General features: G+C 61.6%; 58 protein-coding genes and 4 tRNA genes (2 of these 62 running past the window's edge). 14 read left to right on the forward strand and 48 right to left on the reverse strand.

Features of this window, described 5'->3' with window-relative positions; translation table 11 throughout:
* From rpsN to ELS24_RS30305, 5 genes are all read right to left on the reverse strand, one after another.
* Positions 1 to 44, reverse strand: partial view of a 30S ribosomal protein S14 gene (rpsN, locus tag ELS24_RS30285; RefSeq protein ID WP_006216527.1) — the 5' end (the start) only. The gene continues 262 nt to the left of window position 1, outside the view; only the first 44 of its 306 coding nucleotides appear in the window; the start codon lies at positions 42 to 44; its stop codon lies beyond the left edge, outside the window.
* A gap of 12 nt (positions 45 to 56) precedes the next feature.
* Positions 57 to 596: a 50S ribosomal protein L5 gene (gene rplE / locus ELS24_RS30290; protein WP_006216529.1), complete on the reverse strand. Its 540-nt coding sequence runs from the start codon at positions 594 to 596 to the stop codon at positions 57 to 59.
* Between the two features lie 12 nt (positions 597 to 608).
* On the reverse strand, positions 609 to 929 hold the full coding sequence (gene rplX / locus ELS24_RS30295) for a 50S ribosomal protein L24 (RefSeq protein WP_006216530.1): 321 nt from the start codon (positions 927 to 929) through the stop codon (positions 609 to 611).
* Between the two features lie 11 nt (positions 930 to 940).
* Positions 941 to 1309, reverse strand: coding sequence for a 50S ribosomal protein L14 (gene rplN / locus ELS24_RS30300; protein WP_046807446.1), 369 nt, complete (start codon positions 1307 to 1309; stop codon positions 941 to 943).
* Between the two features lie 374 nt (positions 1310 to 1683).
* Positions 1684 to 2439 (reverse strand): aspartyl/asparaginyl beta-hydroxylase domain-containing protein, encoded by a 756-nt coding sequence (locus ELS24_RS30305; protein ID WP_050448341.1) that lies wholly within the window; start codon positions 2437 to 2439, stop codon positions 1684 to 1686.
* A 192-nt stretch (positions 2440 to 2631) separates the two neighbouring features.
* Here ELS24_RS30305 and ELS24_RS30310 point away from each other — a divergent pair, with 192 nt between their 5' ends.
* Entirely contained in the window at positions 2632 to 4059 is a 1428-nt protein-coding gene (locus ELS24_RS30310) for an NAD-dependent succinate-semialdehyde dehydrogenase (protein ID WP_046807447.1), read from the forward strand.
* A 48-nt stretch (positions 4060 to 4107) separates the two neighbouring features.
* Here the strand turns inward: ELS24_RS30310 and ELS24_RS30315 are convergent, their stop codons facing one another.
* Positions 4108 to 5067, reverse strand: coding sequence for a helix-turn-helix domain-containing protein (locus ELS24_RS30315; RefSeq protein WP_127186180.1), 960 nt, complete (start codon positions 5065 to 5067; stop codon positions 4108 to 4110).
* A 161-nt stretch (positions 5068 to 5228) separates the two neighbouring features.
* Between ELS24_RS30315 and ELS24_RS30320 the strand changes: the two genes are divergently transcribed.
* Genes ELS24_RS30320 through ELS24_RS30345 form a run of 6 tightly spaced genes read left to right on the forward strand, consistent with a single transcriptional unit; the run spans position 5229 to position 10934 of the window.
* Positions 5229 to 6128: an alpha/beta fold hydrolase gene (locus tag ELS24_RS30320; RefSeq protein ID WP_428839674.1), complete on the forward strand. Its 900-nt coding sequence runs from the start codon at positions 5229 to 5231 to the stop codon at positions 6126 to 6128.
* 13 nt (positions 6129 to 6141) lie between these two features.
* Positions 6142 to 7314, forward strand: a complete 1173-nt coding sequence (locus tag ELS24_RS30325; RefSeq protein WP_127186181.1) for a substrate-binding domain-containing protein — start codon at positions 6142 to 6144, stop codon at positions 7312 to 7314.
* Positions 7315 to 7329: 15 nt separating this feature from the next.
* Complete coding sequence (locus ELS24_RS30330; protein WP_127186182.1) at positions 7330 to 8100, forward strand: ABC transporter ATP-binding protein; 771 nt, start codon at positions 7330 to 7332, stop codon at positions 8098 to 8100.
* Positions 8097 to 8849, forward strand: coding sequence for an ABC transporter ATP-binding protein (locus tag ELS24_RS30335; protein WP_127186183.1), 753 nt, complete (start codon positions 8097 to 8099; stop codon positions 8847 to 8849). The genes ELS24_RS30330 and ELS24_RS30335 overlap by 4 nt, the downstream gene beginning before the upstream one ends.
* Complete coding sequence (locus ELS24_RS30340; protein WP_127186184.1) at positions 8846 to 9856, forward strand: branched-chain amino acid ABC transporter permease; 1011 nt, start codon at positions 8846 to 8848, stop codon at positions 9854 to 9856. Before ELS24_RS30335 ends, ELS24_RS30340 begins: the two co-directional genes overlap by 4 nt.
* A gap of 10 nt (positions 9857 to 9866) precedes the next feature.
* Positions 9867 to 10934, forward strand: a complete 1068-nt coding sequence (locus tag ELS24_RS30345) for a branched-chain amino acid ABC transporter permease (RefSeq protein WP_127186185.1) — start codon at positions 9867 to 9869, stop codon at positions 10932 to 10934.
* 58 nt (positions 10935 to 10992) lie between these two features.
* Here the strand turns inward: ELS24_RS30345 and ELS24_RS30350 are convergent, their stop codons facing one another.
* The 17 genes from ELS24_RS30350 to ELS24_RS30430 form a co-directional block, all read right to left on the reverse strand.
* Positions 10993 to 11436, reverse strand: a complete 444-nt coding sequence (locus tag ELS24_RS30350) for a hypothetical protein (RefSeq protein WP_050448290.1) — start codon at positions 11434 to 11436, stop codon at positions 10993 to 10995.
* Positions 11437 to 11590: 154 nt separating this feature from the next.
* Positions 11591 to 12076, reverse strand: a complete 486-nt coding sequence (locus ELS24_RS30355; protein ID WP_230693712.1) for a hypothetical protein — start codon at positions 12074 to 12076, stop codon at positions 11591 to 11593.
* Between the two features lie 111 nt (positions 12077 to 12187).
* A complete protein-coding gene (rpsQ, locus tag ELS24_RS30360; RefSeq protein WP_006216549.1) occupies positions 12188 to 12469 on the reverse strand; it encodes a 30S ribosomal protein S17 in 282 nt (93 codons plus the stop codon).
* Between the two features lie 2 nt (positions 12470 to 12471).
* Entirely contained in the window at positions 12472 to 12663 is a 192-nt protein-coding gene (rpmC, locus tag ELS24_RS30365) for a 50S ribosomal protein L29 (protein WP_003806912.1), read from the reverse strand.
* 11 nt (positions 12664 to 12674) lie between these two features.
* Positions 12675 to 13091, reverse strand: a complete 417-nt coding sequence (gene rplP / locus ELS24_RS30370) for a 50S ribosomal protein L16 (RefSeq protein ID WP_006216552.1) — start codon at positions 13089 to 13091, stop codon at positions 12675 to 12677.
* Between the two features lie 2 nt (positions 13092 to 13093).
* Positions 13094 to 13888 carry a 30S ribosomal protein S3 gene (rpsC, locus tag ELS24_RS30375; protein WP_050448288.1) on the reverse strand — a complete coding sequence of 265 codons (795 nt, stop codon included), beginning with the start codon at positions 13886 to 13888 and terminating at the stop codon, positions 13094 to 13096.
* 9 nt (positions 13889 to 13897) lie between these two features.
* Positions 13898 to 14227 (reverse strand): 50S ribosomal protein L22, encoded by a 330-nt coding sequence (gene rplV, locus ELS24_RS30380; protein ID WP_006227021.1) that lies wholly within the window; start codon positions 14225 to 14227, stop codon positions 13898 to 13900.
* 3 nt (positions 14228 to 14230) lie between these two features.
* On the reverse strand, positions 14231 to 14506 hold the full coding sequence (gene rpsS / locus ELS24_RS30385) for a 30S ribosomal protein S19 (protein WP_006216555.1): 276 nt from the start codon (positions 14504 to 14506) through the stop codon (positions 14231 to 14233).
* A 12-nt stretch (positions 14507 to 14518) separates the two neighbouring features.
* Positions 14519 to 15346 carry a 50S ribosomal protein L2 gene (gene rplB, locus ELS24_RS30390; RefSeq protein WP_006216556.1) on the reverse strand — a complete coding sequence of 276 codons (828 nt, stop codon included), beginning with the start codon at positions 15344 to 15346 and terminating at the stop codon, positions 14519 to 14521.
* On the reverse strand, positions 15347 to 15643 hold the full coding sequence (gene rplW / locus ELS24_RS30395; RefSeq protein WP_006216557.1) for a 50S ribosomal protein L23: 297 nt from the start codon (positions 15641 to 15643) through the stop codon (positions 15347 to 15349).
* Positions 15640 to 16260 carry a 50S ribosomal protein L4 gene (gene rplD / locus ELS24_RS30400; protein WP_006216558.1) on the reverse strand — a complete coding sequence of 207 codons (621 nt, stop codon included), beginning with the start codon at positions 16258 to 16260 and terminating at the stop codon, positions 15640 to 15642. The genes rplW and rplD overlap by 4 nt, the downstream gene beginning before the upstream one ends.
* Positions 16261 to 16264: 4 nt before the next feature.
* Positions 16265 to 16954, reverse strand: coding sequence for a 50S ribosomal protein L3 (gene rplC, locus ELS24_RS30405; protein ID WP_050448287.1), 690 nt, complete (start codon positions 16952 to 16954; stop codon positions 16265 to 16267).
* 389 nt (positions 16955 to 17343) lie between these two features.
* The gene (locus tag ELS24_RS30410) at positions 17344 to 18111 is read right to left on the reverse strand and encodes an ABC transporter permease (protein WP_127186186.1); all 768 of its coding nucleotides are present in this window, start codon (positions 18109 to 18111) and stop codon (positions 17344 to 17346) included.
* Positions 18112 to 18900: an ABC transporter ATP-binding protein gene (locus ELS24_RS30415; RefSeq protein WP_230693710.1), complete on the reverse strand. Its 789-nt coding sequence runs from the start codon at positions 18898 to 18900 to the stop codon at positions 18112 to 18114.
* Entirely contained in the window at positions 18893 to 19900 is a 1008-nt protein-coding gene (locus tag ELS24_RS30420; RefSeq protein ID WP_164741323.1) for an ABC transporter substrate-binding protein, read from the reverse strand. The genes ELS24_RS30415 and ELS24_RS30420 overlap by 8 nt, the downstream gene beginning before the upstream one ends.
* A gap of 79 nt (positions 19901 to 19979) precedes the next feature.
* Positions 19980 to 20579, reverse strand: a complete 600-nt coding sequence (locus ELS24_RS30425) for a cupin domain-containing protein (RefSeq protein WP_050448284.1) — start codon at positions 20577 to 20579, stop codon at positions 19980 to 19982.
* Positions 20580 to 20641: 62 nt separating this feature from the next.
* Positions 20642 to 21718 carry a porin gene (locus ELS24_RS30430; RefSeq protein WP_127186188.1) on the reverse strand — a complete coding sequence of 359 codons (1077 nt, stop codon included), beginning with the start codon at positions 21716 to 21718 and terminating at the stop codon, positions 20642 to 20644.
* Positions 21719 to 21892: 174 nt separating this feature from the next.
* Between ELS24_RS30430 and ELS24_RS30435 the strand changes: the two genes are divergently transcribed.
* From ELS24_RS30435 to ELS24_RS30445, 3 genes are read left to right on the forward strand one after another with little or no spacing between them, the layout of a single operon-like run.
* Entirely contained in the window at positions 21893 to 22825 is a 933-nt protein-coding gene (locus ELS24_RS30435; protein ID WP_164741324.1) for an alpha/beta fold hydrolase, read from the forward strand.
* 13 nt (positions 22826 to 22838) lie between these two features.
* A complete protein-coding gene (locus ELS24_RS30440; protein WP_127186503.1) occupies positions 22839 to 23651 on the forward strand; it encodes an IclR family transcriptional regulator in 813 nt (270 codons plus the stop codon).
* A gap of 32 nt (positions 23652 to 23683) precedes the next feature.
* On the forward strand, positions 23684 to 24493 hold the full coding sequence (locus ELS24_RS30445; RefSeq protein ID WP_127186190.1) for an aspartate dehydrogenase: 810 nt from the start codon (positions 23684 to 23686) through the stop codon (positions 24491 to 24493).
* A 106-nt stretch (positions 24494 to 24599) separates the two neighbouring features.
* On the opposite strand, the gene rpsJ is transcribed toward ELS24_RS30445, so the two are convergent.
* The 7 genes from rpsJ to ELS24_RS30480 form a co-directional block, all read right to left on the reverse strand.
* Positions 24600 to 24911 (reverse strand): 30S ribosomal protein S10, encoded by a 312-nt coding sequence (rpsJ, locus tag ELS24_RS30450; protein WP_003806903.1) that lies wholly within the window; start codon positions 24909 to 24911, stop codon positions 24600 to 24602.
* A gap of 74 nt (positions 24912 to 24985) precedes the next feature.
* On the reverse strand, positions 24986 to 26176 hold the full coding sequence (gene tuf / locus ELS24_RS30455; protein WP_006221899.1) for an elongation factor Tu: 1191 nt from the start codon (positions 26174 to 26176) through the stop codon (positions 24986 to 24988).
* Between the two features lie 75 nt (positions 26177 to 26251).
* A complete protein-coding gene (gene fusA / locus ELS24_RS30460) occupies positions 26252 to 28354 on the reverse strand; it encodes an elongation factor G (RefSeq protein ID WP_050450090.1) in 2103 nt (700 codons plus the stop codon).
* An 18-nt stretch (positions 28355 to 28372) separates the two neighbouring features.
* Positions 28373 to 28843, reverse strand: coding sequence for a 30S ribosomal protein S7 (gene rpsG / locus ELS24_RS30465; RefSeq protein WP_050450091.1), 471 nt, complete (start codon positions 28841 to 28843; stop codon positions 28373 to 28375).
* A gap of 166 nt (positions 28844 to 29009) precedes the next feature.
* Entirely contained in the window at positions 29010 to 29387 is a 378-nt protein-coding gene (gene rpsL / locus ELS24_RS30470) for a 30S ribosomal protein S12 (RefSeq protein WP_005017264.1), read from the reverse strand.
* 263 nt (positions 29388 to 29650) lie between these two features.
* Positions 29651 to 29923: a hypothetical protein gene (locus ELS24_RS30475; RefSeq protein WP_127186191.1), complete on the reverse strand. Its 273-nt coding sequence runs from the start codon at positions 29921 to 29923 to the stop codon at positions 29651 to 29653.
* 41 nt (positions 29924 to 29964) lie between these two features.
* The gene (locus tag ELS24_RS30480; RefSeq protein ID WP_050450092.1) at positions 29965 to 30666 is read right to left on the reverse strand and encodes a response regulator transcription factor; all 702 of its coding nucleotides are present in this window, start codon (positions 30664 to 30666) and stop codon (positions 29965 to 29967) included.
* A gap of 259 nt (positions 30667 to 30925) precedes the next feature.
* Here ELS24_RS30480 and ELS24_RS30485 point away from each other — a divergent pair, with 259 nt between their 5' ends.
* Genes ELS24_RS30485 through ELS24_RS30495 form a run of 3 tightly spaced genes read left to right on the forward strand, consistent with a single transcriptional unit; the run spans position 30926 to position 35121 of the window.
* Positions 30926 to 31642, forward strand: coding sequence for a response regulator transcription factor (locus ELS24_RS30485; RefSeq protein WP_050450093.1), 717 nt, complete (start codon positions 30926 to 30928; stop codon positions 31640 to 31642).
* A gap of 34 nt (positions 31643 to 31676) precedes the next feature.
* Positions 31677 to 32786: a FecR domain-containing protein gene (locus tag ELS24_RS30490; RefSeq protein WP_127186192.1), complete on the forward strand. Its 1110-nt coding sequence runs from the start codon at positions 31677 to 31679 to the stop codon at positions 32784 to 32786.
* Between the two features lie 10 nt (positions 32787 to 32796).
* Positions 32797 to 35121, forward strand: a complete 2325-nt coding sequence (locus tag ELS24_RS30495) for a CHASE2 domain-containing protein (protein WP_127186193.1) — start codon at positions 32797 to 32799, stop codon at positions 35119 to 35121.
* Between the two features lie 18 nt (positions 35122 to 35139).
* Here ELS24_RS30495 and ELS24_RS30500 read toward each other — a convergent pair whose 3' ends face one another.
* A complete protein-coding gene (locus ELS24_RS30500) occupies positions 35140 to 36408 on the reverse strand; it encodes a serine/threonine protein kinase (RefSeq protein WP_127186194.1) in 1269 nt (422 codons plus the stop codon).
* 153 nt (positions 36409 to 36561) lie between these two features.
* Here ELS24_RS30500 and ELS24_RS30505 point away from each other — a divergent pair, with 153 nt between their 5' ends.
* Entirely contained in the window at positions 36562 to 36954 is a 393-nt protein-coding gene (locus ELS24_RS30505) for a TssQ family T6SS-associated lipoprotein (protein WP_050450096.1), read from the forward strand.
* Between the two features lie 124 nt (positions 36955 to 37078).
* Here the strand turns inward: ELS24_RS30505 and rpoC are convergent, their stop codons facing one another.
* The 17 genes from rpoC to ELS24_RS30590 form a co-directional block, all read right to left on the reverse strand.
* Positions 37079 to 41323: a DNA-directed RNA polymerase subunit beta' gene (rpoC, locus tag ELS24_RS30510; RefSeq protein ID WP_050450097.1), complete on the reverse strand. Its 4245-nt coding sequence runs from the start codon at positions 41321 to 41323 to the stop codon at positions 37079 to 37081.
* Entirely contained in the window at positions 41323 to 45435 is a 4113-nt protein-coding gene (gene rpoB, locus ELS24_RS30515; protein WP_050450098.1) for a DNA-directed RNA polymerase subunit beta, read from the reverse strand. Before rpoB ends, rpoC begins: the two co-directional genes overlap by 1 nt.
* A gap of 161 nt (positions 45436 to 45596) precedes the next feature.
* Positions 45597 to 45977 (reverse strand): 50S ribosomal protein L7/L12, encoded by a 381-nt coding sequence (rplL, locus tag ELS24_RS30520; RefSeq protein ID WP_006216571.1) that lies wholly within the window; start codon positions 45975 to 45977, stop codon positions 45597 to 45599.
* A gap of 81 nt (positions 45978 to 46058) precedes the next feature.
* Positions 46059 to 46583 carry a 50S ribosomal protein L10 gene (gene rplJ / locus ELS24_RS30525; RefSeq protein ID WP_006216572.1) on the reverse strand — a complete coding sequence of 175 codons (525 nt, stop codon included), beginning with the start codon at positions 46581 to 46583 and terminating at the stop codon, positions 46059 to 46061.
* A gap of 273 nt (positions 46584 to 46856) precedes the next feature.
* A complete protein-coding gene (gene rplA / locus ELS24_RS30530; RefSeq protein ID WP_006392088.1) occupies positions 46857 to 47558 on the reverse strand; it encodes a 50S ribosomal protein L1 in 702 nt (233 codons plus the stop codon).
* Between the two features lie 2 nt (positions 47559 to 47560).
* On the reverse strand, positions 47561 to 47992 hold the full coding sequence (rplK, locus tag ELS24_RS30535) for a 50S ribosomal protein L11 (protein ID WP_046806050.1): 432 nt from the start codon (positions 47990 to 47992) through the stop codon (positions 47561 to 47563).
* A gap of 63 nt (positions 47993 to 48055) precedes the next feature.
* Positions 48056 to 48589: a transcription termination/antitermination protein NusG gene (nusG, locus tag ELS24_RS30540; RefSeq protein ID WP_006216576.1), complete on the reverse strand. Its 534-nt coding sequence runs from the start codon at positions 48587 to 48589 to the stop codon at positions 48056 to 48058.
* A 9-nt stretch (positions 48590 to 48598) separates the two neighbouring features.
* Positions 48599 to 48979 (reverse strand): preprotein translocase subunit SecE, encoded by a 381-nt coding sequence (gene secE, locus ELS24_RS30545; RefSeq protein WP_006216577.1) that lies wholly within the window; start codon positions 48977 to 48979, stop codon positions 48599 to 48601.
* 64 nt (positions 48980 to 49043) lie between these two features.
* Positions 49044 to 49119, reverse strand: a tRNA-Trp gene (locus ELS24_RS30550).
* Between the two features lie 142 nt (positions 49120 to 49261).
* Positions 49262 to 50452 (reverse strand): elongation factor Tu, encoded by a 1191-nt coding sequence (tuf, locus tag ELS24_RS30555; RefSeq protein WP_006221899.1) that lies wholly within the window; start codon positions 50450 to 50452, stop codon positions 49262 to 49264.
* A gap of 56 nt (positions 50453 to 50508) precedes the next feature.
* Positions 50509 to 50583, reverse strand: a tRNA-Thr gene (locus ELS24_RS30560).
* 12 nt (positions 50584 to 50595) lie between these two features.
* Positions 50596 to 50669 (reverse strand) — tRNA-Gly (locus ELS24_RS30565).
* A 145-nt stretch (positions 50670 to 50814) separates the two neighbouring features.
* A tRNA-Tyr gene (locus ELS24_RS30570) sits at positions 50815 to 50901 on the reverse strand.
* Between the two features lie 113 nt (positions 50902 to 51014).
* Entirely contained in the window at positions 51015 to 52178 is a 1164-nt protein-coding gene (locus tag ELS24_RS30575; RefSeq protein ID WP_127186195.1) for an iron-containing alcohol dehydrogenase, read from the reverse strand.
* A gap of 26 nt (positions 52179 to 52204) precedes the next feature.
* A complete protein-coding gene (locus ELS24_RS30580) occupies positions 52205 to 53593 on the reverse strand; it encodes an aldehyde dehydrogenase family protein (RefSeq protein ID WP_127186196.1) in 1389 nt (462 codons plus the stop codon).
* Between the two features lie 30 nt (positions 53594 to 53623).
* Complete coding sequence (locus ELS24_RS30585; RefSeq protein ID WP_127186197.1) at positions 53624 to 55009, reverse strand: glutamine synthetase family protein; 1386 nt, start codon at positions 55007 to 55009, stop codon at positions 53624 to 53626.
* A 251-nt stretch (positions 55010 to 55260) separates the two neighbouring features.
* Positions 55261 to 56020 carry the 3' portion of a Bug family tripartite tricarboxylate transporter substrate binding protein gene (locus ELS24_RS30590; protein WP_050447331.1) on the reverse strand. 254 nt of this gene lie beyond the right edge of the window, so only the last 760 of its 1014 coding nucleotides appear in the window; its start codon lies beyond the right edge, outside the window; its stop codon occupies positions 55261 to 55263.

Raw genomic sequence — 56020 nt, forward strand, 5'->3', positions numbered from 1 at the left:
TTGGCGCGCTTGATGTCGCGATTGATGAGGGAAAGTTTAGCCACGTCATCAGCCCCTTAGTTACGGAACGGGAAGCTGAAGGCCGTCAACAGCGCCTTGGCTTCTTCGTCGGTCTTCGCGGAGGTGGTGATGCTGATGTTCAGCCCACGCAGCGCGTCGATCTTGTCGTACTCGATTTCGGGGAAAATGATTTGCTCTTTCACCCCGATGTTGTAGTTGCCACGGCCGTCGAACGCACGACCCGAGATACCACGGAAGTCGCGCACGCGAGGCAGCGCGACCGCAACGAGGCGATCCAGGAATTCGTACATGCGTTGACCACGCAACGTGACCATGCAACCAATCGGGTAGTTTTCGCGGATCTTGAAACCGGCGATAGCCTTCTTGGTCTTCGTCACGACAGGCTTTTGGCCAGCGATCTTGGTCAGGTCCGACACCGCGTGTTCGATAACCTTCTTATCGGACACGGCTTCCGAGACACCCATGTTCAGGGTGATCTTGGTGATGCGCGGCACTTCCATGACGCTCTTGTAGCCAAACTTGGCCTGCAGGTCGCCAGCGACCTTGCTCTTGTAGAAATCTTGCAAACGAGACATGTCTATCGCCCCTTACGCCTTGGCGCCGACAACGGCACCATTGGAACGGAACACGCGGACCTTGCGACCGTCGACTTCTTGAACGCCCACGCGGTCGCCACGACCGGTTGCGGGGTTGAAGAGCGCCACATTCGAGATGTGGATCGGCATGGTCTTTTCGACAATCCCGCCCGGGTTGTTAGCCATCGGGTTGGCTTTCACGTGCTTCTTGGCAACGTTGACACCTTCGACCAGGACGTGGTCGGCATCAACACGCGCCAGCACGGTACCGCGACGCTTCTTGTCGCGGCCGGTCAGGACGATGACTTCGTCGCCTTTACGAATGTTGTTCATCGTAGGGCTCCTTACAGCACTTCCGGGGCCAACGACACGATCTTCATGAACTTCTCGGTACGCAATTCGCGCGTAACGGGTCCGAAGATGCGGGTGCCGATGGGCTCCAGCTTGGCGTTGAGCAATACGGCGGCATTGCCACCGAACTTAATCAGCGAACCGTCTTTACGGCGCACGCCCTTGGCGGTACGAACCACCACGGCATTGTAAATTTCGCCTTTCTTGACGCGTCCGCGCGGAGCCGCATCTTTGACGCTCACCTTGATGATGTCGCCGATACCGGCATAACGGCGCTTGGAGCCACCGAGCACCTTGATGCACATGACATGACGCGCACCAGTGTTATCGGCCACGTCCAGCGTGGTCTGCATTTGGATCATGATTTTTCCTGTTCCAACTTAACTGGAAATACTGTTTTCCCGGGGTTTTCCCCCCGAGGAACTCTGCAATTCCTGCCAGTTTTGGTCCCGTCAGGTCTGCCGCCCTGCTTTTGTGTTGTAGACCTAGAGCTTTCGCTCTACCTCTGCAACGGGTTGGCAACGCAACGACCCTGGGTTGAAATCCTGCGGGTATTCCCCCAACACGACGAATTCAGAAGCTAGCTTTTAGGGCTAAACGTTCCTTAACTCAATCGACAATCTGGGAAAGCTGATCATTCTAGCGTGGTTAATTTTTGAGCGCAAGCACTTTGTTGGAATGACGCACAAAAGACCACGCTCCCCTATAAGGGGAACGGTTTTCGAGCTATCCGCCCCTATTTCTGACGGTAGTAGCCCTTCTCCCAGGCGTCATGATTGGCCTTGCCGCGACGGATTTCATCCGTGAACGGCGCCGCTCTGAGCACCAGGCGATTCAGCCATTTTACCGGAACCCGGCAGGGGCGTTCAAAGTCGACAAACAACACGGCCCGCAGGCCTGGCGTGTCGTTGTGGACCTGATGGGGATAAAGGTCGTCAAACACCACCGCCTGACCTTCCTGCCAGTGGTAGCGTTCGTCCCCGACTTCGATCCAGCACCGTTCGGCAGGTTCCGGTACGACCAGGCCCAAGTGCAGGCGCAGTACGCCGTTGTAGGGGCCAGTGTGCAGCGGGATGCGCTTGCCCGGTTCCAGTATCGAGAAGAACGCGCTTCGAATACCGGGTATGCCCTGCAGGGCGAGGGCGGTCTCCGGGCAGCGCGCCAGGTTGCGCTCGGAACGCAGACCGTAGCCCATGAATACAAACGTCTTCCATTGGTCGTCGGACGTGATCATCCCGACGTCCGGGGATATCTCGTGAAACGCCGGCAGATGCTGACGTTCGGCCAGCAATTCGGTGAGTTCGGCACGGATCGCCGGAGTGCGGGCCTCTAATTCTGGAATCCACGGGAACTGGCTGTTCTGGAAGATCGGCTTGTCGCCCACCAGCGATGCCCGTGCTATCCGGTGGCGCAACCAATCGATAAAGCGAAACAGCAAGCGGGAATACAGACTGGGTTTGTTGCCGGGAAGCGGCGCATCAACGGGTTGCACGATGGGGATGGAATCAGGCTGCGTAAGAGGGCCCCATTGTGTCCAAGCATGCATGGCCTTGCAAGGCTCGGCCCGTGGATTGGCTCCAATCTCGCAATGCGGATTGGACCTCCCCGCCACGCGCAAGCTGGTTTAGACTGGCGTGGGCGATCGCGATCGCACTCCACTTCTATTTCGCAAGGAACGACAGGCATGTATGAACAGTTGGCGCTGTATATCGACGGCGAATTCATCTCCGGCGAGGGTAGGCGCACCCAGGACGTCATCAACCCGGCCACGCTGGAAGTGCTTGGCCAGCTGCCTCACGCCACCGAAGCGGATCTGGACCGTGCGCTAGCCGCCGCCCAGCGCGCGTTCGAATCGTGGAAGAAGTCTTCTCCCATGGATCGTTCCGCCATCCTGCGCAAGGTGGCCACGCTGTCGCGTGAGCGCGCCAAGGAAATCGGCCGCAACATGACCTTGGACCAGGGCAAGCCGCTGGCCGAAGCCGTGGGCGAAGTTACCTCCTGCGCCGAACACGCTGACTGGCACGCCGAAGAATGCCGCCGCATCTACGGCCGCGTGGTCCCGCCCCGCAACCCGGACGTGCGCCAGTTCGTCGTGCGTGAACCCATCGGCGTGTGCGCCGCGTTCACGCCCTGGAACTTCCCGTACAACCAGGCCATCCGCAAGATTGCCGCCGCGCTCGGCGCCGGTTGCACGGTGGTGCTGAAGGGTCCGGAAGATTCGCCCAGCGCCGTCATGGCGATTGCCCGCATGTTCCACGACGCCGGCCTGCCCAAGGGCTGCCTGAACATCGTCTGGGGCGAGCCCGCCAAGATTTCCGACTATCTGATCCGTTCGCCGATCGTGCGCAAGGTGTCGTTCACTGGCTCCGTGCCGGTGGGCAAGCAACTGGCCGCGCTGGCCGGCGCGCACATGAAGCGCGTCACCATGGAATTGGGCGGCCATTCGCCCGTGCTGGTGTTCGACGATGCCGACATCGACCGCGCCGCTGAAATGCTGGCCAAGTTCAAGGTCCGCAACGCCGGTCAGGTTTGCGTGTCACCCACCCGCTTCTACGTGCAGGAAGGCGCCTACGAACAGTTCCTGGCGCGCTTCTCAGACGTGCTGAAGAACATCAAGGTAGGCGACGGCCTGGAAGCCGGTACCGACATGGGCCCGCTGGCGCATGAACGCCGCGTGCCCGCCATGAGCGCCTTCATCGACGACGCCAAGAAGCACGGCGGCAAGGTCGTGGTCGGCGGCGGCCCGCTGGACCGCAAGGGCTTCTTCTTCGCCCCCACGGTCGTGACGGAATTGCCCGACGACTCGATGCTGATGACCGAAGAACCCTTCGGCCCCGTGGCGCCGGTGGTCCGTTTCAAGGACACCGATGAAGTGCTGCGCCGCGCCAACAGCCTGCCGTTCGGCCTGTCGTCGTACGTCTTCACGAACTCGCTGAAGACGGCAACCAAGGTGTCGAACGGCCTGGAAGCCGGCATGGTCAACATCAACCACTTCGGCAGCGCGCTGGCCGAGACGCCGTTCGGTGGCATCAAGGACAGCGGCATCGGCAGCGAAGGCGGCCTGGAAACGTTTGACGGTTACCTCGTCACGAAATTCATCACGCACATCTGATCGGTTTCGACCGTCAGCCAAAAAGCCCCGCAAGGGGCTTTTTTTCGTCTAGCTCCGGGCGCGCATATCGCGCGGCGTGATGCCGAAGCGGCTCTTGAACAGCCGGCTGAAATGCGATGGATGGGTAAACCCAACCTGGTAGGCCAGTTCCGCGATGCCGCGATGGCGATGCCGCGGATCCAGCAACAGCTCGCGGCACTTGTCCAGGCGTTGATCAAAGATGAAGGACTCCACCGACAGGCCCCCTGCCCGCAAAATGCGGTGCAGGTAAGCGACCGACACGCCACAGCCCTGCGCCACCTGCTGCGGCGAGAGCGCGGGGTCCGCCAGGTGCTGCCGGATATACGCCAGCACGCGTTGCCGATGCGCCAAGGTGACGCTGCTATCGGATTCCGAAGCATGCCCCTGCCCCGGCTGCACCAGGAACAGCACGATCAAATCGATCAAGCGTTCGCCAAGCTCGGTCACCTCGGCGTCCGACCAGCTTGCCATGCCTTTGAACAGATGATCCATGTAGCTGGCCAGCATCGCGCCGCGCGGTGAGCCGTCGTCGATGCGCAGCTTGTGAAAAGCACCGATGCGCGAATCCCGCTGCGACAAGGCGCTGCGCGGAAACGACACGCTCAGGCTGCGATAGCCCGAAGAACCTAGCGCCGTTGCCTGATAAGGCAAGCTCTGGTTCATCAGGTACACACAGCCTGGCTCGACCTGAAATTCACGGCCTTGCTGGCGCACGGCAAGCGGGCCAGACAGCGGCAGGCCGAACGTGTAGAACTCCTGATCCAGCCGCGACACGTTTCCCGCCGTTCGCTCCAGCTTCTGTCCCTGGTAGTGCAGGTCATTGAATTGCAGGCTGGCGCGGCGGGCGTAGCGCACGTGTCCAGCGAAATGATCCGGCTTGCCGCGGTGTACCTCGAACGGGCCGAATGCGTCCGCCAAGGCAGCGCGCCATTGCTCACGCCCATCGGCGCCCGCAGTGGCCGAAATGGCGAATTCCGTATCGGGCATGTCTCGGTCTCCTGAATGCGGCGGCAAGCGCAATTTGATCTTGCGTCTACAAGCTCTTGACTCACCCTGCTCTGGGGTGCGCGGCGCATTGTGGATGCGTCTGGCGCAAGTCTATAGTCAGCCCGATAAGCACACAACCTGGACAACCCGGGAGGAGACTCATGGCAAACGCGCCCGCAATGGCCGACCGCCACAAGCCGGTTTCGCGCTATTTGCGCTGCGAGGGCCGTGAACTGCACTACATGGAATGGGGCGCGCCGGATGCGCCCCCCATCGTCATGTGGCACGGCCTGGCCCGTACCGGCCGTGATTTCGACGACCTGGCACAAGCGCTGGCGAACGACTACCGCATCATCTGCCCGGATACGATCGGCCGCGGCCTCTCGCAATGGAGTCCCGACCCGGTGTCTGAATACCGGCTGGATTTCTACGCGCGTCTGGCGCTCGCGCTGGCCGAGGGCCTATCGCTTGCGCGCATGCGTTGGGTCGGCACATCGATGGGCGGCGCAACCGGCATGCACGCCGCCGCCACCACCTTGCGCGACCGTATCTCGCACCTGGTTGTCAACGATATCGGTCCCGAACTGCCCCAACCCGCCATCGACCGCATCCTCGCCTACGCGGGCAACCCGCCCGCGTTCGACACCGTCACCGAACTGGAGGCGTGGCTGCGTGTGGCCTACAAGCCTTACGGCTGGCAGAGCGACGCGCAATGGCGGCGCATGGCCGAGACCTCGGTTCGGCGCCTGCCCGATGGCCGCGTCACGGCGCATTACGACCCCGCCATCGTGGGCCAATTCAAGCACCATCCCGATGACTACAACCGCTGGAGCGGCTACGACACGCTACGCATGCCCTTGCTGCTCTTGCGCGGCGCCGACTCCGACCTGCTGCTGCCAGAAGTCGCCCACGCCATGACGCAACGCGGCCCACGCGCCGCACGCATCGACTTCCCCGACTGCGGCCATGCCCCCGCCTTGAACGTGGCGCCGCAGATCGACGCCATCCGCCAATTCCTTGCCACGCCGGACAATATGGCGGGCGCTCGCGCCCACAGATAACAGGAGACTTCCCATGAATCGCATTTTGCTGGCCGCACTGGCGGCCCTTTGCATGAACTCGGCCGTGGCCGCCAAGGACTTTGTCGTGGCCCATGTCTACGACAAGACCGGGCCGTTGGAAGCCTACGCCAAGCAGACGCAGACCGGCCTGATGCTGGGCTTGGAATACGCCACGCAAGGCACGATGACCGTGGCTGGCCGCAAGATCCGCGTTATCGAAAAAGACAACCAGGGCAAGCCGGACGTCGCCCGCGCGGAGCTGGCCTCGGCCTATGCGGACGACAACGCCGACATCGCCGTCGGCCCGACCTCGTCTGGTGTCGCGCTGGCCATGCTGCCCATCGCTGAAGAATACGAGAAGATCCTGCTGGTCGAACCCGCCGTGGCGGACTCCATCACCGGAGCCAAGTGGAACAAATACATCTTCCGCACCGGCCGCAATTCGTCGCAGGACGCCATCGCCAACGCCGTGGCGTTCGACCAGGCTGGCACGTCCATCGCCATGCTGGCGCAGGACTACGCCTTCGGACGAGACGGCGTGAAAGCCTTCAAGGGCGCGCTGAAGAACGCCAAGATCGTCCACGAGGAATACCTGCCCGCCAACGCCACCGACTTCACTGCGGGCGCACAACGCCTGTTCGATGCGCTGAAGGACAAGCCCGGGCGCAAGATCATCTTCATCCTGTGGGCGGGCGCCGGCAACCCGTTCAAGATCGCGGACCTGGACCCCAAGCGCTTCGGCATCGAAATCGCCACCGGTGGCAACACGCTGGCCGCGATGACGCCGCTGAAGTCCTTGGCCGGCATGGAAGGCGCCACGTACTACTACTACGGCATTCCGAAGAATCCCGTCAACGATTGGCTTGTGGCTGAACACCAGAAGCGCTACGGGCAACCGCCCGACTTCTTTACGGCGGGCGGCATGTCCGCCGGCATCGCGATCGCGGCGGCGCTGAACAAGACTGCGGGCAATTCGGACACGGACACGCTGATCAAGGCCATGGAAGGCATGAGCTTTGATACCCCCAAGGGCAAGATGACCTTCCGCCCCGAAGACCACCAGGCCATGCAGTCGATGTACCACTTCCGCATCAAGAACGATCCGTCGGTGCCATGGGCCGTGCAGGATCTGGTCAAGGAAATCACACCCGACCAGATGAACGTGCCCATTCAGAACAAGCGCTGAAGGTCGACCGCCGCAATGCTTGAAACCCAATCGCTCACCATCCGTTTCGGCGGGCATGTGGCCGTCAACGACGTCAGTTGTGGCTTTGCGCCCGGCACGCTGACGGCCATCGTTGGCCCGAACGGCGCGGGCAAGACCACGTACTTCAATCTGATCTCCGGCCAGTTGCGCGCAAGCACGGGTTCGGTGCGCTTGAATGGGCACGACCTGACCTCGCTATCCGCCCCCGCGCGCATGCATGCGGGGCTGGGTCGCGCGTTTCAGTTGACGCAGTTGTTTCCGCGTCTGTCCGTGCACGAGAACGTACGGCTGGCGCTGCAATCCCGACAGCAAGGCATGAGCTGGCGCCAGATCCGCTTCTGGCGCACCTGGGATGACGACCGGACCCTGCTGGCGCGCGCGGATGAGCTGCTTGAGCGCACCCGCCTGTCGGCACGCCGCGACCAGGCTGCTGCCGACCTGCCGCATGGCGATCAGCGCAAACTGGAAATCGCCATGCTGATCGCGCTGGAGCCACAGGTCTTCATGTTCGATGAGCCCACGGCGGGCATGAGCGTGGACGACGTGCCAGTGGTGCTTGAACTGATCCGAGAGATAAAGAACGACCCGACAAAAACGATACTGCTGGTTGAACACAAGATGGACGTCGTGCGCGAGCTCGCCGACCGCATCGTCGTGCTGCATAACGGCCAGTTGATGGCCGATGGCGAACCCGCCGCCGTCATCGCGTCGCCCATCGTGCAGCAGGCGTACCTGGGTATCGCCCCCACGGAGAAGCCGGCATGAGCGCGCCCCTGCTGCTTGAACTGAAGGACGTGCACACGCACATCGGCGCGTATCACATCCTGCATGGGGTGGACCTTTCGGTACCGGCTTCGGCCGTCACCATGCTGCTGGGCCGCAATGGCGCCGGCAAGACCACCACGCTACGCACCATCATGGGTTTGTGGCGCGCGTCACAAGGTCAGGTGACGTTTGAAGGCGCGCCCATCGGTGGGCCGGCAACGCGCAAGTCACCACCCGACATGGCACGTATGGGCATGGCCTACGTGCCCGAGAACATGGGGATCTTTGCGGACCTGTCCGTGAAAGAAAACATTCTGCTGGCCGCGCGTCAGGCCAAGAACGCGGATCAGCTCGACACGGGCCGGCTGGAATGGATATTCGGATTTTTCCCCGCGCTAAGGAAGTTCTGGCTACACCCTGCCGGCAAGCTGTCAGGCGGACAAAAGCAGATGCTGGCGGTGGCGCGCGCCATCATCGAGCCCCGTCGGCTGCTGCTGATCGACGAGCCCAGCAAGGGCCTCGCGCCCGCCATCATCCAGAACATGATCGACGCCTTTCTTGAACTCAAGCAGGCGTCCACCACCATTTTGCTGGTCGAACAGAACTTCAACTTCGCGCGGCGGGTCGGCGACCATGTCGCCGTCATGGACAACGGCCGCGTCGTCCATGCGGGCGACATGCAGGCGCTGGCGCAAGACGACGCACTACAGACGCGGCTGCTGGGCCTGTCGCTGGGAAGCCATCAATGAGCACGCTGGATATCGATACACCCCTGCCGCGCGACCGTGCGGATCTGCGCCCGGTTCTACTGGTGCTGGCGCTGGCCGCGCTGGCGCTGCCCTTGGTGGGTTCGTTCTCCACCTGGATCACGCTGACGCTGGCCGGCCTAGCGATGGGCATGATCATCTTCATCGTCGCGTCCGGCATGACGCTGGTGTTCGGGCTGATGGACGTCCTGAACTTTGGCCACGGCCTGTTCATCGCCATTGGCGCCTACATGGCCGCGACCGTGCTGGGAGCGATGTCCGACTGGACCCAGACGGGCAGCCTGTGGATCAACCTGGCCGCCGTACTGCCGGCCATGATCGTGGGCATGTTGGTGGCGGGCGCCGTCGGCCTGGCCTTCGAACGTGTGATCGTGCGGCCCGTGTATGGCCAGCATCTGAAGCAGATCCTGATCACGATGGGCGGCATGATCATTGGCGAAGAGATCATCAAGATGATCTGGGGTCCGCAAACCCTGTCGCTACCGCTGCCCGAGGCGCTGCGTGGCGCATTCCTGCTGGGCGATGCGGCCATCGAGAAATTTCGTATCGTTGCCTTGGCGGTCGGCGTGCTGGTGCTGGGTGGCATGCTGTGGCTGCTGAACCGTACCAAGCTGGGGCTGTTGATCCGCGCGGGCGTCGAAGACCGCGAAATGGTCGAGAGCCTGGGCTACCGGATCCGCCATCTGTTCGTGGGCGTATTCGTCGCGGGGTCGATGCTGGCGGGGCTGGGCGGCGTGCTGTGGGGCATGTACCAGCAGTCGATCGTGCCGCAACTGAGTGCGCAGGTGAACGTGCTGATCTTCATCGTCATCATGATCGGAGGCTTGGGTTCGACGGTCGGCTGCCTGATCGGTGCGTTGCTGGTCGGCTTGATGGCCAACTACACGGGCTTCCTGCTTCCCAAGGCGGCCCTGTTCTCGAACATCGCGCTGATGGTCGCCATATTGTTGTGGCGCCCGCAAGGCGTGTATCCGGTCACGAACCGCTAGGAGCCCAGACATGTCATTCCGCCTGCTCTCCGGCGACCCGCCCCGCAGCCCGCTGCTGGCGCTAGCGCTGATTGCCATCGTCGCCTTGCTCGCTACCGCACCCTTCCTCTTTCCCGGCCCCAAGTCGCTGGCGGTGGCCGCCAAGATCCTGGTATTCGTCATCCTGGTTGCCAGCTATGACCTGCTCTTGGGCTACACCGGCATCGTAAGTTTTGCGCACACCATGTTCTTCGGCGTTGGCGCCTATGGTGTGGCGATCGCCAGCATCCGAATGGAACCGGGGTGGACGGCGATATTCGCGGGGGTGGGCGCGGGCCTAGCGGTGTCGCTGGCATTTGCCTTGCTGATCGGCTTGGCCAGCCTGCGGGTGCGCGCCATTTTCTACGCGATGATCACGCTGGCGGTCGCCGCTGCGTTCCAGACGCTGGTGTCGCAACTGTCGGACCTGACAGGCGGCGAAGACGGCCTGAACTTCAAGGTGCCGCAACTGTTGCGGCCGGCGTTCCGGCCCTTCTCCGAACCCGTCTTCGGCGTCACGATCGACGGCCGGATCATCACGTACTACCTGATCGCCGCGGTCTGCGCGGTGTTGTTCCTGATGCTGCTGCGCATCGTCAATTCACCCTTCGGCCGGGTGCTTCAGGCCATTCGCGAAAATCCTTTCCGCGCCGAGGCCATCGGCTATCGCACCGTGCTGTACCGCAGCCTGTCGAACCTGCTTGCCGCCGCGTTCGCCACGCTGGCCGGCGCGCTGTACGCGCTTTGGCTACGCTACAACGGCCCGGACACCACGCTGTCGTTCGAGATCATGCTGAATATCTTGCTGATGCTGGTGATAGGCGGCATGGGGACGATGTATGGCGCGGTGGTGGGCGCCAGCCTGTTCGTGTTCGCGCAAAGCTATCTGCAAGACGGCCTGCAAGTCATCCACGACGCGGTGACGGGCGTTGCGCCATTGGCGCTGCTGTTTGAACCTGACCGCTGGCTGCTATGGCTGGGGATTCTGTTCGTGGTGTCGGTGTATTACTTTCCGACGGGAATTGCGGGGCGATTGAGGGAGTTCGCGCGGCGGCGCTAACACCCAAAAACGCCTGCGCGCGCTGGCATGCCCACCATGCCGCGCGAGGCTTGTCGCCTTACTTCACCTTGCTGCGTATGCGATCCAGGTCGCGGCTCAACTGATCAATCTGCCGCTGCATCGCGCTGAACTGACGCTCGTTTGCGCTGTTGTTGTTGCTGGTACTGCTACTTCGGTTGCTATCGCTTTGCTTACGCTCCAATGCAGCGATTTTTTTCTCCTGATCGTCCACCTTGCGTTGCAGCGCGCGGTTCTCGTTCTTCAGGCCGTCCAATGTACGTGTTTGGTCGCGGACCTCATCCATCGTTCTCTGCAACTCCCGGACTTCCATGCCGGCGCGCGCCCGACTATCGCTCCCAACGACCAGTACGCTGTCGTGGATTGGCCGAGAGATCTCCACATCCTTGAAAACAATGCTCTGAGCGCTTGCAGATGTTGAGAAACCCGCGCCCGCCAACACCATGAAACCTGCAACGCCAAGCTTGCCCGCGGACCTGATCATAATTGCCACTCCTGTGGTCAGAATTGTCAGCGCAATGGTTGCGCTGACAGGCTTTATATCAGGAGCCACGGGGGGGGTGTAACAACGCTTGCGCCGATAATGGCTACGCTGCGTTTCAAAGACGGCAAGGACCAGGCAGCAACCGCAGCGACGGTCACTTTCCGCTTTGACGCAACGTGTCCGCCTCGCGCCGGAGGCTGTCGACGCGCCGCTGCATCTCTTCGATCTTGCCTCGGTCAAGCTGCGAGCCGGCCGGCGTAGGCTGCAAGGGCCGCATCGTCGAACCCGTATTCAGCGGCATCATGGCCGGCGCAGTTCCAGCGGCGCTGGCCGGCTTCTGAGTGAACAGGCGCTCCAGCAATAGCAGTTGATTGCGCTGATTTTCCAGCGTCTGTTCCTGCGAGGCCAACGCCTGCTCGTCGTCGTCATCCGATCCGAATATGGCGGCGTGGTCGCGGGACCCGGGAGGCAGCTTCACGCGAGGCTCGGGCCCGGCGTTCAAGACGTTCTTACCGGCACGGGCGTCATCGGGTGGTGGCGCCGGGCCGTTACCTGCGCCCGCGTCCAACGCTTGCGCGGCGGCGGTACCAGCCAAGCACAAGGCGGCGACAAGCACATAGGCCCGTACGGTACTGCGCATAATGTTCCTGACCCGCATCGACATAGATCTCAAGGACGAAAAAAAACGGCAAGGGGTTTAGCCCTTGCCGTTTTATATCAGAACGGCGAACCGTTCCGATGACTGCATCACTTAGATGATACGTGCGGCTTCAACCAGACGCACCACACGCCACGACTTCGAGCGCGAGATGGGACGGCCTTCAGCGATTTCAACCGTATCGCCTTCGTTGTATTGGTTCGATTCATCGTGCGCCTTGTACTTCGCGGAACGCATGATGATCTTGCCGAAGATGGGGTGCTTGACGCGGCGCTCAACGAGCACAACGACAGTCTTGTCCATCTTGTTGCTGACGACCTTGCCAACCAGCGTACGCTGGCGCTTGGCCACTTGGGTGTTTTGAGTTTCGCTCATGTTTATTTCCCTGCCTTCTCGGTCAGCAAGGTACGAACGCGCGCAATGTCGCGACGCACGTTGCGCAGCTGGCTGGTGTTGGCCAGTTGCTGCGTGGCCTTCTGCATACGCAGACCGAATTGTGCCTTCAGCAGGCTTTCGAGCTCTTTGCCGAGCTCGGCGGCGTCTTTCGAACGGAGTTCGCTAGCTTTCATGTTAGTACTCCTTAAGCACCGATATGACGCGCGACGAACGTGGTCGAAATCGGCAGCTTGGCAGCGGCCAGGCGGAAAGCTTCACGCGCGATCTCTTCGCTCACACCTTCCATTTCGTAGAGCACTTTGCCGGGCTGAATTTCAGCGACCCAGTACTCAGGATTACCCTTACCGTTACCCATGCGGACTTCGGCGGGCTTTTGCGAGATGGGCTTATCCGGGAAAATGCGAATCCAGATACGGCCGCCACGCTTGATGTGACGATTGATAGCACGACGAGCGGCTTCGATCTGGCGAGCGGTCAGACGGCCACGGCCGGTGGCCTTCAGACCGAATTCGCCGAACGACACGTGGGTACCACGAGTCGCCAGACCGGTGTTGCGGCCCTTCTGCTCTTTGCGATACTTTCTGCGAGAGGGTTGCAGCATGGTTATTCTCCTTCAGGCGCCGGAGCAGCGTCCGCCTTGCGGGGACCACCACGACCACGGCCACCCGGACGACCGGTGCGAGCACCGTCCGGACGATCACCACGCGGAGCGCGGCGCGGACGACGTTCTTCTTCGCGCGGGGTAGCGGTTTCCGGCGGCAATTCGCCGTTAGCCAGCATGTCGCCCTTATAGACCCAGACCTTGATGCCGATCACGCCATACGTGGTGTGGGCTTCGGAGGTGCCGTAGTCAATATTGGCCTTGAGGGTGTGCAGCGGCACACGGCCTTCGCGATACCACTCGGTGCGAGCAATTTCGATACCGTTCAGACGGCCCGCGCTCATGATCTTGATGCCTTGGGCACCCAGACGCATCGCGTTTTGCATCGCGCGCTTCATTGCGCGACGGAACATGATGCGCTTCTCGAGCTGCTGCGAAATCGAGTCGGCGATCAGTTGAGCGTCGGTTTCCGGCTTGCGGATTTCCTCGATGTTGACGTGCACGGGCACGCCCATCAGACGCTGCAGATCAGCCTTCAGGTTTTCGATGTCTTCGCCGCGCTTGCCGATCACCACGCCCGGACGAGCCGAGTAGACGGTGATGCGGGCATTCTTGGCCGGACGCTCGATGATCACGCGACCAACGGAGGCGCTCTTGAGCTTCTTTTTCAGGTACTCGCGAACGCGAATGTCTTCGGCAAGCATCGTGCCGAAGGCCTTGTCGTCGGCGAACCAACGCGAGGACCAATTACGGGTGACCGCGAGACGGAACCCAGTGGGGTGAATTTTCTGACCCATCGTGACTCCTTAAGCTCCGACCTTGACCGTGATATGGCAGGTCTGCTTCTCGATACGGTTGCCGCGGCCCTTGGCGCGAGCGGAGAAGCGCTTCATCGACTGAGCCTTGTCCACAAAAATCGTGGTGACTTTCAGTTCGTCGATATCGGCGCCGTCGTTGTGCTCGGCGTTGGCGATGGCGGACTCGACAGCCTTCTTCAGGATGACGGCAGCCTTCTTCGGCGAGAAGGTGAGGATTTCCAGGGCACGACCGACCTTCTGACCACGGATCAAGTCCGCAACCAGACGGGTCTTCTGTGCCGAGATGTGCACCCCACGGATAATGGCAGTAGTTTCCATCGCTTACCTCTTCGCCTTCTTGTCCGCAGCGTGGCCCTTGAACGTACGGGTCAGCGCGAACTCGCCCAGCTTGTGACCGACCATGTTCTCGTTGATGTACACGGGAACATGTTGCTTGCCGTTGTGGACCGCGATCGTCAGGCCGATGAACTCGGGCAGGATCGTGGAACGACGCGACCAGGTCTTGATCGGCTTCTTGTCTTTGCCCGCGACGGCCGTGTCCACCTTTTTGATCAGGTGAGCATCGACAAACGGGCCTTTCTTGATCGAACGTGACATAGTGTTCGCCTCTTACTTGCGCTTGCGCCGTTGGACGATCATATTGTTCGTCCGCTTGTTGCGACGGGTCTTGAAACCCTTCGCCGGGGTGCCCCACGGGCTGACCGGCTCGCGTGCTTCACCGGTACGGCCTTCGCCGCCACCGTGCGGGTGATCCACCGGGTTCATGGCAACGCCACGAACCGTCGGGCGGATACCACGCCAACGCATTGCACCGGCCTTGCCGATTTGGCGCAGGCTGTGTTCTTCGTTACCGACTTCACCAATGGTGGCGCGGCATTCGATGTGCACACGGCGAACTTCACCCGAGCGCAGACGAACCTGAGCGTAGATGCCTTCGCGAGCCAGCAGGACGGCGGAAGCGCCGGCCGAACGGACCATTTGAGCACCCTTGCCAGGCAGCATTTCGACGCAGTGAATCGTCGTACCCACCGGGATGTTGCGGATCGGCAGCGTGTTACCAGCGCGGATCGGAGCATCGGTGCCCGACAGCAAGGTAGCACCCACTTCCAGACCACGCGGAGCGATGATGTAACGACGTTCGCCGTCGGCGTAGCACAGCAGTGCAATGTGCGCCGTACGGTTGGGGTCATATTCTAGACGCTCGACCTTTGCCGGGATACCGTCCTTGTCGCGACGGAAGTCGACGACACGGTAGTGTTGCTTGTGACCACCACCACGGTGACGGATCGTGATGTGACCGTTGTTGTTACGGCCAGAACCACGGGTCTTCTTTTCCAGCAGCGGCGCGTAGGGCTCACCCTTGTGCAGGTTCGGGCTAACAACCTTCACCATGCCACGGCGGCCAGCCGAAGTCGGCTTAACTTTTACGAGGGCCATTTACTTCACCTCCGCAAAGTCGATTTCCTGGCCGTCCTTGAGCGACACGTAAGCCTTGCGCTCATTACGGCGGCGGCCAACGAATCGGCCAAAGCGCTTGACTTTGCCCTTACGGTTGAGGACCTGCACGGACTCGACCTGCACCTTGAAGAGCAGTTCGACGGCAGCCTTGATTTCCGGCTTGGTAGCGTCAGCCACGACACGGAAAGCGACTTGCTGATTCTTCTCAGCGACGAACGTGGCCTTTTCGGTCACGATCGGAGCCAGAATGACTTGCATCAAGCGTTCAGCGTTCATCCCAGCATCTCCTCGAGTTGAGCGATGGCCGGCTTGGTGATCAGCACTTTCTTGTAGTGGACCAGCGACAACGGATCGGCATAACGGGGCTCGACAACAGCAACGTGCGGCAAGTTGCGGGTGGCGAGGTAAACATTCTCATCAACGCTGTCGGTGATGATCAGGACCGAGTCCAGGCCCAGGCTCTTCAGCTTTGCAGCAGCAGCCTTGGTCTTGGGCGATTCCAGATCAAACGATTCGACAACGGCGATACGGTCTTCACGAGCCAGTTGCGACAAGATCGAACGGATCCCGGCGCGGTACATCTTCTTGTTGACCTTCTGGCTGAAGTTCTCTTCGGGCGAGTTCGGGAAAATCCGACCACCGCCACGCCACAGCGGCGACGAAGTCATACCAGCGCGTGCGCGGCCGGTACCCTTCTGGCGCCAGGGCTTCTTGGTCGAGTGCTTAACTTCGGCACGATCCTTCTGAGCGCGGTTGCCGGCACGGGCATTGGCTTGGAAAGCCACCACGATCTGATGAATCAGTGCTTCGTTGAAGTCACGGCCGAAGATCGTATCGGGCGCGCTGAACGTAGCAGCGGCCTGACCTTGGTCGTTCAGGAGCTTGAGATCCATTTACTTACGCTCCCTTCTTGGCCGGGGCCTTGATGGCCGGGCGCACGACGATGTCGGCGCCAGCGTGGCCGGGGACAGCGCCCTTGACCAGCAGCAGGCCACGCTCAACGTCAACGCGAACGACGTCGAGGTTTTGAACGGTGCGGGTGACATCACCCAGGTGACCAGCCATCTTCTTACCCGGGAACACGCGACCCGGATCTTGAGCTTGGCCAATCGAGCCCGGGACGCGGTGCGAACGGGAGTTACCGTGCGACGCGCGTTGCGAACCGAAGTGGTGACGCTTGATGGTACCGGCGAAGCCTTTACCAATGGTCGTGCCCGTCACGTCGACCTGTTGGCCGGCTTCGAACACGGATTCCACGGCAATCACGGCACCGGCTGCAAATTCAGCAGCGCGAGCGGGATCAAGGCGGAATTCTTTGAGGATGCTACCGGCTTCAGTGCCGGCTTTGGCGTAGTGGCCCGTTTGCGGCTGAGCCACACGCGAGGCACGACGAGTGCCATAAGCCACCTGGATCGCGGCGTAGCCGTCGGTTTCCAGCGACTTAACTTGGGTCACGCGGTTGTTAGACACGTCCAGCACGGTTACCGGGATGGATTCACCTTCCTCGGTAAAAATGCGGGTCATGCCGACCTTGCGACCCACCAGCCCCAGCCGGTGAGCGGCGGGCGTGGGTGTCGAATTCGACATCGTTTTCTCCATTCCTGACTGCGATTGGTCAGGGCTAATCAGGCAAAAGGTAACGGCCTTTGCCCTACGACTATGTTCAACCTGGTTGGTATTACCTCTAGCGACTTCTTTGCCTTGCAGCAAAGGAGCAATTCAAGCTAATCCGCCCATAGTTAGACTCGCCACAAAATGGCAAGCTTGGCATATTAGCATGATTTTTTCAGGCGGCACAAGCACTTAGCCCGCTTTGGGCCTGGGGAAGCGGGCTGTTTTGCCACACTTCAAACGGGCAAAATCGGTTACCGGACGGGTTCCCGATTGGATTGCCCAACAGGCAGCCCCGCGAACAGGGCGCCCTTGAGACAGTAAGTGACCGCTTACCGAGAGACAGCGCGCCTCAAGGCCATGAGTCAAGCCGCCTTCCTGGCCCTGCCGGACTCGTGCCAGGGGATCAGCACCTTGCGCAGCGAACCCACCGCGAAGTAGAGCACAAAGCCGATCATGGCCAGCAGCAGTACCACGGCGAATAGCGTGTCGACCTCCATGTCCTGCAACTTGACGGTGGCCAGGTAGCCCAACCCGCGTGAGCCGGCCACGAACTCCGACACCACCGCGCCAATGATGGACAACACGATCGCCATCTCCATGCCCGTCAATATATAAGGCAGCGACGCCGGTATCACCAACAGGCGGAAACGGCGGCGGCCGGTCGCGTTGCCCACCTGGAAGACTTCGACCAGGCCAGTGTCGACCGATTTCGCTCCCAGATAGCTATTGGCAAACACGGGAAAGAACGCCATCAAGGCCGAGATCACGATCTTGGATTCGATGCCAAAACCAAACCAAAGGATAAAGAGCGGAATCAGCGCGACCTTGGGCGTCAGTTGCAAGGCGACGACGAACGGCTTGAAGATCGTGTCCAGCAGCTCGACCCTGCCCAGCACCTGGCCGATCAATGTGCCCAACACCACCGCGATCACGAACCCGCCCAGGCATTCGGCCAGCGTCGTATAGATGTGGAAATAGGTATCGGGCCGCTGCATCAACTGCACCAGCGCGGCCAGCACGTCCTCGGGCGGCGGCAGCACCAGCGGCGACACGTCAAAAAGCGTCACATAGCTTTTCCACAGGACAAAGAACACCACCACGGAACAGAGTTGAATGGCGAAGCGTTTCATTCAGATCTCCAGGTGCTTGCGCAGTTCGGCGCACAGCCGCGCATAGTCGGGGTGTTCGCGCTGCTCGGTGCGCGGACGCGGCAGATCCACGCGGATCTCCGCCGCCACGCGGCCCGGACGGGCAGACATGACAATGACGCGGTCGGCCAGATGCACGGCCTCGCTGATCGAGTGAGTAATCAGGAACGCCGCGAAGCCCTCGCGCATCCAGATGCGTTCGGCGTCCGCAATGATCTGCTCGCGAGTCAGTGCATCCAACGCACCGAAGGGCTCATCCAGCAGCAGCAACTCGGGGGTTGAGAACAACGCCCGCGCGAACGAGGCACGCTGGCGCATGCCGCCCGATAGCTCCGACGGATTGCGCTTTTCGAATCCGCCAAGGCCGACCATGGCGCACAACTGGCGAGCGCGCTCCAAGTCGGCGCGCGTAGCCCCCGTAGTCATCAGCTTGGGCAGCGCCACATTCTGCTCGATATTCAGCCACGGCAGCAGACGATGCTCTTGAAAGGCGACGCCGAAACGAACCGGGTTGGAAGCGCCCCGCCCCGGCCAGTCGATCTGGCCTTCGCTGGGCGATTCCAAACCGCACAACAGGCGCAGCAGGGTGGACTTGCCGCAGCCGGACGGCCCGATGATGGCCACGAACTCACCCGGCGCGATATGTTGGTTCACTCCCTGCAAGGCGATGGTTACGCCCGAGTCGGTCTTGAATTTCTTGGTGACGTCGACGAAGCGGACGATCGCCGTGCCGGCATCCACCGCCGGCGCTATGGATAGAGCGTCAGGCAACGGCACTCTCCCAGATGTCGTTGGTATAGAGCTTGCGATCGGTCGCGCGCATCAGGCCGGCGTCCAGCAGCAGCTTGCTGCCTTCCTGCCATTGCTTGGGATCGTTGCGCACCGCCTGCTCGGCGCCATGGCTCAGCCACAGTTCGCGGTTGCCGCGCAGGTCTTGCAGCGCGATATCCGTTTTGTCGATACCAGGGATATCGAACGCGCCCCCCATCAGCGCAATGGCTTGCAGCAGCGCTGCGTCATCCATTGCGGCCAGTTCCCTCACGGCTTGCACCACGCCCCGAGTGAAGGCGACATAGCCGTCACGGTTTGCCGCCAGTTCGCTTTCGCGCGCCACATAGACCTGGCCGGGTACGCCGTCGTCGGCATGCATGACCGAGATTGCCAGCTTTTGCGCCCGCAGACGCGACACCGTGCTGGTATTGCCGAAGAATGCATGCAGGCGGCCGGCCTCAATCATCGCGAACGAGGCGGGGCCGTCGGCCACGCGTTCACGGCGCACCGACTTCGGGTCCACCCCAGCATGCGCCAGCATCAGGTTCAAGGTCGCTTCCATCGAGCCCCCGAACGAGGCCAGCCCGACGATCTTGCCGGCCAGATCGCGCGCGTCCGTGATTGGCGCGCGCTCGGCGGACACTACGACGAAGGGCGAAATCTGGGCAATGGTGCCGAAGGCGACGACGTCGGAGTTGCCTTGCGCGCGGGCCGACATATAGTTCGCGGCGCCCGTGCGGCCGGCGTTGACCTGGCCTGCGGCGGCCAGTTGCACGGCTTGCGCCGCGCCACGGCCGACTTCCACGCGCAGGTCCAGGCTTTGCGCCTTGAACTTGCCAGATGCCGATGCATACAGCACAGGCGCGAATGCCAAGGACAGCGTGAACGGCGTCAGGAACGTGAATTTGCCGCCCGGTGCGGCATGCACCGCACCCGCCGCGGGCAACATCAGGGCGCCCGCCATGCCGGCGGCCGCCCCCAGGAAAGATCTGCGATTCATCAAGGGGTCTCCAAACGGGGACTTCATACAGGGGCTAAATTCGGGGGCTCGTTACGGCAGATACTGCGAGACACACGCATCACGCCTTCGCCGCTGCCGCAGCGCGCTTACGCTCCGCCTTGGCGATGGCGATCGGATGGTCGGCGGGATAGTCCGGCAGGTCCGGGCGGTTCGCGCCCAGCATCACGCACATCAGCGCTTCCTCCTGGCCTTCGTTACGCAGCCCGCGATAGATGCCAGGCGGCACCGAGATCACATCGCGTTCGCCCAGCACGGTTTCGAAGGTCTCGCCCTGGTATTCCAGGAACAAGCGGATGTTGTGGCCGCGCAGGATGAAAAAGGCCTCTTCGACATCGGGGTGTACGTGCATGGGACCTTCGCAGCCGGCGGGCAGCACCATCGTGGAGAACGTGAAGTGCTCGGCCGGAATCGAGTTCTGGTCGTCGCGCACGCCAGCCGCGCCGGTGCCGATGTAGCGCGTTTGCGCACGGCGATAGACGGGGTCGACTTCGGCCTGCCAGCCCAGCGCGTTCCAGTCGTAGGACCGCGTCGCGCGGCGGGCGACCCGGGTCTCCATCCATTCGCCCAGCGTCTTGTCCTTCGGGCGCTTCCAACTGGCGAATTGGGGGTTCTCCTGCTCGGGAACGGGGATCTCGTGGTTTTGGGGTGCAGCATTCATGGCGTTTCCTTTTGGTCACGTTCGGCCAGGCCATTCCTGGCGGGAAAAGACGGGGATTGCGATCAGAACGAGTGCTGGATGCCGACGCCAAACTGGCGACGGCTGATGTCGTCGCCCGTGGTGTGGTCGCGCGTGTCGGTATCGTTGAAGAGCACGTACAGGTTCGTGCGCTTGGACAGGTAGTGCTGGTAGGCCACCCCAACGCCAGATGCCTGGGAAAGCACGGCGTGTTGGTAGCTGGCCATGACGCGGCCGCGGCCGGCCGGAACGCTGACGCCGAACGTGTAGACGCGGTCGCGGTCGCCACCGGCGGCGACGTAGCCGGGCGCGGGGTTCAGATTGATGTCGCGCTGTTCGTTGTAGCCGGCGTGGAGCTTCAAGATCTCGAAATCGTAGGCGGCGGCCAACTGCAGGTTCTTGGCGTCGCGGCGTGCTGGGGTCAGGTTCGACGCGTTCAGTTGCTCGTAGGTGGCGGCCAGCTTCAGCGGGCCGTGGCCGTAGCGCAGGCCGGCCGTCACCACGCGGTCATTGTCAGCCGTCCGGAAGCCCTGCTCCGCATCGGGCGAAAAGCTGTAGCCGATGCCCGCCTCGAGCCCATTCCAGGCTGGCGTGAAGTACAGGACGGAATTGCTGATGCGGCCGTCGACGCCGAAGTCGCCCGATTTATAGCCAAAGGTGTTGCCGATCGAATTGCGTGACCACGACACGCCGAACGGGCTGGCGACAAACGGCGTCCATGCATAGCCGAACACCACTTGGCGTCCCACCCGTACCTCGCCGAATCCGCCCTTCAATCCGACCGTGGCCTGGCGGCCGAACAGCCGGCCTTGTGTGTTGGTGCCGTTGTCGCCGTTGAAGCCGCTTTCCAACTGAAAGGTAGCCGCCAGGCCATTGCCCAGGTCCTCGACCCCGCGCAGGCCCCAGCGCGATTGACTCGAAATACCGCTGTCGACACTGAGCTTGGTGGCGTGGTCATTGGTGTCCGACCGGAAGCCCATGTCAATCAGGCCGTAGAGGGTGATGGACGATGCCTCCACGGCCGGCGCCGCGTGCACGGTATGGGTGGCGATGGGCGCCAGGCTGGAGAAGGCGACGGCGAGGCCGACGGAAACCGCACGGCGCGGCGAGTACTGAGTCATGCTGGTATTCCCCTGGGTTTGTACTTCCACGCGTTAGGGCCGGGCGGCTGGCGCTGCTGCCCGGCCGTTGCAACATCGGCGTGGCGTACGTTTTATTGGTGAAACGTTGATTTGCAAATGAGACGAACGCAGTATAATTGCGCTGCATCAAAAACCATTCCCGGGATTACCCGTATGCCCACTGCACTCACTTCTTCCGTGTCGCCAACGGGATCTGCCCTGGGGCCCGACCCGACGCGCGCCCTGTCCGCCCGACTTGAAGACCTGGATAAAGGCTTCCCTTTGCACCAGGCGCCCTCGGCGATCGGCACCCTCACCTACCGAAGCTCGGGCACCGGCCCCGCCGTGGTTTTGCTGCACGGCATCGGGTCTGCCGCCGGCTGCTGGCTGGATGTCGCGCTGATGTTGCGAGACGGGTTTCGTGTCATCGCCTGGAACGCGCCAGGCTATGCCGGTTCCACGCCGCTGCCCCAGGCGCATCCGTCGGCCGACGATTACGCCGACGCCTTGCATCAGTTGCTGGCGCACGCGGGAGTGTCGGAATGCGTGCTCGTGGGCCATTCCCTTGGCGCCATCGTGGCGGGCGCTTATGCGGCGCGCGGGGCCGGCAACGCGCGGGTCGCGATTCGGCGGCTGGTGCTGCTCAGTCCCGCCCAAGGGTACGCAAGCCATGACGAGGCACAACGCGAGGCCGTACGCACGCGCCGCTTGACCTTATTGGAGGCAGAAGGCATCGAGGGCATCGCCGCGCAACGGGCTGCTGCATTGCTATCGAATGCGGCGACGCCGGCCATGCGGGAATGGGCGAGCTGGAACATGCGCCAGATTTCGCCGACCGGTTACCGCCAAGCGGTCAGCCTCCTGTGCAACAGCGACCTCCTGTCCCGTCCAGCACCCGCCATGCCGGTGGACGTGCGGGTGGGCGAGCTCGACGTCATCACGCCAGCCGCTCAAGGCCAAACCGTGGCACAAGCCTGGCACGCTTCGTTTGCACAGATCGACGGCGCGGGCCACGCCTGCCATATCGAGCGTCCTGCACAAGTCGCCGAGATCGTGCGCGGCTCGGCCAGGAACGGCGGCGTCAAGTCGGAGCTTCCCTTTGCTTGAAGACCCCAACGTGATGCAAGACAAGCGCTACACCGTACCGGCGCTTGAGCGAGGCTTGCGGCTACTGGGCGAGTTCAGCCGTCAAGATCGTGTGCTGGGCGCCCCGGAATTGGCGCGTCGGTTGAACATTCCACGCTCGACCGTGTTCCGGATGTTGAACACACTCGAGACCCTGGGTTTCGTCCGCAAGGCCGACGGCGGCGCGGCGTACAGGCTGGATACGGCCGTGCTGCGCCTGGGCTTTGAGTATCTGGCGTCGCTGGAACTCACCGACCTGGGCCGGCCGTTGTTGGAACGCCTGCGTGACGCTACCGGCTATTCCACCAATCTGGTGGTGCGCGACCGCCGCTCGGCGGTCGTCGTCGCCAAGGTCTCCGCGCCCACGCCCTTCGTCAGCACGGTCTTCGTCGGCACCCGCCTGCCGACCCATGCAACGCTGCTTGGCCGGGCGGTCATGTGCGACCTTTCCCTGCCCGAACTCTTTGATCTTTATGGCGCCGATCCCTTGCCGCCGCACTCAGCGCACACGCCGCGCAGCGTGCCCGCGCTACACGCCCTGCTTCAGGAAGATCTGGCGAGAGGCTATGTGATTGAACGCGGATTCTATGAAGCTATCGTCGGCAGCATTGCGGCGCCCGTGCGCGATGCCAGCGGCCGAGTCATCGCTGCGTTGGGCGTCACCATCCCCACCCTAAGCCCTGAAGAACCGACCATCGACGAAGCCTCCGTCATCCACGCGGTATGCGCCGCTGCGAATGAACTGTCCGCCTCGCTCGATTATGTACCGCCATTGGCAGAGCACAACGTCGTCTCTGGAAGGACCTGACCCTGAACCCGTACCAATTTGAGGATGTACCGATGTTGAAGATAGCCATGGTGGGCTGCGGCGCAATCGGCGTTGCCGCGCTGGAGTTGCTTGCCAGCCGTACTGACTTGGCGGTGACCACGGTGCTTGTGCCCGCATCGCACCTGGACGATGCGCGCCAGCGCATCCAGCCCTGGGCGCCGCAGGCCACCATTCACGCCAGTCTTGACGCGGCGCCCACGCGCCCGAACTTGCTGGTGGAATGCGCCGGCCACGGCGCCATCGTCGAACATGTGTTGCCCGCCCTGCGCGCGGGGATCCCGTGCGTCGTCGCCTCAGTAGGCGCCTTGGCGGCGCCGGGGCTAGTCGAAGAATTGGAGCAAGCCGCGCGGGCCGGCCAGACGCGCGTGCAACTGCTGTCAGGTGCGATCGGCGCCATTGATGCGCTGGCTGCGGCACGGCATGGCGGTCTGGACGAAGTGGTGTACACCGGTCGCAAACCGCCGCTTGCCTGGCGCGGCACACCAGCGGACAAGCAGTTCGATCTGACAGCGCTGGACCATGGCGCTACGGTCATTTTCGAAGGCACCGCGCGCGAGGCCGCGGCCACCTATCCGAAAAACGCCAACGTGGCAGCCACGCTGGCATTGGCCGGGCTCGGGTTGGACCGTACATGTGTGCGCCTGTTGGCCGACCCCGGTGTGCAGGACAACGTGCATCACGTTCATGCCAGGGGTGTATTCGGCGAATTTGAACTGACGATGCGCGGCAAGCCCTTGGCCGCAAACCCGAAGACGTCGTCGTTGACGGTCTACAGCCTGGTGCGGGCCATCTGCAACGCCATGGAACCGGTGGTGATCTGAACACGTCGACCACAGACAACGCCGCAAAAACAAAATGGCCGCATTCCCTGGGGAATACGGCCATTTTTTACGAGCCTACCGGCGAAGGTAGCAGGCTCGGTTCGCCTTACTGCAGCGCGATTTCGACGTCGACGCCGGCCGGCAGGTCCAGACGCATCAGAGCGTCAACGGTCTTGTCGGTGGGATCAACGATGTCCATCAGGCGCTGGTGCGTACGGATTTCGAACTGGTCGCGCGACGTCTTGTTGACGTGCGGCGAACGCAGGACGTCGTAGCGACGGATACGCGTGGGCAGCGGCACCGGGCCGCGGACAACGGCGCCGGTACGCTTGGCGGTGTCGACGATTTCAGCGGCCGATTGATCGATCAGCTTGTAATCGAAAGCTTTCAAGCGGATACGGATCTTTTGGTTTTTCATGGCGTTTCCTAAAGAACGAGAGGCGAAGGCGACGAGGCGCCCTCGCTGGTTGTGTGCTGCTTAAGTGATCCGAATTACTTCAGGATCTTGGCGACGACGCCGGCGCCGACGGTACGACCGCCTTCACGGATGGCGAAACGCAGGCCTTCTTCCATGGCGATCGGAGCCAACAGCTTGACCGTCATGGCCACGTTGTCGCCCGGCAGAACCATTTCCTTGTCGGCCGGCAGCTCGATCGTGCCGGTCACGTCCGTCGTGCGGAAGTAGAACTGGGGACGATAGCCTTGGAAGAACGGAGTGTGACGGCCGCCTTCTTCCTTGGACAGGATGTACACCTCGGACGTGAAGTCCGTGTGCGGCGTGATCGAACCCGGCTTGGCCAACACTTGACCACGCTGGACGTCTTCACGCTTGGTGCCGCGCAGCAGAATGCCCACGTTGTCGCCAGCTTGACCTTGGTCCAGCAGCTTGCGGAACATTTCAACGCCCGTGCAAGTCGTCTTGACCGTCGGCACCAGGCCCACGATTTCGATTTCTTCGCCGACCTTCACGATGCCGCGTTCGATACGGCCGGTAACCACCGTGCCACGACCCGAGATCGAGAACACGTCTTCAACCGGCATCAGGAACGTGCCGTCCACGGCGCGCTCGGGCGTCGGGATGTACGAATCCAGTGCAGCGGCCAAAGCCATGATGGCTTGCTCGCCCAGTTCGCCCTTGTCGCCTTCCAGCGCCAGCTTGGCCGAACCCTTGACGATCGGGGTGTCATCACCCGGGAAGTCGTACTTCGACAGCAGTTCGCGAACTTCCATTTCCACCAGCTCGAGCAGCTCGGCGTCGTCAACCATGTCAGCCTTGTTCAGGAAGACGATGATGTACGGCACGCCAACTTGGCGGCTCAGCAGGATGTGTTCACGCGTTTGCGGCATCGGGCCGTCAGCGGCCGACACAACCAGGATCGCGCCGTCCATTTGCGCCGCGCCCGTGATCATGTTCTTCACATAGTCAGCGTGGCCCGGGCAGTCAACGTGAGCGTAGTGACGCGCTTCCGTTTCGTACTCGACGTGGGCGGTGTTGATCGTGATGCCGCGAGCCTTTTCTTCAGGAGTCGCATCGATCTGGTCGTAGCCCTTGGCTTCGCCACCGAACTTGTTCGACAGAACGGTCGTGATAGCTGCCGTCAACGTCGTTTTGCCGTGGTCAACGTGACCAATCGTACCCACGTTCACATGCGGCTTGGTACGTTCAAACTTGCCTTTTGCCATGATCTCTATCCTTTAACTTTCAAGGAAACTTGAATCTGCCAGGCCACCCGGATGGGTGGACCTGGCCAGGGTTATTTACTTGGCCCGAGCGGCGATGACTTCGTCAGCGACGTTCTTGGGAGCCTCGGAGTAATGCTTGAATTCCATCGTGTACGTGGCACGACCTTGCGTCAACGAACGCAGGTTCGTGGCGTAACCGAACATCTCGGCCAGGGGCACTTCAGCCTTGATGGTCTTGCCGCCACCGACCATGTCGTCCATGCCTTGGACCATGCCGCGACGCGAGGACAGATCGCCCATCACGGTACCAGCGTAGTCTTCCGGCGTTTCGACTTCAACGGCCATCATCGGTTCCAGCAGCACGGGGCTGGCCTTGCGCAGACCTTCCTTGAATGCCATGGAGCCGGCCATCTTGAACGCGTTTTCGTTCGAGTCCACATCGTGGTACGAACCGAAGAACAGCGTGACCTTGACGTCGACGATCGGGTAGCCAGCCAACACGCCCGAAGGCAGCGTTTCCTGGATGCCCTTGTCCACCGCGGGGATGTATTCGCGAGGAACCACACCGCCCTTGATGGCGTCCACGAATTCGTAGCCACCGCCAGGAGCCAAGGGTTCAACCTTCAGCACCACGTGACCGTACTGGCCACGACCGCCCGACTGCTTGACGAACTTGCCTTCAACTTCGTCGCAGGTCTTGCGGATGGTTTCACGGTAGGCCACTTGCGGCTTGCCGACGTTGGCTTCAACGCCAAACTCACGCTTCATGCGGTCGACCAGAATTTCCAGGTGAAGCTCGCCCATACCGGAAATGATGGTTTGGCCGGATTCTTCGTCGCTGCGCACGCGGAACGACGGATCTTCCTGAGCCAGACGCGACAGCGCCAGACCCATCTTTTCCTGGTCAGCCTTCGACTTCGGTTCCACGGCCTGCGAAATCACGGGCTCGGGGAAAATCATGCGTTCGAGCAGGATGTGGGAGTCGGTGTCGCACAGCGTTTCGCCGGTGGTCACGTCTTTCAGACCGACCACGGCGGCGATGTCGCCTGCCAACACTTCCTTGATTTCTTCGCGGTTGTTCGCGTGCATCTGCAGAATGCGACCGATACGTTCCTTCTTGCCCTTGATGGGGTTGTAGACCGTATCGCCCGACTTCAGGACGCCCGAGTAAACGCGCACGAAGGTCAGTTGACCCACGAACGGATCGCTCATCAGCTTGAATGCCAGCGCCGAGAATTTCTCGCCGTCGTCAGCTTCACGCGTGATGGGATTGCCTTCGTCGTCCTGACCGTCAACCGCGGGAATATCCACGGGCGAAGGCAGGTAGTCGATGACCGCGTCCAGCATGCGCTGCACGCCCTTGTTCTTGAAGGCGGTGCCGCACAGCATCGGCTGGATTTCGCCAGCGATGGTGCGTTGGCGGATGGCCAGGTTGATTTCGGCTTCGTCCAAGGCACCCGTTTCCAGGTACTTGTTCATCAGCTCTTCCGACGACTCGGCGGCGGCTTCAACCAGCTTTTCACGCCATTCGTTGGCCAGGCCTTCCAGCTCGGCGGGAATATCGTGGTAGTCGAACTTGATGCCTTGGCTGGCTTCGTCCCAAATGATCGCCTTCATCTTGACCAGGTCGACCACGCCTTGGAACGTGTCTTCGGCACCGATCGGAATCACGATCGGCACGGGATTGGCGCGCAGGCGGTTCTTCAACTGGTCATAGACCTTGAAGAAGTTGGCGCCGGTGCGGTCCATCTTGTTGACGAAGGCCAGACGCGGCACGCCGTACTTGTTGGCTTGGCGCCACACGGTTTCGGACTGCGGCTGAACGCCACCCACCGCGCAATAGACCATGCAAGCACCGTCCAGGACGCGCATGGAACGTTCCACCTCAATGGTGAAGTCCACGTGACCCGGGGTGTCGATGATGTTGATGCGGTGTTCGGGATAGTTCTTCGCCATGCCACGCCAAAACGCCGTCGTAGCTGCCGACGTAATGGTGATGCCACGCTCTTGCTCTTGTTCCATCCAGTCCATGGTGGCTGCGCCATCATGCACTTCGCCAATCTTGTGATTGACGCCGGTGTAGAACAGGATACGTTCGGTCGTGGTGGTTTTCCCTGCATCGATGTGCGCAGAGATACCAATGTTGCGATAGCGCTCGATCGGGGTTTTGCGGGCCATGGTGGATTAGTCCTTAAATTACCAGCGGAAATGGCTGAAGGCCTTGTTGGCCTCTGCCATCTTGTGCGTGTCTTCGCGCTTCTTCATCGCGGCGCCACGACCTTCGGCGGCGTCGATCAGTTCGCCAGCAAGACGCAGATCCATCGACTTCTCGCCACGCTTCTTGGCGGCTTCACGGAGCCAACGCATAGCCAGGGCCAGGCGGCGCACGGGGCGCACTTCAACCGGCACTTGGTAGTTGGCACCGCCAACGCGGCGGCTCTTCACTTCGACGATCGGCTTGATGTTGTTGATCGCCAGGCTGAAAACTTCGATCGGCTCTTTGCCGGTCTTGGTTTGCACTTGCTCGAGGGCACCGTAGACGATGCGCTCGGCGACGGCCTTCTTGCCGTCCAGCATGACGACGTTCATGAACTTGGCGAGCTCGACGCTGCCGAACTTGGGATCGGGCAGAATCTCGCGCTTGGGTACTTCGCGACGACGGGGCATTGTTGCTTCCTTGTGTCTGTTCAGTTGAACCGTGTTTCATTACACGGCCATGGCCGCCCATTGGGACGACCCCTTACGTGCCGCGCTCCTTCCCAAAAGCCGGAGGGCGCGGTCGCACTTCCCTAGTGACGGTCTTCCGCCACGCGGGGATACTACTGACTCGTTATTAAGCCTTCTTCGGGCGCTTGGCGCCGTACTTCGAGCGGGCTTGCTTACGATCCTTGACGCCTTGCAGGTCGAGGGAACCGCGCACGATGTGATAACGCACACCGGGCAAGTCCTTGACACGACCGCCACGCACCAGAACCACCGAGTGCTCTTGCAGGTTGTGGCCTTCACCGCCGATGTACGAAATGACTTCGTAACCGTTGGTCAGACGCACTTTGGCAACCTTGCGCAGAGCGGAGTTCGGCTTCTTGGGGGTGGTGGTGTACACGCGAGTGCACACGCCGCGGCGTTGCGGGCAGTTTTCGAGCGCGGGGCTCTTGCTTTTGATAATGCTGACTTCGCGCGGCTTGCGCACGAGTTGGCTAATGGTAGGCATGACCTTTGAAATCCCTTTTACGTACCACTGGTAAGTACTTACGTACTCGTCTCCTCAAGCAGTGAATTCTCTCGGAGAAGGCAGTTCGCGCAAAACCGCCTCAAACGTTCATATACGTAAAAGAGCGGGCTTGCCAACAAACCATGACAAACGCACAAAACTGATAGCGGCTGGGCTGCCAAGACCTTAGTTGCAACTGATGGACCCAAACCAAAAGGCTCGTGACGCACCTTGGTTTCAGACCGGGTTTTCAGACCGGCGTTTCAGACCCTAACTAAGCTCTTGAACTGTTTGCCTTTTGCGTACAGATTTTGCGCGCGAAATAAAGCAGTAAGCCCTTTAGCATAACTGAGATCAAGGCGTACTGTCAAAGATTTTTGTAAGTCCGGCGACGCGGCAAGCAACAGCGAAAAGCCGGCAAAAGGCGGGGATTTACACGCCGCTTGTGAAAAATGGGGCCGCGTAGCGGCAAAGATCTGAAATGCCCGCCTGGCCGAGAACCGCGCCTGCGGCGAGGCGAGCATCGGGTAAACCATGGGAATTCAGCGCAGGCGGCAGTGTAGCGCCAGGTGGCGGCTTACCGGTCCGCAAACAAGTAACCGCTGCCGTACACCGTGCGAATCGGCAACATCACCCCCGCCAGTTCGGCTTTGCGACGCAGGCGGCTGACAATGACATCAATGCTGCGCGACCCACTCGAGCGCACACCACCGCCTTCCACCCGCAGTTCCTCGCCCAGTTCAGAACGCCCGACCGTCCTGCCCGCCACCTCAAGCAGCGACCGTACGATCAGGCGCTCATTGGCCGACAGCGAGATCGTCGCCCCCGACGGGGCAACCAGCGTCCAGCCCTGGTCGCGCAGCTCCCATTGGCCGCTTACCGCGTCCTCAACCGCCGGGGTATCTTGACTGGGGGGAAGGCGCCGCGCCAGCGCCAACAGGATGCATGCAAGTTCGCGCGGGTCCTGGGGATCGGGCAGACAGGCATCAGCGCCACTTTGCAGGCAACGCAACCGACTATCCACGGAAACGCCCTTGCCTGTCACCACGATGCCCATGGGCGAAGACCCGTGCAACCGGGCCACGAGCGCGTAACCGATTTCGCCCAACGTCCCAACGTCCAGGACGACGGCATCGTAGACACCGCTATTGAGCAATCCGAACAGTTCGAGAGAAGTCGAACAGCCCCGTGCGGAAATGCCGGCTTGCAGCAGGGCGGACACGGCGGCGTTTCGAGCGACCTCGTCCGGCGACATCATTAATATGCGTAATTGATTCATGGCAATCTCAACCCCCTAACCACACCGCCCACGCGACCGCTTGTGACGTTGCACGTAGGACGATTGAGACAGTGTGGCGCGTTGTTACGCAACAACTCCAGTCAAGATTCGTTAACTTTGCAATGTTTGACAGTTCTTGCCACAACGTAGCCAGCCGTGCCGCCGCGCGAGTTATCATTCGTTTACATAAATTCGCTCACCTTTGCAGCAGGGGCGCCAGCGGCGTTCTTGCGCAGCAGACCTCCGCGAGACTTTCCCGATGAAGATTGCGTCGCTGGAAGACGACCTTGACCAAGCCCGGCGCATCCACCAAGTGCTGACTGCCGCAGGGTACACCTGCTCCAGTTATCACCAGAGCCGCGACCTGTTGGCTGCGTTGCGCTCGCAGCGCTTCGATCTCGTGCTGCTGGATTGGCACCTGCCGGATATCGATGGCGACGATGTGGTGCGCTGGCTGCGCGCCAACATCGGTCCTCGCGTCCCCGTCATTTTCCTCACCAATCGGTCTTCTGAAGACGACCTGGTGGAAGGGCTGCGCGCCGGCGCCGACGATTACATCGTCAAACCGCTGCGCCCCCTGGAATTGCTGGCCCGCGTGGCCGCGTTGTTGCGACGTAGCCAGATCGCCGAACCAGCCGATGACACTTTCGACGTCGCGCACTACCGCATCGAGCCCGCCGCAAGAGTGATCTCGCTACACGGCGCCGCCGTGTCGCTGGCGCCCAAGGAGTTCGAACTTGCGTTGCTGTTCTTTCGCAACCTGGGCCGGCTCATGTCGCGCGATGTGATCGCCGAATGCGTGTGGAACCGCGAGATTCCCGCGACCTCCCGCACCTTGGATACGCACCTGTCCAACATTCGCCAGAAACTCCAGCTACGCCCCGAACACGGGGTGCGCCTCAGTTCGTCCTATGCGCTGGGTTACCGGCTGGAACTGAACAGCGCCGTGGAAGACAACCCGGCCAGCCCGTCGTAGACGCGACGCGCGTATCCCTGGAGAACCGATTCTTATGAGCCGCTGCCGCGCGCTTTCTTTGCTTGCCTTGCTTTCCTGCCTGTCCGTGTCGGGGGTGGTGCGCAGCCAGCCTGCGGGGGCATTGGGCGACGACTTCATCTATCGCGTGCGGCAGGGAGACACCCTGATCAACCTGGCCACGCGGTACACCCGCAATCAGGCGAACTGGACAAAGTTGCAAACCTTGAACAAGGTTGTCACGCCTGAAATGCTGCCCATCGGACTCGAACTGCGGATTCCCCTGTCGATGATCCCCGAGCGTCCCGCCCAAGCGCGCGTGGTGCATGTCAGCGGACAAGCCGACCTGAATGGCCAGTCCGTGCAATCCGGCACCAGTGTGGCTGAAGGCAGCACGGTAGTGACCTCGCCCAACGGCTTTGTGACGCTGGAATTGGCCGACGGCTCCAAGCTCACGCTGCCCGCTGGCGGTTCGGTCGAATTGACCCGGCTACGCCAGTTCGAAGGCACCGCGCTGACCGACTCCGTCATCCATATTCAACGCGGCAGCGTCGAATCCACCGTCGCCCCCGACGGCCAAGGCGTCGGCCGCTTCGAAATCAGGACTCCGGTTGCGGTCACAGGCGTGCGGGGCACGCGATTCCGCGTGCAAAGCGGCGCCGGCGGCGTGCACAGTGAAGTGCTGGAAGGCAGCGTGCGGCTGCAAGCGCATGCGCCAGGCGCTGCGCCCGCCAAACCTGTGTCGGTCGCGCGCGGCTATGGCGCTGCCGTGCGTAATGACGGCAGCGTGTCCGGTGTGCGCGAGCTTTTGGCCGCGCCGCAACTGAGTCCCCCCATACGCACGGGCGGAGGCACCTGGACCAGCGCCTTCATGCCAGTGGCCGGTGCGCGTGGCTACCTGGTGCGCGTGTCGCGCGATGCCGAAGGCGCGCTGCCTGTATCTTCGGCTAGCTTCGCCACGACCAACATTCACTTCAGCGCGCCGGGTCCCGGCAAGTTCTACGTTTCGGTGCGCGCGGTCGATGATCTGGGCCTGCGGGGGCAAGATGCCGTCGCCACGTTCGAAGGCGCGAACCAACTGATGACCTCGTTCGGCCTGGGGGTCGGCACCGGCACAGGCGGACTCATCACGCTGACCGAATACTAGGCCCCGCCCAATGGCCGACGCCCCCGACGCCCTCGACCGGACCTCGCGCTCAGGGCTGTGGCTGACGGTGATATTGGCGGCATTGGCGGCTCTGCTGGGCTTGTTGAATGGCTTGGGCCGGGTCGATCAGATCCTGTACGATCGCGCCATCACCATGAGCGGACGCCCGGCCGACCCGGATATTCTGATCGTCGCCATCGACGACGCCAGCATCGAGACGCTGGGGCGATGGCCCTGGCGACGGGCGATCCATGCCGCGTTGCTCGACCGTCTGCAAGGCGCACGCGCGGTTGGGTTGGATTTGATCTTCGCGGAAAGCGACACAGTCAATCCCAACGATGACTTGCTACTTGCCCAGAGCATCCAGCGCAATGGCCGGACGGTGCTGCCAATTGTCCTGGACCGCTTGAACAATCCTTCCGCGATGTCGATGCCGATCCCCGCGCTGGCGCAAGCCTCAGCGTCAACGGGCATCATCAATGCGCGCGTTGATCCTGACGGCGTGGTGCGTGAAGCCACGTTGACGACCCGATTCGCGGGCAAGCGCTACAACCACCTGGCTCTCTCCATGCTGGAGGTCGGGGGCCAAGGCAAAGCGGTGGAACAGTTTCTACAACAGGCGGGTCCCAACGGCGACATCCTGATCCCGTACACGGGCCCCGCTGGCCACATGCGTACCGTCTCCTACCTGTCCGTCCTGCGCGGCGAACTGAGTCCGGAGGACTTGCGCGACAAGTACGTGCTGGTGGGCGCCTGGGCGACCGGCTTGGGCGACGCTTACCCAACACCGGTATCGCACGACTTGAGCGGCATGTCGGGCGTGGAGATCATCGCCAACCTGATGCAGTCCGCGCGCGACGGCGTGTCCTACCATCGTCCGCCCGCCGCCTGGAATGCTCTGTTTTCCGCTTTACCCGTGCTGCTGGCCTGCCTGGCGCTGTGGCGCTTGTCACCCAAGCGGGCATTGCTTGTCAGCGCTGCGCTCGTTACGTGCATTCTTTTGACAGCGTGGTTGCTGCTGGCCTACGCCAGCTTGTGGTTCGCGCCGACCGCTGCACTCGTGGGCGTAGCGCTTTGCTATCCGCTATGGAGCTGGCGTAGCCAAGAGGCGGCGCTGCGCTATATGGACCATGAACTGCGTCGACTGCAGCGCGAGTATCCCCCCGTCCTGAACGAGGCGCGAGCGCAGTTGACCGGCCCGAATGCATCGCTGGAAAGCCGGGTTGGGGAATTGCAGCGCGCGCTGGAGCGCGTGCGCAACCTGCGGCGTTTCCTGGCCGATGGACTGGACGGCATGCCCGACGCAACGCTCGTCTTCGACCAGGAAGGGCATATGCAGTTTCGCAACCAGGCCGCGGTTATGTACTTCCAGCGGCTGGGGATGCGCCCTCCCCGCGTGGGACACCCCGCCACGCATTTGCTTGAGAAGACCATTTCCGACGATACGACGCGACAGCGCGTGGCCGACGCACTGCGCGGCACGCTGCCCACCAACGACTCATCGCGTTGGACGGCCGATCTGGAAGTGCGTGATCACGCGGGGCGCGACCTGATCTTGAAGTGCGCGCCGATTCACACCGCCGAAGGTAATTTCGCGGGTACCGTCGCCACGTTGACGGATATTTCGCGGATTCGCCAAGCCGAACGCCAGCGTGAAGAGACTCTGCGCTTCATCTCGCACGACATGCGCGCGCCACAAAGCTCCATTCTGGCGCTTGTCGAGATGAAGCAGGAGTCCGGCACTCAGGATGGGCAGGGTGAGACCCTTGCCCGCATCGCCACACTGGCGAACCGTACCCTGCATCTGGTGGACGACTTCGTACATCTGACGCGCGCGGAATCAATGACAATCAGCGCGGTAGAACTCGATCTGGGTAGTTTGCTGCAAGATGGCGTCGACGAGTTCTGGGCCTCCGCGCACAAACGCGGCATTACGCTGGGCCTGCGCATGCCGCTGCCCGTTGCGTACACCCGGGGCGATCAGACGCTGCTGATGCGCGCGCTGTGCAATCTGATCGACAACGCCATCAAATACAGCCCGCCGCAGACACGCGTCGAATGCGGACTAGAGCAGGCGCAGAATTTCTGGCGGGTAACCATCCGGGATCAAGGACAAGGCATTGCCGAATCTGATCTGGCACGGCTGTTCGAACCCTTTTCGCGCGTGGGCGTCGAGACCCGAAATGACGTGGGCGGCGCCGGACTCGGCCTGGCGTTCGTGCGCACCGTGGCGGAACGCCATGGCGGGACGGTGGAAGTCAGGAGCGAAATCGGCGTGGGGTCTGCATTTAGCTTATGCCTGCCCGTTGCGCTGGATGCCGAACAAGAGGGCTGACTCGGCCGGCCTGGAGCCTCACTGGAAGGTGTGAGAAATTACCGCCGGCTTGCCTGCCTTGATTTCAAGCGTTCCGCGGTAGGGCGGCAGGTCCGCATTGCGCAGCACCACTTGGTACTTGCCGGGTATCAAGCGTATTTCCTTGACTGGCGGGCTGATGCCGCGCGCCACGCCGTTGACCCATACTTCGCCCCACGGGCGGATGTCCAGGCGCACGCGCACGGGCACCCCCATGGGCTTGGGTTTGCTGGCTACCTCGCCGGCCCCCGTGGCCGACGGGGACTGAGCGCCGAGAGTGGCCGTCGCCGACACGGGCTCGGGTCGCTCGGTCGCCATCTCGGGCGCATTCTGAACGCTGGGTGGTGTAGTCGTGACCGGCTCAGCGGGTTCAACGGAGGGGGCCGGTTCTTGTTGCGGTGCGGCGGCTGGGATGGCCGCAGCCGTGGACGGCGAAGCGACCGGAGGCATGGGGTGTACGGCAGGCGGGTTAGGCATGACGACTTCGGAACTGGTGATCAGGGCATTGGGCGCGCCTTTCCCCCAATGAAACCAGCCATAAATGCCAATGCCGATCAAGGCCAGGACGGCCAGCAATCCCAGTAACGGACGACGATTGCGGCTTGGCTTGCGCGCGGTCGCGACCGGCGGCGGCGTGGCATGGGCGGCGCCGGTGAGGGTGTCTGCCTCGGCGGGAGACGGCTCGATATACGCGGCCACCCCCAATAGCGCAGCCAGCTCGGCCAGCGTCTGCGGCCGGTCAGTCGGCGTCATCGCCAGGCCGCCGTCAATGACGGACAGAAAATCCGAGTTGTATTTGGACAAGCCCAGCGACGTCAGAGGCTCATAGGCATCTTCTGCGCGCCGCTCCGGAGCGGGCTGCGGACGACGCCCGGTGACCAAGGCATACATGACCGCGCACAAAGCGTAGATATCGCTCCACGGGCCACGCGGCCATTCCATGGAATCGGTATATAGCTCAAACGGCGCGAACCCGGGCGTCGGGCTGCGGCTGGCTCGGCGCGAACGAGCAACCACCAGTTCGGGCAGCAAATGAGCCCGCGCGTTCTCGTCCATCCCTACGGTGTCCAGCGAGATATCGCCGCATATCTCACCCTGGGCGTGCAGGGCGATCAGGGAAGGCAACAGGTCGGAGACCAGCCGCTTGATGCGAGATTCCGGCACGCCCCCCGCCATGCTGGCGGCGATCGCGCTCAATGGACGCAAGGCAAGCGGCGCGGCGCCTGAAAACGGCCCACGCGGCGTCAAGAGGCCGGTGGAGGAAGACATGATGGAAATTGCGCTCATGCGCGGACTGATGCGAAGATGGAATAGTGGGAATATTATCCAATCCGCAACATCAGGACATTGCCGAAGATGTCCGAGCGCATCAGGCTGTGGCACGATGACGCTTCGCCCAATCCTCCTCCCCCCTTATAAGTTATGAAAATTCGCCTTCTGAGCAGCCTGCTCGGCGCGACAGTAATGCTGGCGGGCTGCGCCGGGATCTCGTCGCGGCCCGAAAGCCCGCCCAGCGCCGAAGCACTGGCGCAATTGCAACAAGTCCGGGATATCTACGGCGCAGGCCGCTACGGAGAGGTCATCCGAACCGTCGCTACCTCTGATGAGTTAGCCTCATCGACCAAGGCGGTGCGCATCGAGGCCTATAAGCTGCAGGCGTTCAGTTATTGCGTCAGCCGTTACGCTCAGCTGTGCGAAGACAGCTTCGCCCGCATCCTGGCGCTGGATCCTTCGTTTGAACTAGCGCCAAATGAAGCCGGCCATCCGTCCTGGGGCCCCGTCTTCCAGCGGGCCCGGGACCAAGCCGCGAAGTAGACCCATGCACAATCCGTAAACAAAAATAGCTGAACAAAAAAAGGCCGCTGATTTCGCATCAGCGGCCTTTCTGTTTCCGGTCCCCGCGCCGAGCCTGCGCGCGGGGATCTGTCCGGGTTTCCGCTTATTCGGCGGAATCGTCCGTACCAGCGTCGGAAGCCGGAGCTTCTGCGTCCGCGCCCACCGTGACCGGCGAGTCTTCGAACGGGTTGGCCTGTTGGCGGGCGGCTTCGCGTTCCGCCGCTTCCAGCTCTTCCTTGTCGCGGCGTGCGTGGTGGTAAGCCAGGCCGGTACCCGCCGGGATGAGGCGGCCGACGATGACGTTTTCCTTCAGGCCACGCAGGTCGTCGCGCTTGCCCATGATGGCGGCTTCGGTCAGGACACGCGTGGTTTCCTGGAACGAAGCGGCCGAGATGAACGAGTCGGTCGACAGCGAGGCCTTCGTGATACCCAGCAGCACGTTGTCGTAGGTCGCCGGGATACGGTCTTCGGCAGCCATGCGATCGTTGGCGTTCAGCAGTTCGGAGCGCTCAACTTGCTCGCCCGGGATGAACTCGGTATCGCCAGCGTCAACGATGTTCACACGGCGCAGCATCTGACGAACAATCACTTCGATGTGCTTGTCGTTGATCTTCACGCCCTGCAGACGGTAAACGTCCTGCACTTCGTCGACGATGTACGTCGCCAGCTTCTCGATGCCTTGCAGGCGCAGGATGTCGTGGGGATCGGCCGGGCCGTCCACGATCATTTCGCCCTTGTTCACCACTTGGCCGTCGTGCACCAGCACCTGCTTTTCCTTCGGAATCAGGAACTCGTGGCTCACGCCTTCCAGGTCGGTGATGACCAGACGCTGCTTGCCCTTCGTGTCCTTACCGAACGACACCGTACCGGTGACGTCGGCGAGCATGCCGGCATCCTTCGGCGAACGGGCTTCGAACAGTTCGGCCACACGCGGCAGACCGCCGGTAATGTCGCGGGTCTTTTGCGATTCTTGCGGAATACGCGCCAGAACTTCACCCACGGCAACCTGCTGGCCGTCGCGCACGGTAATCAGCGCGCCCACCGGGAACGAGATGTTCACCGAGTGATCGGTGCCGGCGATCTTGACGTCTTCGCCGCTTTCGTTGACCAGCTTGATCTGCGGACGCATGACGATCTTGCCGCCACGGGTCTTCGGCGTGATGACGACGAGCGTCGACAGGCCGGTGACTTCGTCCACCTGCTTGGCAACGGTCACGCCTTCTTCGATGTTCTCGAAGCGGACGGCGCCGCCGTATTCCGACACGATCGGACGGGTCAGCGGATCCCACGTCGCCAGACGCGCACCAGCCTTCACGGCTTCGCCATCGCCCACCAGCACGGTCGCGCCGTACGGGATCTTGTGGCGTTCGCGTTCGCGGCCATTGTCGTCGAAGATCGCCAGTTCGCCAGAGCGCGAAATCGCCACACGTTCGCCCTTGGCGTTCGTGACATAGCGCATCGTGCTGGCAAAACCGACCTGACCGCTGGACTTGGTTTCCACCGCGCTGGCCAGAGCCGAACGCGACGCCGCGCCACCGATGTGGAACGTACGCATCGTGAGCTGCGTGCCCGGTTCACCGATGGACTGAGCAGCGATAACGCCCACTGCTTCGCCCTGGTTGACCGGCGAACCACGACCCAGATCGCGGCCGTAGCAGTGTGCGCACAGACCGTGACGCGTTTCGCACGTCAGCGGCGTGCGGACCTTGACTTCGTCCACGCCGATGCGGTCGATGGTGTCGACCAGATCTTCGTCCAGCAGGGTACCGGCGACGATGGCCGTTTCCTGCGTGTCCGGGTTGATGATGTCCACGGCGGCAACACGACCCAGGATGCGGTCGCGCAGCGGTTCGATGACTTCACCACCTTCCACCAGGGCCTTCATGTTGTAGCCCAGCGACGTACCGCAATCGTCCTCGGTGATCACCAAGTCTTGCGTCACGTCGACCAGACGACGAGTCAGGTAACCCGAGTTTGCCGTCTTCAGTGCCGTATCAGCCAGACCCTTACGCGCGCCGTGAGTCGAGATGAAGTACTGAAGCACGTTCAGACCTTCACGGAAGTTCGCGGTAATGGGCGTTTCGATAATCGAGCCGTCCGGCTTGGCCATCAGGCCGCGCATACCGGCCAACTGACGGATCTGGGCGGCCGAACCGCGAGCGCCCGAGTCAGCCATCATGTAGATCGAGTTGAACGATTCCTGGCGCACTTCTTCGCCGTGACGGTTCACAACCGGCTCGGTGGCCAGTTGTTCCATCATCGCCTTGCCGACCTTGTCGCCAGCCTTGCCCCAGATGTCCACAACGTTGTTGTAGCGCTCTTGGGACGTGACCAGACCCGACGAGTACTGCTTGTCGATTTCCTTCACTTCGCGGCTGGCTTCAGCCAGGATGCCTTCCTTGGCGGTCGGGATCAGCATGTCGCCCATGGCGATCGAGATACCGCCGCGCGTGGCCAGCTTGAAGCCGGACTGCATCAGCTTGTCGGCGAAGATCACCGTGTCGCGCAGGCCGCAGCGGCGGAACGACTGGTTGATCAGGCGCGAGATTTCCTTCTTCTTCAGTGCCTTGTTCAGCACTGTGAAGGGCAGGCCCTTCGGCAGAATTTCGGACAGCAGCGCGCGGCCGACCGTCGTCTCGTGACGGCGGATAACCGGTTGCCATTCGCCAGCTTCGTCGCGCTCGTGCTCTTTCAGACGCACGGTCACGCGGGATTGCAGCTCGACTTCGCCGTTGTCGTACGCACGTTGCACTTCAGCGACGTCGGTGAAGAAGATGCCTTCGCCGCGGCCGTTGATGCGCTCGCGCGTCGTGTAGTACAGACCCAGCACGATATCCTGGGACGGCACGATCGACGGTTCGCCGTTGGCCGGGAACAGCACGTTGTTCGACGCCAGCATCAGCGTGCGCGCTTCCAGCTGGGCTTCCAGCGACAGCGGCACGTGAACAGCCATCTGGTCACCGTCGAAGTCGGCGTTGAACGCCGCGCAAACCAGCGGGTGCAGCTGGATGGCCTTGCCTTCGATCAGGACCGGTTCAAACGCCTGGATACCCAAACGGTGCAGCGTAGGCGCACGGTTCAGCATGACCGGGTGTTCGCGGATGACTTCTTCCAGGATGTCCCAAACCACCGGTTCCTGGCTTTCCACCAGCTTCTTGGCAGCCTTGATGGTCGTGGCCAGGCCCATCATCTCCAGACGATTGAAGATGAACGGCTTGAACAGTTCCAGGGCCATCAGCTTGGGCAGACCGCACTGGTGCAGCTTCAACTGCGGACCCACCACGATGACCGAACGGCCCGAGTAGTCGACGCGCTTGCCCAGCAGGTTCTGACGGAAACGACCGCTCTTGCCCTTGATCATGTCGGCCAGGGACTTCAGCTGGCGCTTGTTGGCGCCCGTCATGGCCTTGCCGCGGCGACCGTTGTCCAGCAGCGAGTCAACGGCTTCCTGCAGCATCCGCTTTTCGTTGCGCAGGATGATTTCCGGCGCCTTGAGCTCCAGCAGACGCTTCAAGCGGTTGTTGCGGTTGATGACGCGGCGGTACAGGTCGTTCAGGTCGGAGGTCGCGAAGCGGCCGCCGTCCAGCGGCACCAGCGGACGCAGGTCCGGCGGCAGCACGGGCAGCACTTCCATGACCATCCACTCGGCCTTGATGCCCGACTTCTGGAAGCCTTCCAGCACCTTCAGGCGCTTGGAAATCTTCTTGATCTTGGCTTCCGAGCTGGTGGCCTTCAATTCGCCGCGCAGCGTTTCCACTTCGCGGTCGATGTCGATGGTACGCAGCAGTTCACGCACGGCTTCCGCGCCCATCAGGGCACGGAAATCGTCGCCGTACTCTTCGGTCTTGGCCAGGAAATCGTCGTCCGACATGATCTGGCCGCGCTTGAGCGGCGTCATGCCAGGTTCGATCACGCACCAGGCTTCGAAGTACAGAACGCGTTCGATGTCGCGCAGGGTCATGTCGAGCACCATGCCCAGACGCGACGGCAGGCTCTTCAGGAACCAGATGTGCGCGACGGGGCTGGCCAGCTCGATGTGGCCCATGCGTTCACGGCGGACCTTGGCAACGGTAACTTCAACGCCGCACTTTTCGCAGATCACGCCACGATGCTTCAGGCGCTTGTACTTGCCGCACAAGCACTCGTAGTCTTTGATCGGGCCAAAGATCTTGGAGCAGAACAGACCGTCACGTTCAGGCTTGAACGTGCGGTAGTTGATGGTCTCGGGCTTGCGAACTTCGCCGTAAGACCACGAACGGATCTTCTCGGGCGAGGCGATGCCGATCTTGATGGCATCGAATTGCTCGTCTTGCGAGACTTGCTTAAATAGGTCGAGTAGCGCTTTCATTAGTTACGCTCCAAATCCATGTCCAGGGCCAACGAGCGGATTTCCTTCACCAGCACGTTGAACGATTCCGGCATGCCGGCGTCGATGACGTGGTCGCCCTTGACGATGTTTTCGTATACCTTCGTACGGCCAGTGATGTCGTCCGACTTCACCGTCAGCATTTCTTGCAGGGTGTACGCGGCGCCGTATGCTTCCAGCGCCCACACTTCCATTTCCCCGAAACGCTGACCACCGAACTGCGCCTTACCACCCAGCGGCTGCTGCGTGACCAGCGAGTACGGACCCGTCGAACGCGCGTGCATCTTGTCGTCGACCAAGTGGTGCAGCTTCAGGTAGTGCATGTAGCCGACAGTCACGGGGCGCTCGAATTTCTCGCCCGTGCGGCCGTCAAACAGCCATGCCTGAGTACGCGAAGGCGTCAGTGCCATGCGCTCGGCGACGTCGTCCGGATAGGCCAGCTCCAGCATCGTGGTGATTTCCTCTTCGGTCGCGCCGTCGAAGACGGGCGTCGCGAACGGCACACCGTTCTTGAGGTTCTGGGCCATTTCCATGACTTCTTCGTCGGTCAGCTCGTCGATGCGGGCGCCGGAACCGGTCGTGTTGTAGACCTTGTCCAGGTAGGCACGGACGTTCTTGACCTGCGCAGTGCGCTCGTCGCGCAGCAGATCGGCAATGCGGTGGCCCACGCCCTTGGCAGCCCAGCCCAAGTGCACTTCCAGCACCTGACCGACGTTCATCCGCGAGGGCACGCCCAGCGGGTTCAGAACGATGTCGGCCGGCGTGCCGTCAGCCATGTGCGGCATGTCTTCCACCGGGGTGATACGCGAAACCACACCCTTGTTACCGTGACGGCCCGCCATCTTGTCGCCAGGTTGCAGACGACGCTTCACGGCCAGGTAGACCTTGATCATCTTCAGCACGCCCGGGGGCAGCTCGTCGCCCTGCGTCAGCTTCTTGCGCTTCTCTTCGAAGGCCAGATCAAACTGGTGACGCTTCTGCTCCAGCGATTCCTTGGCTTGCTCCAGCACGACAGCGTGCGGCTCATCGGCCAGACGGATGTCGAACCACTGCCAGCGGTCCAGATCAGCCAGGTAAGCCTTGGTGATCGTGGCGCCCTTGGCCAGCTTGCGCGGGCCGCCGTTGACGGTCTTGTTGACCAGCATCTTTTCGATACGGTCGAACTGGTCGTTTTCAACGATGCGCAACTGGTCGTTCAGGTCTTGGCGATAGCGGCGCAGTTCATCGTCAATGATGGACTGGGCGCGCTTGTCGCGCACGATGCCTTCACGCGTGAACACTTGCACGTCGATCACGGTGCCGGTCATGCCCGAAGGCACGCGCAGAGAGGTGTCCTTAACGTCGGACGCCTTTTCACCGAAGATGGCGCGCAGCAGCTTTTCTTCCGGCGTCAGCTGGGTTTCGCCCTTGGGCGTGACCTTGCCGACCAGCACGTCGTCGGCGCTGACTTCGGCGCCAATGTAGGTGATGCCCGAATCGTCCAAACGGTTCAGTTGCGTCTCAGCCAGGTTGCTGATGTCGCGTGTGATTTCTTCCGGACCCAGCTTCGTGTCGCGGGCGACAACCGTCAGTTCCTCGATGTGCACCGAGGTGTAGCGGTCATCGGCAACAACCTTTTCGGAGATCAGGATCGAGTCTTCGAAGTTGTAGCCGTTCCAGGGCATGAACGCGATCAGCATGTTCTGACCCAGGGCGAGTTCGCCTAGGTCGGTCGATGCGCCGTCAGCCAGCACGTCGCCCTTGGCAACCTTGTCGCCACGCTTGACGATAGGGCGCTGGTTGATGTTCGTGTTCTGGTTGGAACGGGTGTACTTGATCAGGTTGTAGATGTCGACACCGACTTCGCCGGCGACGTTTTCTTCGTCGTTCACGCGAATCACGACGCGCTCGGCGTCAACGTGGTCGACCAGGCCGCCACGCAGTGCCTGCACGGTCGTGCCCGAGTCAACGGCCACGGTGCGTTCGATACCCGTACCCACGACCGGCTTTTCCGGACGCAGGCAAGGCACGGCCTGACGTTGCATGTTGGCGCCCATCAGTGCGCGGTTCGCGTCGTCGTGCTCAAGGAACGGAATCAGCGAAGCGGCCACCGACACGATCTGCGACGGGGCAACGTCCATGTAATGCACGTTGGCCGGCGAGGTCAGCATCGTTTCGCCTGCTTCACGGCAAGCAACCAGGTCGTCAACGAAGGCGCCCTGCTCGTCCAGCGCGGCGTTAGCCTGTGCGATGACGTAGTGGCTTTCTTCGATGGCCGACAGGTAATCGATCTGCTCGCTGACGCGGCCATCGATAATCTTGCGGTAAGGCGTTTCCAGGAAGCCGTACTCGTTCAAGCGAGCGTACAGCGCCATGGAGTTGATCAGACCGATGTTCGGGCCTTCCGGCGTTTCGATCGGGCAGACACGGCCGTAGTGGGTCGGGTGCACGTCGCGGACTTCAAAGCCGGCGCGCTCGCGGGTCAGACCGCCCGGGCCCAGTGCGGAAACGCGACGCTTGTGCGTGATTTCCGACAACGGGTTGGTTTGGTCCATGAACTGCGACAACTGGCTCGAACCGAAGAACTCCTTGATGGCAGCCGAGATCGGCTTGGAGTTGATCAGGTCGTGCGGCATCAGGTTTTCGGTCTCGGCTTGGCCCAGACGTTCCTTGACCGCGCGCTCGACACGCACCAGGCCGGCGCGGAACTGGTTTTCGGCCAGTTCGCCAACACAACGCACGCGACGGTTGCCCAAGTGATCGATGTCATCGATCTGGCCACGGCCGTTACGCAGCTCAACCAGCACCTTGATGGTTTCAAGGATGTCTTCGTTGGTCAGCGTCATCGGACCGGTGATGTCTTCACCACGGCCCAGACGGCTGTTGACCTTCATGCGGCCCACGCGCGACAGATCGTACGTCTCTTCGCTGTAGAACAGACGTTGGAACAGCGCTTCCACCGCTTCTTCGGTGGGCGGCTCGCCAGGACGCATCATGCGGTAGATGGCAACGCGCGCGGCCATCTGGTCGGCGGTTTCATCGGTGCGCAGGGTTTGCGAAATGTACGGACCACGGTCCAGATCGTTCGTGTAGAGCGTCTGGATGTCGTAGACGTTCGAGGCGCGCAGGGCACCCAGCACGCTTTCCGTGATTTCGTCGTTGGCGTTGGCGATGACTTCGCCGGTATCTTCGTCAACGATGTTCTTGGCCAGCACGCGGCCGTACAGGAAATCTTCCGGCACGGAGATGCGCTGGATGCCACCGGCAGCCAGGTCGCGCAAATGCTTGGCATTGATGCGCTTGTCTTTTTCGACGATGACCTTGCCATCGCGATCCGAGATGTCGAAGCGGGCCATTTCGCCCTTCCAACGCTCGGGCACGAATTCCATCATCGCGCCTTCGCTCTTCAATTCGAAGTTATCGAAGTCGAAGAAGTTGGCCAGGATGGATTCCGGCGTCATGCCGATGGCCTTGCACAGGATCGTGACAGGCATCTTGCGACGACGGTCGACGCGGAAGAACAGGACGTCCTTCGGGTCGAATTCGAAGTCCAGCCACGAGCCGCGGTAAGGAATCACGCGGGCCGAGAACAGGAGCTTGCCGGAGCTGTGCGTTTTGCCGCGGTCGTGTTCGAAGAACACGCCAGGCGAACGGTGCAGCTGCGACACGATGACACGCTCGGTGCCATTGATGACAAAGGAACCCGTGCCCGTCATGAGCGGAATTTCGCCCATGTAGACTTCCTGTTCCTTCACTTCCTTCACGGTCGGCTTGCTGACTTCGCGGTCAAGCAGCACCAGGCGGACCTTGGCTCGCAGGGGCGAGGCATAGGTCAGACCACGTTGCTGACATTCCTTGACATCGAACACCGGTTCGCCGAGCACGTAGCTCACGAACTCCAAGCGCGCCATACCGTTGTGACTAACGATCGGGAAAATCGACGAGAACGCCGCCTGCAAACCGTCGGCTACGCGATCGGACGGGGCGGTATCCGCCTGCAGGAAAGTTAGGTAGGATTGAAGCTGTGTCGCCAAAAGGAAAGGAACGTTTTGAACGTCTTCACGCTTGGCGAAGCTTTTGCGGATGCGCTTTTTTTCGGTGTACGAGTAAGGCATGAGCACTCCGACTCGAGGTTGCATGGGCCGTCAACCACGGCCCTAGGTGATACGACTCCAGGAAACCCCCCTGAAAGGGCATACCCCCAGTAGGGGTTTCCTGGAAACGCAAAAGCCCGGGGACTGCAAACTGTGCTGTCCCCGGGCAGTTGACGCAGGTCTTACTTGACTTCGACCTTGGCGCCAGCTTCTTCCAGCTTCTTCTTGGCGGCTTCGGCGTCAGCCTTGGCCACAGCTTCCTTGACGGGCTTCGGAGCGCCGTCAACCAGGTCCTTGGCTTCCTTCAGACCCAGACCGGTCAGCTCGCGCACGGCCTTGATGACGCTGACCTTGTTCGCGCCGGCTTCCAGCAGGACGACGTTGAACTCGGTTTGCTCTTCAGCAGCGGCAGCAGCGCCACCAGCGGCGGGAGCAGCAACAGCGACAGCGGCGGCAGCAGCCGACACGCCAAACTTCTCTTCCATTTCCTTGATCAGCTCGGACAACTCGAGCACGGTCATGCCAGCGATGGCGTCAAGGATTTCAGCTTTGTTAAGTGCCATTTTTAAGAACTCCAAATATTTTGGTAATGCCAGGGTTTGGGTGTCGCTTCGTCGTTCAGCGAATTCCGGACAGCAGGGCGATTAGGCCGCTGCCTTTTGGTCGCGCACAGCCGCGAGGCCACGGGCGAACTTGGTCGGAACTTCGTTGAGCGTACGCACGAATTGCGCGATCGGGGCTTGCATGGTGCCAAGCAGTTTCGACAGCAACTCTTCGCGGGACGGCATGGTGGCCAAGGCCTTCACACCATCTTGAGTCAGCAGGCTGTTGGGCAATGCGCCCGCCTTGATGACCAGCTTGTCGTTGCTTTTCGCGAAACCAGCGATAACCTTGGCCGCCGAAACCGGATCAGTGCTGATGCCATAGATCAGCGGACCGGTCAGTTGCTCAGCCAACGGCTCGAAAGCCGTGCCGGCAACAGCACGACGGGCCAGCGAGTTCTTCAGAACTCGCAGATACACGCCCGATTCACGCGCAGTTTTGCGCAGTACGGTGACAGAGGCGACGTCCAGACCACGGTACTCAGCGATAACAATCGATTGTGCCTTGGCGACTTCTGCCGAGACTTCCTCGATTACCACCGCTTTCTCTTGACGATTGAGACTCACGGTTTGAACACTCCATCAAAAGACGCCTGGGGCCTGAGCCTTGCGCGTCAACCGAATGCGGCGCCTGGTCGAGTTCTTCGGGTAAAGAAATCTTCCTGGGGACGCCGTCTACGCTGGATCCGAACTAGATGAGCTTCGGGATTAAGCGGGGCAGCGAGGATGCTGCTTTCTGTACAGAAGGGAGAACCCTTCCACTACCCTGCTCCAGCGGTCTTTGACAGCAACATCCGGAGGAATCCGGATGCAGCCCAAAGTACGTTTACAGCTGTTGGCTTAGTTGGAAGCCGACAGCGAGGCAATTTCAACGCGAGCACCGCCGCCCATCGTGGACGAAACGGCCAGCTTGCGCAGGTAAATGCCCTTGGCAGCTGCGGGACGGGCCTTTTGCAGGGCGTCGACCAGAGCAGCCAGGTTGGTTTGCAGCTGTTCCACGCCGAACGACGCGCGGCCGATCGTTGCGTGGATGATGCCAGCCTTGTCGGTACGGTACTGAACCTGACCGGCCTTGGCGTTCTTGACAGCGGTGGCGACGTCAGGCGTCACGGTGCCGACCTTCGGGTTCGGCATCAGGCCACGGGGACCCAGGATCTGGCCCAGGGCACCCACGACACGCATCGTGTCGGGCGAAGCGATGACCACGTCAAAGTCCATTTGACCGGCTTTGATCTGGTCAGCCAGGTCGTCCAGGCCAACGATGTCGGCGCCGGCGGCCTTGGCGGCTTCAGCCTTGTCGCCTTGGGCGAACACGGCAACGCGAACCGACTTGCCGGTACCGGCGGGCAGAACGACCGAACCGCGAACCAGTTGGTCCGACTTCTTCGGGTCGATGCCGAGCTGCACGGCCACGTCAATGGATTCATTGAACTTGGCGACGGCAGTTTCCTTGACCAGGGTCAGGGCTTCAGCGACCGGGTACAGCTTGGTGCGGTCGATCTTTTGTGCAATAGCGGCGGCGCGCTTGGACAGTTTTGCCATGATTAGATCCCCTCAACCGTGATGCCCATGCTGCGGGCGCTGCCAGCGATCGTGCGCACAGCGGCGTCCAGATCAGCGGCGGTCAGATCGGGGCCCTTGGCCTTGGCGATTTCTTCAGCTTGAGCGCGGGTCAGCGTGCCGACCTTGTCGGTATGCGGCTTGGGCGAACCCTTTTGCACGCCAGCGGCCTTCTTGATGAGGACCGTCGCGGGCGGGGTCTTCATGATGAAGGTGAAGCTCTTGTCCGCGAAGGCGGTGATCACCACCGGAATCGGCAGACCAGGCTCCATGCCTTGGGTCTTGGCGTTGAACGCCTTGCAGAATTCCATGATGTTCAGGCCGCGTTGACCCAGTGCCGGGCCAATCGGGGGGGACGGGTTAGCTTTACCAGCCGGTACTTGCAGCTTGATAAAGCCGACGATCTTTTTCGCCATGCTTTGCTCCTTGCGGGTTATATCGCCGTGGCCTTATTTGCCAGGGCTCCCCGGGGGTTGAAATCAGGTCTTTTCGACCTGGCTGAAATCGAGTTCGACGGGTGTGGCACGACCAAAAATGGTGACCGACACGCGCACCTTGCTCTTTTCGTAATTGACTTCTTCGACGTTGCCGTTGAAGTCTGCAAACGGACCTTCCTTGACCCGAACCATCTCGCCCACTTCGAAAAGAATCTTGGGGCGGGGTTTCTCGACACCCTCTTCCATTTGAGAGAGGATCTTCTCGACTTCCTTTTCGGAAATCGGGGTCGGACGGTTGCCCGAGCCACCCAAAAAGCCGGTGACGCGGTTCGTGTTCTTGACCAAATGCCACGTTTCGTCGGTCAGGTCCATCTCAACCAGGACATAACCGGGGAAAATGCGACGTTCGGTGATCGACTTCTGACCACCCTTGACCTCGACGACTTCCTCGGAGGGCACAAGAATGCGGCCAAAAGACGTCTGCAAGGCCGCGCGCTCGATGCGCTCTACCAGGGCCTTGTGGACGCTCTTTTCCATGCCGGAGTACACATGGACGACATACCAACGCTTACTCATTCGCCGTCCTTATTTCCAGCCCAACAACAGGCCGTAAAGAATCCATTCGATGCCCTTGTCGAGCACCCACATGAAAATGCCCATGACAGCCACGAACGCGAAAACGATACCCGTCATCTGGGTCGTTTCCTTACGGGTGGGCCATGCGACACGCTTGACTTCGTTGTAGGACTCGCTGGCAAAGCTCAGGGTGCGGCGGCCGGGTTCGCTGAACCAGGCAATTACGGCTGCAATCACAAGGCCGCCGACAAACACGCCGACACGTGCGGGCATCGGCTGTGCGCTAAGCACGGAAAACCCGACGATGCCAGCAATAACGACGAGAACCGCCAGGCCGAGCTTGACCCGGTCGGCGGTGCTGGTTACGGTTTCTACGCTGGTATTAGACATATTGCGACGCGAGCCGCCGTGAATGCGTAACTCGCGATGATCTCCCGCGGGTTTATCCTGGCGGTGGCAGGGGCAGTAGGAATCGAACCTACAACCTTCGGTTTTGGAGACCGACGCTCTGCCAATTGAGCTATGCCCCTAAAACACTACTGGCTTGCACTACATTCACTGGCTTTCCGCCCAACGCCTACGCGCATGGTCACGGAACCGAACATCATACTACTTTTACAGCAAAGATGGATAGAGGGACTTGAGAGTCCACTCTACCCATCCGGGTATTGCTTACTTCAGGATCTTGGCGACGACGCCGGCGCCGACGGTACGACCGCCTTCACGGATGGCGAAACGCAGGCCTTCTTCCATGGCGATCGGAGCCAACAGCTTGACCGTCATGGCCACGTTGTCGCCCGGCAGAACCATTTCCTTGTCGGCCGGCAGCTCGATCGTGCCCGTCACGTCCGTCGTGCGGAAGTAGAACTGGGGACGATAGCCTTGGAAGAACGGAGTGTGACGGCCGCCTTCTTCCTTGGACAGGATGTACACCTCGGACGTGAAGTCCGTGTGCGGCGTGATCGAACCCGGCTTGGCCAACACTTGACCACGCTGGACGTCTTCACGCTTGGTGCCGCGCAGCAGAATGCCCACGTTGTCGCCAGCTTGACCTTGGTCGAGCAGCTTGCGGAACATTTCAACACCCGTGCAAGTCGTCTTGACCGTCGGCACCAGGCCCACGATTTCGATTTCTTCGCCGACCTTCACGATGCCGCGTTCGATACGGCCGGTAACCACCGTGCCACGACCCGAGATCGAGAACACGTCTTCAACCGGCATCAGGAACGTGCCGTCCACGGCGCGCTCGGGCGTCGGGATGTACGAATCCAGTGCAGCGGCCAAAGCCATGATGGCTTGCTCGCCCAGTTCGCCCTTGTCGCCTTCCAGCGCCAGCTTGGCCGAACCCTTGACGATCGGGGTGTCATCACCCGGGAAGTCGTACTTCGACAGCAGTTCGCGAACTTCCATTTCCACCAGCTCGAGCAGCTCGGCGTCGTCAACCATGTCAGCCTTGTTCAGGAAGACGATGATGTACGGCACGCCAACTTGGCGGCTCAGCAGGATGTGTTCACGCGTTTGCGGCATCGGGCCGTCAGCGGCCGACACAACCAGGATCGCGCCGTCCATTTGCGCCGCGCCCGTGATCATGTTCTTCACATAGTCAGCGTGGCCCGGGCAGTCAACGTGAGCGTAGTGACGCGCTTCCGTTTCGTACTCGACGTGAGCGGTGTTGATCGTGATGCCGCGAGCCTTTTCTTCAGGAGTCGCATCGATCTGGTCGTAGCCCTTGGCTTCGCCACCGAACTTGTTCGACAGAACGGTCGTGATAGCTGCCGTCAACGTCGTTTTGCCGTGGTCAACGTGACCAATCGTACCCACGTTCACGTGCGGCTTGGTACGTTCAAACTTGCCTTTTGCCATGGCTGACTCCTGACCTGGATTGCGCTTCAGACTGAAGAAAAGAACTTGGAAATTTGTGGTGCCCATGGCGCGGATCGAACGCGCGACCTCTCCCTTACCAAGGGAGTGCTCTACCACTGAGCCACATGGGCATTTAAAAATCTTGGAGCGGGTGAAGGGAATCGAACCCTCGTCGTAAGCTTGGAAGGCTTCTGCTCTACCATTGAGCTACACCCGCGGCATACCCATTCACCATCTCATTTCCCAAACCCTCAAAATCAAGGCCTGGGGAACTTTACAACCTTCTTTGCGAAGGCCGCCCAGTTCCCTAGGCCTAATTTTAAAATCCAGGCAGACATCGCCTGGATTTAGAGTTGGGTCTCTGGTGGAGGAGATTGGATTCGAACCAATGTAGGCGCAAGGCCAACAGATTTACAGTCTGCCCCCTTTAACCACTCGGGCACCCCTCCAGCGGAGAACTTGAGATTATGAACACTTTCGAATCCGGTGTCAAACCTTCCAGATGAAAATATTCAAAAACTTTTGTTCAACCACTCGCGTTTCCGCGCAGAGGGGGCGAAGTTTACAGGTTTCCGCGAATTGCTGCTTGCAAAAGTTGTGAATACTCATCGGCGGTGAAAACAATGGGGTTTGTTCCACCAGACGGATCCTCACTGGCCATGCGCCCTACCCGCTCGGCTTGCGCCTCGTCGATGCCGATCTCGGCCAGCGTATGGGGAATGCCCACCGCCTCGCGCAAGCGCAGCACCCAATCCAGCACCGCGCCGGGCCCAGTGGCCGGAAGGTCGAGGTAACGCGCCAGCGCTTCCAACCTGGGCGCGACCGCGTGCTGGTTCGCCTTGAGCACATAAGGCATCAAGATGGCATTGAGCATGCCGTGATGCGCGTCGTACAGCGCGCCCAAGGGATGCGCCAAGGCATGCATGGCGCCCAGGCCGCGCTGGAAGGCAGTGGCGCCCATGGTGGACGCCACAAGCATTTGCTGACGCGCCTGCACATTCGAGCCGTCCGCCACCACTTGCGGCAGGTATTCCTTGATCATCCGCATGCCTTCGATGGCGATGCCCGCGGCCATCGGATGAAAAAACGGAGAGCAATACGCCTCAAGGTTGTGCGATAGCGCGTCCATGCCGGTCGCGGCGGTGATCCTGGGCGGCAGGCCCAGTGTCAGCTCGGCATCCAGAATGACGATGGCCGGCAGCATCCGCGCGTGGAAGATGATGCGTTTGACCTCTGCGGCTTCATCCGTGATGACCGAAGCCCGCCCCACTTCCGACCCGGTGCCTGCCGTGGTCGGCACGGCCACCACCGGTGCCATGCCGGCGACGTTCACACGCAGGTAGTTGTCGCCGATATCCTCGAAGTCCCATAAGGGACGATCTTGCCCCACCATCAACGCAATCGCCTTGGCAGCGTCCAACGCGGAGCCGCCGCCGAAGGCAATGACGCCGTCGTGCCCGCCCTGCTGGTAGGCCGCCACACCATCTTCCACATTCCGGCCGGTGGGATTTCCCTTGATCTCATGAAAAACCGCACACGCCAAGCCCAATTGATTGCACGCCAGCGCGGCGTTTGCCACCATCGGCAAGGGGGCCAGGCCCGGATCGGTGACGAGCAGCGGGCGCGTCATGCCAAGTTCGCGGCACCATTCGGGCAGTTCTTTCACGCGGCCCGGGCCGGCCTTGATGGCAGTCGGGTAGTTCCAGTTAACGCTGGGCACGGTCATGATTCGGTTCCTGAAGACGCCTTGGATCAGACGCTGCGCAGATGGAAGGATTTGGCCTGGGTAAGCTGTTCGTAGCCAATGACGGACAGGGACACGCCGCGGCCCGTGTTCTTGACGCCCGTCCAGGCCAGGGCCGGATCCAGGTAGTCGCAGCGATTCATGAAGAACGTGCCGGTGCGCACTTGCGCACCAAGTGTCAGCGCGGCCGCTTCATCTTGCGTGTATACCGCCGCCGTCAGGCCGTAGGGGCTGTCATTCATCAATGCGACGGCTTCGTCATCGCCCGCGACCGGCATGATGCCGACAACAGGTCCGAAGCATTCGTCGTTCATGATACGCATGCGATGGTTTACTCGCGTAAGGATCGCTGGGGCGACATAACACGAGCCTTCACTCGCATTATTGAAATGCGATTGATCCATCATATTTTTGGCGCCAGCCGAAATGGCGTCGCCAACAACATCACGAATTTCCGCCGCGGCGCGGGCACGAACCACCGGCCCCAACGTCGTGGTCTCATGCAAGGGGTTACCCAGTACATAAGCCTTGGTCAGCGCGACCGTTCGTTCAAGGAAGTCATCGTATCGCGACTGCGCCACGTAGATGCGTTGAATACCACAGCAGGACTGACCAGAATTGAAGAACGCGCCGTCGACCAGGGATTCAACTGCGTGGTCCATGTTGGCGTCGTCGCGCACATAGGCGGGATCGTTACCTCCCAGTTCCAAACCCACGCCGATGAACCGGCCCGCCGCGCTTTCCTCCACGATGCGGCCCCCGCGTACCGAACCCGTGAACGATACGTAGCCAATCTCCGGCGCGCGGATCAGCCTTTGCACCGTGTCATGGTTTGCATGCAGGTGCTGGAACACGCCCTGAGGAACGCCGGCGTCGCGAAATGCCCGTTCAAGCAGTTCCGCACACAAGGGGGTTTGATCAGAGTGCTTCAGAATCACGGTGTTGCCGGCCATCAAGGCCGGCACGATGCTGTTCACAGCGGTCAGCAGCGGGTAATTCCAGGGCGCGATGGTCAACGCAACGCCAATTGGCTCGCGACGAATGAAGCGCGTGAAGCCAGTCTGCTCGGGCACCTGTATGGGCGCCAGCGCTTCATCGGCAATCGAGATCATGTGGCGTGCGCGAGCCTCGAAGCCGTCCACTTCACCCGGCGTGTAGCGCAACGGCCGGCCCATCTGAATCGTGATCGCACGAGCGATTTCGTTGCGGGCCGCGACCACCTTGTCGACGGCCGCCGATACGATGCGCCCCCGCTGTGCAATACCCAACGCCTGCCAGGCCGGTTGCGCGGAATGTGCCTGAGCCAGCGTGCGCGAGATCTGCGCTTCGCTGGCGTAGGCACGCCGGACGACCTCGCGTCCGTCGATGGGACTGATGGTGATGAGTTCCTCGGTCATGGTGGCCCTATGCAAACAGTTGGACTCGAATCAGATGATCTCGAAATAGCGAGCAAGCTCCCAGTCGGTGACATGGCGCCGGAACTGCCGCTCTTCCCATTCCCGGGTTGCGGCGTAGTGTTCTACGAAGGCGTCGCCGAACAGGTGACGCGCGGCCTCGGACTCGCGCAAGCGTTGTGCCGCCTCCCACAGCGTGGTGGGCAAATGCATGTGGGCGGGGAACTGCTGGGTGTAGGCGTTGCCCTGCACCATCGGTTCTGGCACCAGACCCAGCTGAATGCCGTACAGGCCGGACGCCAAGGCGGCGGAGAGCGCCAGATACGGATTGGCATCCGCCGATCCGATGCGCACCTCAACACGCTGCGACTTGTCGCTGCCGGGGATGAGGCGTAACGCGGTGGTGCGGTTCTCCATGCCCCAGGTGGCGTCCAGCGGCGCCCAATACCCCGGCACCAGCCGCGAATAGCTGTTGATGGTCTGGGCGTACAGCGCCATGAACTCCGGCAGATAGCGTTGCACGCCCGCCATGAACGAGACCTGCACCGCGCTCATGCCGTGCGGCTGCGATTCATCATAGAAGGCCGAGCGGCCACTTTTCGCGTCACGCAAGGACAGATGAATGTGGCCGCTTTGACCGGGATGGTCGTGCGACCACTTGGCCATGAACGTCGCCATCAAGCCGTTCTGCTGCGCCAACGCCTTGGTGAATGTCTTGAACAGGAACGCTTTGTCGCCAGCGGCCGCGGCCTTGTCCACGGCGATGGCCGCTTCCAGCACCCCCGGCCCGGTTTCCGTGTGCAGGCCTTCGATGGGCATGTCCATGCGTTCGCACATGTCCAGCAGCTTACGGTAGAAGTCGCCTTCGACCGTGCTGCGCAACATGGAATAGCCGAAGTTGCCCGGCGTCCAGTTCTCCATATTGCGATAGTGCTTTGCGCGCACGGAGTGGGGCGTTTCACGGAACATGAAGAATTCATATTCCAGCGCGGCGTAGACGTCGTAGCCCATGCCCTCCGCGCGATCCAGCGTACGTTGCAGCAAGCGGCGCGGGCAGATGGCGGCCGCATCGCCTTCGAACTCGGCCAGGAACAGCAGCATGTCTTCGCCCCCAGGCCCCTGCTCCAGTGGCAGGCGACGACCGGTGTGGGGCAGGATGCGCAGCTTGGCATCGGGATAGGCCGTGTGCCAGCCGGTGTACTTGGTGTTGTCGTAGAGTTGGTCGTCCAGGTCCCAACCGAACACCACGTCGCAAAACGCCAAGCCCGAGCGCAGCGCCCCCAGGAATTTGTCGCGCCGCAGGTACTTGCCCAGCATGACGCCGTCGACGTCAGACAAGCCCACCTTGATATGCGAAAGCGAACTGGATTGCACCAGACGTTCCGCGTCTTCCACCGTTGCTACCCCTAGTGAATGCATGCTCGTTCACCTTGTGGCTGAAGCCTTGCGTTGGACTGCGGGCAAGCGCCACGGCGCCCTTGCCGGACAAGGGAATATCGCGTGGCGTGCTCTCAGGGTTTCTCCGAGTCTAGACACCTTGCCGCGAATTTGCAGCCTTGAGCATGCAGTAGTTTCCCTAGGTAGCTGGCAAGCAATTCCAGGGCGCATGGCGAACACGCAAGCGAAACAGGCGGCACATGGCCGCCTGTTGCTGACGTCTCACGCAGGCCTTAATCCAGCGATACGCCCGCCGTCTTCACCATGTCGGCCCAGTAGACCGTGTCTTCCTGCAGGCGTGTCTTGAACGCATCAGGCTGGCTGCCCACCGGCCAACTGCCGCCACTGTTGATCTTTGCAATCACCTTGGGCGACTTCATTGCCTGGCTGACTGCTTGCGCCAGATAGGCAACGCGCTCGGGCGGAGTACCCGCCGGGGCGAACAGGCCGTACCAGTCATCAGCCGTGATGCCGTCCAGGCCGCTTTGCTTCAGCGTGGGCGCGCCCTTGAAGATACCGACGCTGTTCTCATGGCTCAACGCCAGGATGCGCAGTTTGCCGGCGGCCACCATGGGTTCAGCCGACGCTGGCGACGTGATCAGCATGTCGACCGTGCCGCCCATCAGGTCGGTGATGGCCGGCGCCGCGCCGCGATACGGCACGTGCACCAGGGTCACGCCCGCCTTCTTGGACACCAGCGCGCCCATCAGGTGGCTCATGGTGCCGTTGCCCGGCGTGGCGTAGGTGATGATGCCCGGTTGTTTGCGCGCGGCCTCCAGGTAGTCGGCCATGGTCTTGTACGGGCTCTCGGTGCGCGCCACCAGCACCAGCGGCGCGGACGTGATCTGCGAGATCGGCATGAAGTCTTTGACGGGATCAAAGCCCACGTTCTTGTAAAGACGCGGATTGACTGCCATGACGCTGGTTTGCGACATCACCAGTGTGTAGCCGTCAGGCTTGGCGCGCGAGACCTGCGCCGTGCCCACATTGCCG

Origin of the sequence: Achromobacter spanius, from assembly GCF_003994415.1 — a bacterium.
In the GTDB taxonomy this organism is placed as follows: Bacteria; Pseudomonadota; Gammaproteobacteria; order Burkholderiales; family Burkholderiaceae_B; genus Achromobacter; species Achromobacter spanius_C.

Bases quoted from the DNA above. Each gene is read 5' to 3' on its own strand.
- rplE (WP_006216529.1), bottom strand. From the start codon at position 596: ATGTCTCGTTTGCAAGATTTCTACAAGAGCAAGGTCGCTGGCGACCTG.
- rplX (WP_006216530.1), bottom strand. From the start codon at position 929: ATGAACAACATTCGTAAAGGCGACGAAGTCATCGTCCTGACCGGCCGC.
- rplN (WP_046807446.1), bottom strand. From the start codon at position 1,309: ATGATCCAAATGCAGACCACGCTGGACGTGGCCGATAACACTGGTGCG.
- ELS24_RS30310 (WP_046807447.1), top strand. From the start codon at position 2,632: ATGTATGAACAGTTGGCGCTGTATATCGACGGCGAATTCATCTCCGGC.
- ELS24_RS30315 (WP_127186180.1), bottom strand. From the start codon at position 5,067: ATGCCCGATACGGAATTCGCCATTTCGGCCACTGCGGGCGCCGATGGG.
- ELS24_RS30320 (WP_428839674.1), top strand. From the start codon at position 5,229: ATGGCAAACGCGCCCGCAATGGCCGACCGCCACAAGCCGGTTTCGCGC.
- ELS24_RS30325 (WP_127186181.1), top strand. From the start codon at position 6,142: ATGAATCGCATTTTGCTGGCCGCACTGGCGGCCCTTTGCATGAACTCG.
- ELS24_RS30330 (WP_127186182.1), top strand. From the start codon at position 7,330: ATGCTTGAAACCCAATCGCTCACCATCCGTTTCGGCGGGCATGTGGCC.
- ELS24_RS30335 (WP_127186183.1), top strand. From the start codon at position 8,097: ATGAGCGCGCCCCTGCTGCTTGAACTGAAGGACGTGCACACGCACATC.
- ELS24_RS30340 (WP_127186184.1), top strand. From the start codon at position 8,846: ATGAGCACGCTGGATATCGATACACCCCTGCCGCGCGACCGTGCGGAT.
- ELS24_RS30345 (WP_127186185.1), top strand. From the start codon at position 9,867: ATGTCATTCCGCCTGCTCTCCGGCGACCCGCCCCGCAGCCCGCTGCTG.
- ELS24_RS30350 (WP_050448290.1), bottom strand. From the start codon at position 11,436: ATGATCAGGTCCGCGGGCAAGCTTGGCGTTGCAGGTTTCATGGTGTTG.
- ELS24_RS30355 (WP_230693712.1), bottom strand. From the start codon at position 12,076: ATGCGCAGTACCGTACGGGCCTATGTGCTTGTCGCCGCCTTGTGCTTG.
- rpsQ (WP_006216549.1), bottom strand. From the start codon at position 12,469: ATGAGCGAAACTCAAAACACCCAAGTGGCCAAGCGCCAGCGTACGCTG.
- rpmC (WP_003806912.1), bottom strand. From the start codon at position 12,663: ATGAAAGCTAGCGAACTCCGTTCGAAAGACGCCGCCGAGCTCGGCAAA.
- rplP (WP_006216552.1), bottom strand. From the start codon at position 13,091: ATGCTGCAACCCTCTCGCAGAAAGTATCGCAAAGAGCAGAAGGGCCGC.
- rpsC (WP_050448288.1), bottom strand. From the start codon at position 13,888: ATGGGTCAGAAAATTCACCCCACTGGGTTCCGTCTCGCGGTCACCCGT.
- rplV (WP_006227021.1), bottom strand. From the start codon at position 14,227: ATGGAAACTACTGCCATTATCCGTGGGGTGCACATCTCGGCACAGAAG.
- rpsS (WP_006216555.1), bottom strand. From the start codon at position 14,506: ATGTCACGTTCGATCAAGAAAGGCCCGTTTGTCGATGCTCACCTGATC.
- rplB (WP_006216556.1), bottom strand. From the start codon at position 15,346: ATGGCCCTCGTAAAAGTTAAGCCGACTTCGGCTGGCCGCCGTGGCATG.
- rplW (WP_006216557.1), bottom strand. From the start codon at position 15,643: ATGAACGCTGAACGCTTGATGCAAGTCATTCTGGCTCCGATCGTGACC.
- rplD (WP_006216558.1), bottom strand. From the start codon at position 16,260: ATGGATCTCAAGCTCCTGAACGACCAAGGTCAGGCCGCTGCTACGTTC.
- rplC (WP_050448287.1), bottom strand. From the start codon at position 16,954: ATGTCGAATTCGACACCCACGCCCGCCGCTCACCGGCTGGGGCTGGTG.
- ELS24_RS30410 (WP_127186186.1), bottom strand. From the start codon at position 18,111: ATGAAACGCTTCGCCATTCAACTCTGTTCCGTGGTGGTGTTCTTTGTC.
- ELS24_RS30420 (WP_164741323.1), bottom strand. From the start codon at position 19,900: ATGAATCGCAGATCTTTCCTGGGGGCGGCCGCCGGCATGGCGGGCGCC.
- ELS24_RS30425 (WP_050448284.1), bottom strand. From the start codon at position 20,579: ATGAATGCTGCACCCCAAAACCACGAGATCCCCGTTCCCGAGCAGGAG.
- ELS24_RS30430 (WP_127186188.1), bottom strand. From the start codon at position 21,718: ATGACTCAGTACTCGCCGCGCCGTGCGGTTTCCGTCGGCCTCGCCGTC.
- ELS24_RS30435 (WP_164741324.1), top strand. From the start codon at position 21,893: ATGCCCACTGCACTCACTTCTTCCGTGTCGCCAACGGGATCTGCCCTG.
- ELS24_RS30440 (WP_127186503.1), top strand. From the start codon at position 22,839: ATGCAAGACAAGCGCTACACCGTACCGGCGCTTGAGCGAGGCTTGCGG.
- ELS24_RS30445 (WP_127186190.1), top strand. From the start codon at position 23,684: ATGTTGAAGATAGCCATGGTGGGCTGCGGCGCAATCGGCGTTGCCGCG.
- rpsJ (WP_003806903.1), bottom strand. From the start codon at position 24,911: ATGAAAAACCAAAAGATCCGTATCCGCTTGAAAGCTTTCGATTACAAG.
- tuf (WP_006221899.1), bottom strand. From the start codon at position 26,176: ATGGCAAAAGGCAAGTTTGAACGTACCAAGCCGCATGTGAACGTGGGT.
- fusA (WP_050450090.1), bottom strand. From the start codon at position 28,354: ATGGCCCGCAAAACCCCGATCGAGCGCTATCGCAACATTGGTATCTCT.
- rpsG (WP_050450091.1), bottom strand. From the start codon at position 28,843: ATGCCCCGTCGTCGCGAAGTACCCAAGCGCGAGATTCTGCCCGATCCC.
- rpsL (WP_005017264.1), bottom strand. From the start codon at position 29,387: ATGCCTACCATTAGCCAACTCGTGCGCAAGCCGCGCGAAGTCAGCATT.
- ELS24_RS30475 (WP_127186191.1), bottom strand. From the start codon at position 29,923: ATGGTTTACCCGATGCTCGCCTCGCCGCAGGCGCGGTTCTCGGCCAGG.
- ELS24_RS30480 (WP_050450092.1), bottom strand. From the start codon at position 30,666: ATGAATCAATTACGCATATTAATGATGTCGCCGGACGAGGTCGCTCGA.
- ELS24_RS30485 (WP_050450093.1), top strand. From the start codon at position 30,926: ATGAAGATTGCGTCGCTGGAAGACGACCTTGACCAAGCCCGGCGCATC.
- ELS24_RS30490 (WP_127186192.1), top strand. From the start codon at position 31,677: ATGAGCCGCTGCCGCGCGCTTTCTTTGCTTGCCTTGCTTTCCTGCCTG.
- ELS24_RS30495 (WP_127186193.1), top strand. From the start codon at position 32,797: ATGGCCGACGCCCCCGACGCCCTCGACCGGACCTCGCGCTCAGGGCTG.
- ELS24_RS30500 (WP_127186194.1), bottom strand. From the start codon at position 36,408: ATGTCTTCCTCCACCGGCCTCTTGACGCCGCGTGGGCCGTTTTCAGGC.
- ELS24_RS30505 (WP_050450096.1), top strand. From the start codon at position 36,562: ATGAAAATTCGCCTTCTGAGCAGCCTGCTCGGCGCGACAGTAATGCTG.
- rpoC (WP_050450097.1), bottom strand. From the start codon at position 41,323: ATGAAAGCGCTACTCGACCTATTTAAGCAAGTCTCGCAAGACGAGCAA.
- rpoB (WP_050450098.1), bottom strand. From the start codon at position 45,435: ATGCCTTACTCGTACACCGAAAAAAAGCGCATCCGCAAAAGCTTCGCC.
- rplL (WP_006216571.1), bottom strand. From the start codon at position 45,977: ATGGCACTTAACAAAGCTGAAATCCTTGACGCCATCGCTGGCATGACC.
- rplA (WP_006392088.1), bottom strand. From the start codon at position 47,558: ATGGCAAAACTGTCCAAGCGCGCCGCCGCTATTGCACAAAAGATCGAC.
- rplK (WP_046806050.1), bottom strand. From the start codon at position 47,992: ATGGCGAAAAAGATCGTCGGCTTTATCAAGCTGCAAGTACCGGCTGGT.
- nusG (WP_006216576.1), bottom strand. From the start codon at position 48,589: ATGAGTAAGCGTTGGTATGTCGTCCATGTGTACTCCGGCATGGAAAAG.
- secE (WP_006216577.1), bottom strand. From the start codon at position 48,979: ATGTCTAATACCAGCGTAGAAACCGTAACCAGCACCGCCGACCGGGTC.
- tuf (WP_006221899.1), bottom strand. From the start codon at position 50,452: ATGGCAAAAGGCAAGTTTGAACGTACCAAGCCGCACGTGAACGTGGGT.
- ELS24_RS30575 (WP_127186195.1), bottom strand. From the start codon at position 52,178: ATGACCGTGCCCAGCGTTAACTGGAACTACCCGACTGCCATCAAGGCC.
- ELS24_RS30580 (WP_127186196.1), bottom strand. From the start codon at position 53,593: ATGACCGAGGAACTCATCACCATCAGTCCCATCGACGGACGCGAGGTC.
- ELS24_RS30585 (WP_127186197.1), bottom strand. From the start codon at position 55,009: ATGCATTCACTAGGGGTAGCAACGGTGGAAGACGCGGAACGTCTGGTG.